Annotated in this window: 52 protein-coding genes and 1 riboswitch (2 of these 53 cut by a window edge); all 52 genes read left to right on the top strand. The window is 37.1% G+C overall.

Features of this window, described 5'->3' with window-relative positions; genetic code table 11:
• A protein-coding gene (gene dprA / locus AC0NJG_RS17695; protein ID WP_087954497.1) for a DNA-processing protein DprA crosses the window boundary here: on the top strand, positions 1-658 show its 3' portion. The gene continues 212 nt to the left of window position 1, outside the view; 658 of the gene's 870 nt are visible here — the last part of the coding sequence; the start codon falls outside the window, past its left edge; the stop codon is at positions 656-658.
• 144 nt (positions 659-802) lie between these two features.
• Positions 803-2,881, top strand: a complete 2,079-nt coding sequence (topA, locus tag AC0NJG_RS17700) for a type I DNA topoisomerase (RefSeq protein WP_046198501.1) — start codon at positions 803-805, stop codon at positions 2,879-2,881.
• Between the two features lie 50 nt (positions 2,882-2,931).
• Positions 2,932-4,236, top strand: a complete 1,305-nt coding sequence (gene trmFO, locus AC0NJG_RS17705; protein WP_474063262.1) for an FADH(2)-oxidizing methylenetetrahydrofolate--tRNA-(uracil(54)-C(5))-methyltransferase TrmFO — start codon at positions 2,932-2,934, stop codon at positions 4,234-4,236.
• Positions 4,237-4,301: 65 nt separating this feature from the next.
• Positions 4,302-5,201: a tyrosine recombinase XerC gene (xerC, locus tag AC0NJG_RS17710; RefSeq protein ID WP_087954498.1), complete on the top strand. Its 900-nt coding sequence runs from the start codon at positions 4,302-4,304 to the stop codon at positions 5,199-5,201.
• A 42-nt stretch (positions 5,202-5,243) separates the two neighbouring features.
• Complete coding sequence (hslV, locus tag AC0NJG_RS17715; RefSeq protein WP_000526272.1) at positions 5,244-5,786, top strand: ATP-dependent protease proteolytic subunit HslV; 543 nt, start codon at positions 5,244-5,246, stop codon at positions 5,784-5,786.
• A gap of 22 nt (positions 5,787-5,808) precedes the next feature.
• Positions 5,809-7,200 carry an ATP-dependent protease ATPase subunit HslU gene (gene hslU, locus AC0NJG_RS17720; RefSeq protein WP_000550082.1) on the top strand — a complete coding sequence of 464 codons (1,392 nt, stop codon included), beginning with the start codon at positions 5,809-5,811 and terminating at the stop codon, positions 7,198-7,200.
• Positions 7,201-7,277: 77 nt separating this feature from the next.
• Positions 7,278-8,057, top strand: a complete 780-nt coding sequence (gene codY / locus AC0NJG_RS17725; protein ID WP_000421288.1) for a GTP-sensing pleiotropic transcriptional regulator CodY — start codon at positions 7,278-7,280, stop codon at positions 8,055-8,057.
• Positions 8,058-8,405: 348 nt separating this feature from the next.
• Positions 8,406-9,107, top strand: a complete 702-nt coding sequence (gene rpsB / locus AC0NJG_RS17730) for a 30S ribosomal protein S2 (protein ID WP_000111483.1) — start codon at positions 8,406-8,408, stop codon at positions 9,105-9,107.
• A 103-nt stretch (positions 9,108-9,210) separates the two neighbouring features.
• Positions 9,211-10,098 carry a translation elongation factor Ts gene (gene tsf, locus AC0NJG_RS17735; RefSeq protein WP_001018581.1) on the top strand — a complete coding sequence of 296 codons (888 nt, stop codon included), beginning with the start codon at positions 9,211-9,213 and terminating at the stop codon, positions 10,096-10,098.
• Positions 10,099-10,164: 66 nt separating this feature from the next.
• A complete protein-coding gene (gene pyrH / locus AC0NJG_RS17740; protein WP_000042663.1) occupies positions 10,165-10,887 on the top strand; it encodes a UMP kinase in 723 nt (240 codons plus the stop codon).
• A gap of 2 nt (positions 10,888-10,889) precedes the next feature.
• Positions 10,890-11,447, top strand: coding sequence for a ribosome recycling factor (frr, locus tag AC0NJG_RS17745; protein WP_000531503.1), 558 nt, complete (start codon positions 10,890-10,892; stop codon positions 11,445-11,447).
• A gap of 85 nt (positions 11,448-11,532) precedes the next feature.
• On the top strand, positions 11,533-12,309 hold the full coding sequence (uppS, locus tag AC0NJG_RS17750; RefSeq protein ID WP_046198502.1) for an isoprenyl transferase: 777 nt from the start codon (positions 11,533-11,535) through the stop codon (positions 12,307-12,309).
• A gap of 17 nt (positions 12,310-12,326) precedes the next feature.
• On the top strand, positions 12,327-13,118 hold the full coding sequence (cdsA, locus tag AC0NJG_RS17755; RefSeq protein WP_000813584.1) for a phosphatidate cytidylyltransferase: 792 nt from the start codon (positions 12,327-12,329) through the stop codon (positions 13,116-13,118).
• Positions 13,119-13,141: 23 nt separating this feature from the next.
• The gene (gene dxr, locus AC0NJG_RS17760) at positions 13,142-14,284 is read left to right on the top strand and encodes a 1-deoxy-D-xylulose-5-phosphate reductoisomerase (protein WP_087954499.1); all 1,143 of its coding nucleotides are present in this window, start codon (positions 13,142-13,144) and stop codon (positions 14,282-14,284) included.
• Between the two features lie 16 nt (positions 14,285-14,300).
• Entirely contained in the window at positions 14,301-15,557 is a 1,257-nt protein-coding gene (gene rseP / locus AC0NJG_RS17765) for an RIP metalloprotease RseP (protein ID WP_139866977.1), read from the top strand.
• A 109-nt stretch (positions 15,558-15,666) separates the two neighbouring features.
• Entirely contained in the window at positions 15,667-17,367 is a 1,701-nt protein-coding gene (locus AC0NJG_RS17770) for a proline--tRNA ligase (RefSeq protein WP_087954501.1), read from the top strand.
• Between the two features lie 124 nt (positions 17,368-17,491).
• Positions 17,492-21,793, top strand: coding sequence for a PolC-type DNA polymerase III (locus AC0NJG_RS17775; protein WP_087954502.1), 4,302 nt, complete (start codon positions 17,492-17,494; stop codon positions 21,791-21,793).
• Between the two features lie 332 nt (positions 21,794-22,125).
• Positions 22,126-22,596 carry a ribosome maturation factor RimP gene (rimP, locus tag AC0NJG_RS17780; protein ID WP_000359097.1) on the top strand — a complete coding sequence of 157 codons (471 nt, stop codon included), beginning with the start codon at positions 22,126-22,128 and terminating at the stop codon, positions 22,594-22,596.
• Between the two features lie 17 nt (positions 22,597-22,613).
• On the top strand, positions 22,614-23,720 hold the full coding sequence (gene nusA, locus AC0NJG_RS17785) for a transcription termination factor NusA (protein ID WP_000102609.1): 1,107 nt from the start codon (positions 22,614-22,616) through the stop codon (positions 23,718-23,720).
• Positions 23,721-23,731: 11 nt separating this feature from the next.
• Positions 23,732-24,004, top strand: coding sequence for an RNase P modulator RnpM (rnpM, locus tag AC0NJG_RS17790; RefSeq protein ID WP_000071128.1), 273 nt, complete (start codon positions 23,732-23,734; stop codon positions 24,002-24,004).
• Positions 24,005-24,316 carry a YlxQ family RNA-binding protein gene (locus tag AC0NJG_RS17795; RefSeq protein ID WP_001286523.1) on the top strand — a complete coding sequence of 104 codons (312 nt, stop codon included), beginning with the start codon at positions 24,005-24,007 and terminating at the stop codon, positions 24,314-24,316.
• Between the two features lie 4 nt (positions 24,317-24,320).
• Positions 24,321-26,381 (top strand): translation initiation factor IF-2, encoded by a 2,061-nt coding sequence (gene infB / locus AC0NJG_RS17800; RefSeq protein WP_000036341.1) that lies wholly within the window; start codon positions 24,321-24,323, stop codon positions 26,379-26,381.
• Complete coding sequence (locus AC0NJG_RS17805) at positions 26,378-26,659, top strand: DUF503 domain-containing protein (protein ID WP_000582364.1); 282 nt, start codon at positions 26,378-26,380, stop codon at positions 26,657-26,659. Before infB ends, AC0NJG_RS17805 begins: the two co-directional genes overlap by 4 nt.
• 15 nt (positions 26,660-26,674) lie before the next feature.
• Positions 26,675-27,031 carry a 30S ribosome-binding factor RbfA gene (gene rbfA, locus AC0NJG_RS17810; protein WP_000776443.1) on the top strand — a complete coding sequence of 119 codons (357 nt, stop codon included), beginning with the start codon at positions 26,675-26,677 and terminating at the stop codon, positions 27,029-27,031.
• Between the two features lie 86 nt (positions 27,032-27,117).
• Positions 27,118-28,041, top strand: a complete 924-nt coding sequence (gene truB / locus AC0NJG_RS17815; RefSeq protein ID WP_061131602.1) for a tRNA pseudouridine(55) synthase TruB — start codon at positions 27,118-27,120, stop codon at positions 28,039-28,041.
• Between the two features lie 43 nt (positions 28,042-28,084).
• Positions 28,085-29,056, top strand: coding sequence for a bifunctional riboflavin kinase/FAD synthetase (gene ribF / locus AC0NJG_RS17820; RefSeq protein WP_087996531.1), 972 nt, complete (start codon positions 28,085-28,087; stop codon positions 29,054-29,056).
• A gap of 100 nt (positions 29,057-29,156) precedes the next feature.
• Positions 29,157-29,426, top strand: coding sequence for a 30S ribosomal protein S15 (gene rpsO / locus AC0NJG_RS17825; RefSeq protein ID WP_001229392.1), 270 nt, complete (start codon positions 29,157-29,159; stop codon positions 29,424-29,426).
• Between the two features lie 160 nt (positions 29,427-29,586).
• On the top strand, positions 29,587-31,725 hold the full coding sequence (gene pnp, locus AC0NJG_RS17830; protein ID WP_086421443.1) for a polyribonucleotide nucleotidyltransferase: 2,139 nt from the start codon (positions 29,587-29,589) through the stop codon (positions 31,723-31,725).
• A gap of 151 nt (positions 31,726-31,876) precedes the next feature.
• Positions 31,877-32,776 carry a polysaccharide deacetylase family protein gene (locus tag AC0NJG_RS17835; RefSeq protein ID WP_087954503.1) on the top strand — a complete coding sequence of 300 codons (900 nt, stop codon included), beginning with the start codon at positions 31,877-31,879 and terminating at the stop codon, positions 32,774-32,776.
• 86 nt (positions 32,777-32,862) lie between these two features.
• Complete coding sequence (locus tag AC0NJG_RS17840; RefSeq protein ID WP_429681159.1) at positions 32,863-34,104, top strand: M16 family metallopeptidase; 1,242 nt, start codon at positions 32,863-32,865, stop codon at positions 34,102-34,104.
• 130 nt (positions 34,105-34,234) lie between these two features.
• Positions 34,235-34,486, top strand: coding sequence for a YlmC/YmxH family sporulation protein (locus AC0NJG_RS17845; RefSeq protein WP_001239749.1), 252 nt, complete (start codon positions 34,235-34,237; stop codon positions 34,484-34,486).
• A 238-nt stretch (positions 34,487-34,724) separates the two neighbouring features.
• Complete coding sequence (gene dpaA / locus AC0NJG_RS17850; RefSeq protein WP_087954504.1) at positions 34,725-35,627, top strand: dipicolinic acid synthetase subunit A; 903 nt, start codon at positions 34,725-34,727, stop codon at positions 35,625-35,627.
• The gene (gene dpaB / locus AC0NJG_RS17855) at positions 35,624-36,223 is read left to right on the top strand and encodes a dipicolinate synthase subunit B (protein ID WP_001049480.1); all 600 of its coding nucleotides are present in this window, start codon (positions 35,624-35,626) and stop codon (positions 36,221-36,223) included. The genes dpaA and dpaB overlap by 4 nt, the downstream gene beginning before the upstream one ends.
• A 150-nt stretch (positions 36,224-36,373) precedes the next feature.
• Positions 36,374-37,420 (top strand): aspartate-semialdehyde dehydrogenase, encoded by a 1,047-nt coding sequence (gene asd, locus AC0NJG_RS17860; RefSeq protein ID WP_000414855.1) that lies wholly within the window; start codon positions 36,374-36,376, stop codon positions 37,418-37,420.
• Between the two features lie 23 nt (positions 37,421-37,443).
• Positions 37,444-38,676 carry an aspartate kinase gene (gene dapG / locus AC0NJG_RS17865; protein WP_087954505.1) on the top strand — a complete coding sequence of 411 codons (1,233 nt, stop codon included), beginning with the start codon at positions 37,444-37,446 and terminating at the stop codon, positions 38,674-38,676.
• Positions 38,677-38,687: 11 nt separating this feature from the next.
• Entirely contained in the window at positions 38,688-39,566 is an 879-nt protein-coding gene (dapA, locus tag AC0NJG_RS17870) for a 4-hydroxy-tetrahydrodipicolinate synthase (protein WP_000564761.1), read from the top strand.
• A gap of 747 nt (positions 39,567-40,313) precedes the next feature.
• Positions 40,314-41,984: a ribonuclease J gene (locus tag AC0NJG_RS17875; RefSeq protein ID WP_000823084.1), complete on the top strand. Its 1,671-nt coding sequence runs from the start codon at positions 40,314-40,316 to the stop codon at positions 41,982-41,984.
• 103 nt (positions 41,985-42,087) lie between these two features.
• Positions 42,088-42,837, top strand: coding sequence for a translocation-enhancing protein TepA (gene tepA, locus AC0NJG_RS17880; RefSeq protein WP_087954507.1), 750 nt, complete (start codon positions 42,088-42,090; stop codon positions 42,835-42,837).
• On the top strand, positions 42,834-43,040 hold the full coding sequence (locus tag AC0NJG_RS17885; protein ID WP_087954508.1) for a YlzJ-like family protein: 207 nt from the start codon (positions 42,834-42,836) through the stop codon (positions 43,038-43,040). The genes tepA and AC0NJG_RS17885 overlap by 4 nt, the downstream gene beginning before the upstream one ends.
• A 210-nt stretch (positions 43,041-43,250) precedes the next feature.
• Positions 43,251-45,632 (top strand): DNA translocase FtsK, encoded by a 2,382-nt coding sequence (locus AC0NJG_RS17890; RefSeq protein ID WP_087954509.1) that lies wholly within the window; start codon positions 43,251-43,253, stop codon positions 45,630-45,632.
• A gap of 203 nt (positions 45,633-45,835) precedes the next feature.
• Positions 45,836-45,937: riboswitch (purine riboswitch) on the top strand.
• Between the two features lie 233 nt (positions 45,938-46,170).
• On the top strand, positions 46,171-46,896 hold the full coding sequence (locus AC0NJG_RS17895) for a GntR family transcriptional regulator (RefSeq protein ID WP_000114176.1): 726 nt from the start codon (positions 46,171-46,173) through the stop codon (positions 46,894-46,896).
• Positions 46,897-46,986: 90 nt separating this feature from the next.
• Positions 46,987-48,054, top strand: a complete 1,068-nt coding sequence (locus tag AC0NJG_RS17900) for a BMP family lipoprotein (protein WP_087954510.1) — start codon at positions 46,987-46,989, stop codon at positions 48,052-48,054.
• Between the two features lie 108 nt (positions 48,055-48,162).
• Entirely contained in the window at positions 48,163-49,695 is a 1,533-nt protein-coding gene (locus AC0NJG_RS17905) for an ABC transporter ATP-binding protein (RefSeq protein WP_087954511.1), read from the top strand.
• The gene (locus AC0NJG_RS17910; protein ID WP_029439576.1) at positions 49,688-50,746 is read left to right on the top strand and encodes an ABC transporter permease; all 1,059 of its coding nucleotides are present in this window, start codon (positions 49,688-49,690) and stop codon (positions 50,744-50,746) included. Before AC0NJG_RS17905 ends, AC0NJG_RS17910 begins: the two co-directional genes overlap by 8 nt.
• Positions 50,747-51,706: an ABC transporter permease gene (locus tag AC0NJG_RS17915; RefSeq protein WP_000008842.1), complete on the top strand. Its 960-nt coding sequence runs from the start codon at positions 50,747-50,749 to the stop codon at positions 51,704-51,706.
• A 198-nt stretch (positions 51,707-51,904) separates the two neighbouring features.
• Complete coding sequence (gene yfmF / locus AC0NJG_RS17920; RefSeq protein ID WP_062923046.1) at positions 51,905-53,179, top strand: EF-P 5-aminopentanol modification-associated protein YfmF; 1,275 nt, start codon at positions 51,905-51,907, stop codon at positions 53,177-53,179.
• Entirely contained in the window at positions 53,180-54,466 is a 1,287-nt protein-coding gene (yfmH, locus tag AC0NJG_RS17925) for an EF-P 5-aminopentanol modification-associated protein YfmH (RefSeq protein WP_087996542.1), read from the top strand.
• 103 nt (positions 54,467-54,569) lie between these two features.
• The gene (gene ymfI / locus AC0NJG_RS17930; protein ID WP_087954513.1) at positions 54,570-55,283 is read left to right on the top strand and encodes an elongation factor P 5-aminopentanone reductase; all 714 of its coding nucleotides are present in this window, start codon (positions 54,570-54,572) and stop codon (positions 55,281-55,283) included.
• Between the two features lie 75 nt (positions 55,284-55,358).
• Entirely contained in the window at positions 55,359-55,607 is a 249-nt protein-coding gene (locus AC0NJG_RS17935; protein WP_000114454.1) for a DUF3243 domain-containing protein, read from the top strand.
• Between the two features lie 139 nt (positions 55,608-55,746).
• The gene (locus AC0NJG_RS17940) at positions 55,747-56,532 is read left to right on the top strand and encodes a DUF3388 domain-containing protein (protein WP_000574107.1); all 786 of its coding nucleotides are present in this window, start codon (positions 55,747-55,749) and stop codon (positions 56,530-56,532) included.
• Positions 56,533-56,553: 21 nt separating this feature from the next.
• Positions 56,554-57,465: a helix-turn-helix domain-containing protein gene (locus tag AC0NJG_RS17945; RefSeq protein WP_087954514.1), complete on the top strand. Its 912-nt coding sequence runs from the start codon at positions 56,554-56,556 to the stop codon at positions 57,463-57,465.
• A gap of 63 nt (positions 57,466-57,528) precedes the next feature.
• Positions 57,529-57,671: the start of a CDP-diacylglycerol--glycerol-3-phosphate 3-phosphatidyltransferase gene (gene pgsA / locus AC0NJG_RS17950; protein ID WP_001052965.1), read on the top strand. 436 nt of this gene lie beyond the right edge of the window; only the first 143 of its 579 coding nucleotides appear in the window; the start codon lies at positions 57,529-57,531; its stop codon lies beyond the right edge, outside the window.

Raw genomic sequence — 57,671 nt, forward strand, 5'->3', positions numbered from 1 at the left:
AGAGAAAAATCGATTCTTTTATATGACAATATGGGATGAAGAGTATCCAAAATTATTACGTGAAATACAAGATCCTCCCTTTGTGTTATATGGAAAAGGAGAGAAGGATTTCCTCAATAAAGCGAACAAATTAGCGGTTGTTGGAACGAGAGAACCGACTTTATATGGATATGAAAGTTTGAAATTTATTTTACATCCATTATTAGAAAAGGAATGGCTTATTGTCAGTGGATTTGCAAGAGGGATAGATACGATGTCTCATGAAATTACAGTAAGACGGCATTGCCCGACAATTGCGATACTAGGACATGGATTATCGTATATATATCCAAAAGAGAATCAATATTTATATGAAGTGTGGAATGAATATATATTGTTATTAACAGAGTATCCTCCGCACTATGCACCGAAAAAATGGTATTTTCCAAAAAGGAATCGGATTATTAGTGGTATAAGTAAAGGGGTTTTAGTTGTAGAAGCGAAATCGAGAAGTGGAACACTTATTACCGCAGACCTTGCTCTAGAGCAAAATAGAGAGGTATTTGCACTTCCTGGACCTATATTTATAGATAGTGCATCAGGAACAAATCATCTCATTCAACAAGGAGCGAAACTAGTAAGAAATGCAGAAGATATACTGGAAGAGATTTTAAATTAACCTTATATTTTTATGTTTTTATTAAACAATTATTGACAAATGGTAGATAGGCACTGTATGGTATATTCATTCTTGATTGACAAAAACAAGAGAAATCAATAAGATTAATGAAGACTTGAATCCACCTCTTAAGGAGGCACTAGCATGTCAGATTACCTCGTAATCGTGGAGTCGCCTTCTAAGGCGAAGACCATTGAGAAATATTTAGGGAAAAAATACAAAGTTGTCGCGTCTATGGGACACGTTCGCGATTTACCTAAAAGCCAAATGGGGATAGAAGTAAAGAACAACTTCACCCCGAAGTATATTACCATTCGTGGTAAAGGTCCCGTCTTAAAAGACTTAAAATCAGCAGCAAAAAAAGCAAAGAAAGTCTATCTCGCGGCCGATCCAGACCGTGAAGGGGAAGCTATTGCTTGGCATTTAGCTAATACGTTAAATGTGGACGTTGAATCAGATTGCCGAGTTGTGTTTAATGAGATTACAAAAGATGCAATAAAGGAATCATTCAAACATCCTCGTGCGATTAACATGGATTTAGTAGATGCACAACAAGCAAGACGTATACTAGATCGTCTTGTTGGTTACAATATTAGTCCTTTATTATGGAAGAAAGTAAAAAAAGGATTAAGTGCAGGACGCGTACAATCTGTAGCAGTTCGTTTAATAATCGAACGTGAAAGAGAAATTCAAAGTTTCGAGCCTGAAGAATTCTGGACAATTAAGACAGAATTTGTGAAAGGGAAAGACACATTTGAAGCAAGCTTTTACGGTGTAGATGGTGAAAAAGTTCAATTAACGAATGAAACACAAGTGAATGAAATAATTGAACGGCTGAAAGATAATGCGTTCTCAGTTGAAAATGTAACGCGAAAAGAGCGAAAACGTAATCCTGCATTACCATTTACAACATCTTCCTTGCAACAAGAGGCAGCGCGTAAGTTAAACATGCGAGCAAAGAAAACGATGATGCTTGCGCAGCAATTGTATGAAGGAATCGATCTTGGAAAACAAGGAACTGTAGGTCTTATTACGTATATGAGAACTGATTCAACACGTATCTCAGAAACAGCTCAAACAGAGGCACGTACGTATATTACTGAGGCGTTTGGTACGGAATACATAGGAACAGAAAAGAAGAAAGAAACGAAGAAGTCGAACGCACAAGATGCGCATGAGGCAATTCGTCCTACTTCGGTAATGAGAAAGCCAGAGGAACTAAAGAGTTTCTTAAGTCGGGATCAACTTCGATTGTATAAATTGATTTGGGAGCGATTTGTTGCAAGTCAAATGGCGTCTGCTATAATGGATACTGTGACAGCGAGACTCATTAATAATAATGTTCAGTTCCGTGCAAGTGGATCGGTTGTAAAGTTTCCAGGATTTATGAAAGTGTATGTAGAGTCGAAAGATGATGGGGCTGAAGAAAAGGATAAGATGTTGCCACCTTTAGAAGTAGGGGAAACCGTATTTTCGAAGGATTTAGAACCGAAGCAACACTTTACACAACCTCCGCCGCGCTATACAGAGGCTCGTTTAGTAAGAACACTTGAAGAGCTTGGAATTGGAAGACCGTCGACTTACGTACCGACACTTGAAACAATTCAAAAACGTGGATATGTAGGTTTGGATAATAAACGCTTCGTTCCAACTGAACTAGGTGAAATAGTAATTGAACTTATTTTAGAGTTTTTCCCAGAAATTATTAACATTGAATTTACTGCTAACATGGAGCAAAGCCTCGATGAAGTAGAAGAAGGAAATGCGAATTGGGTAAAAATTGTTGATGATTTCTACGTAGGATTTGAACCGCGTTTAGAAAAAGCGGAAAAAGAAATGCGCGAAGTGGAAATTAAAGATGAACCAGCTGGGGAAGATTGTGAATTATGTAATCACCCAATGGTCTTTAAAATGGGTAAATACGGGAAATTTATGGCTTGCTCGAATTTCCCAGATTGTCGTAATACAAAACCGATTGTGAAAGAAATCGGTGTTACTTGTCCGAAATGTGATAAAGGTCAAATTATTGAACGTCGTAGTAATAAAAAGAAACGTCTTTTCTATGGGTGCGGTACGTATCCAGAGTGTGACTTTGTATCTTGGGATAAGCCGATTGGCCGTAAATGTCCGAAGTGTGAAGGTATGCTAGTAGAGAAGAAGTTGAAAAAAGGCGTACAAGTACAATGTATTTCGTGTGATTATGAAGAAGAACAACAAATGTGAGCGTAACTGCTCACATTTTTTTCGGGAAGAAAAGGAAAGGTGATAAATATATGACAACACAAGTAGTAAACGTCATTGGCGCAGGTCTTGCAGGAAGTGAAGCAGCTTACCAAATTGCAAAACGTGGTGTCCAAGTAAGATTATACGAAATGAGACCGGTAAGGCAAACGCCAGCTCATCACACAGATAAATTTGCAGAATTAGTATGTAGTAACTCGCTTCGCGCAAACACATTAACAAATGCTGTTGGTGTTATTAAAGAAGAAATGCGTTTAATGGATTCTGTTATTATTCGTGCAGCTGATGAGTGCTCAGTACCAGCAGGAGGGGCTTTAGCGGTAGATCGTCATGAATTTGCGGCAAAAGTAACGGAATATGTGAAAAACCATCCGAACGTAACTGTGGTGAATGAAGAAATTACTGAAATTCCAGAAGGTCCTACAGTGATCGCGACAGGTCCACTTACGTCGCCTGATCTTTCTGCGCAATTAAAAGAGTTAACGGGTGAAGACTACTTTTATTTCTATGATGCTGCAGCACCGATTATTGAGAAAGACAGCATTGATATGAATAAAGTATATTTAAAATCTCGTTACGATAAAGGTGAAGCGGCATATTTAAACTGTCCAATGACGGAAGAGGAATTTGACCGTTTTTACGAGGCTTTAATCGCTGCTGAAACAGTACCTTTAAAAGAATTTGAAAAAGAAATTTTCTTTGAAGGTTGTATGCCAGTAGAAGTTATGGCAAGTAGAGGAAGACAAACACTAGTATTTGGACCGATGAAACCTGTTGGATTAGAAGATCCGAAAACAGGGAAAACGCCATATGCTGTTGTTCAGTTACGCCAAGATGATGCAGCGGGAACGTTATACAATATTGTAGGTTTCCAAACGCATTTAAAATGGGGACCGCAAAAAGAAGTGTTACAGTTGATTCCAGGACTGGAAAACGCAGAGATTGTCCGTTATGGTGTAATGCATCGTAATACGTTTATTAATTCACCTAACTTGCTTCGTCCAACATACCAATATAAACAACGTGATGATTTATTCTTCGCTGGTCAAATGACTGGAGTGGAGGGATATGTTGAATCGGCAGCTTCAGGATTGCTAGCAGGTATCAACGCTGCTCGACTTGTGAAAGGTGAAGAGCCGGTTGTATTACCGCCTGTAACTGCAATGGGAAGTATGGCGAATTATATTACTGCGACAAATGCGAAAAATTTCCAACCGATGAATGCAAACTTCGGTCTGTTTGCACCGTTAGAGAAGAAAATTAAGAAGAAAGCAGAACGTAATGAAGCCTATGCAACACGCGCTTTAGAAACGATTCGAAATTTTGTAAATATTTAGTTAAATTTCTTGCAAAGGCTACTAAGTTGTGATACGATTTAGTAGCCTTTATTGAGGTGAATTGTGTGAATGTGAAGAAATTGTTACAATTATTCGTTGGATATTTACAAATTGAAAGAAATTATTCAAAATATACAATTGCAAGTTATCAAAATGATTTAGAACATTTTGTGCAATTTATGGAGCAAGAAGGCATATCCTCTTTTTTAGATATTACATACGCGGATGTTCGTTTGTACTTAACGACGTTGCACGATGAAAAGTTAGCCCGTAAATCTGTCGCAAGAAAAGTATCAAGCTTAAGAAGTTTATATCGTTTTTTGATGCGTGAAGGTTATCTGAAAGATAATCCGTTTGCACTTGCGTCACTCCCCAAAAAAGAATTGTCAATCCCAAAGTTTTTATATGCTGAAGAATTAGAGGAATTATTTGAAGTTTCCGACACAGAAACGCCGCTAGGTCAAAGGAATCAAGCTTTATTAGAGTTGATGTATGCGACTGGGATCCGTGTGAGTGAATGTGTCAATTTACAACTTACCGATATTGACTTCGCGGTGGGAACAATTTTAGTAACGGGAAAAGGAAAAAAACAAAGGTATATTCCGTTCGGGAGCTATGCACAAGATGCTTTAATTACTTATATAGAGAACGGGAGAAAACAGTTAGCCAAGAAAACTGAAGAACAATCTCATATGGTATTTTTAAATGCGAAAGGCACGCCGCTGACAAGTCGAGGAGTACGCTATGTATTAAATGAACTCATTAAGAAAGCTTCACTGACAATGCGGATAAGTCCTCATATGTTAAGGCATACATTTGCTACACATATGTTAGATGAAGGGGCAGATTTACGTACTGTACAGGAGCTACTCGGTCATGAAAATTTGTCTACGACACAAATTTATACGCATGTCTCTAAAGAAAGATTGCGTTCTGTCTACATGAAGCATCACCCACGGGCATAAATTGCTTTTAAAGCTATAAAAACATATAAAGGAGTTTTTTCTATGGGAAATTTCCATGCTACAACGATATTTGCAGTTCATCATAATGGAGAATGTGCAATGGCTGGAGATGGCCAGGTGACAATGGGAAATGCTGTTGTAATGAAACATACAGCTCGTAAGGTTCGTAAACTTTTTCAAGGGAAAGTTTTAGCTGGTTTTGCGGGTTCGGTTGCTGATGCATTTACTCTTTTTGAAATGTTTGAAGGGAAATTAGAAGAGTATAATGGAAACTTGCAGCGTGCTGCTGTTGAGATGGCGAAGCAATGGCGCGGTGACAAAATGTTACGTCAGCTAGAAGCGATGCTCATTGTCATGGATAAAACAACTATGCTCCTTGTTTCAGGTACGGGAGAAGTGATTGAACCGGATGATGGTATTTTAGCAATTGGATCTGGCGGGAATTATGCGCTCTCAGCAGGTCGTGCTTTAAAACAATATGCAAGTGAACATTTAACAGCGAAGCAAATTGCGAAAGCGAGTTTAGAAATTGCTGGCGATATTTGTGTTTATACAAACCACAACATAATTGTGGAAGAATTGTAGAATCGTAAGGGAGGCATTTTATATGCATTTACATTTTACTCCGCGTCAAATTGTGGAAAAATTAGATCAATACATTATCGGTCAAAAAGATGCGAAGAAAGCGGTTGCTGTAGCTTTAAGAAATCGATACCGCCGAAGTAAATTAGCTGAAAATCTACGTGATGAAATTGCACCTAAAAATATTTTAATGATTGGTCCAACAGGTGTTGGTAAAACAGAGGTAGCACGACGAATGGCGAAACTCGTTGGAGCACCTTTTATTAAGGTTGAAGCTACGAAATTTACAGAAGTTGGATATGTAGGTAGAGATGTAGAATCGATGGTACGTGACCTTGTGGAAACGTCAGTTCGTATTGTGAAAGAAGAAATGGTAGTTAAAGTACAAGACAAAGCAGAAGAACAAGCGAACCAACGTCTTGTTGAAATTTTAGTACCGAGTCCGGAGAAGCAATCTGGATTTAAAAACCCATTAGAAATGCTATTTGGTGGCGCTCAAAATTCGAATCAAACAACAGATTCACAGGAAGATGTTGAAATCGAAAAGAAACGTCAAGATGTAGAAAGAAAGCTTGCTGCAGGACTTCTTGAAGATGAAATTGTATCAATTGAAGTGACTGAACAACAGTCTTCCATGTTTGATATGTTGCAAGGAACTGGCATGGAACAAATGGGAATGAATTTCCAAGATGCATTAGGAAGTTTTATGCCGAAAAAAACAAAAAAACGTAAACTTTCTGTAAAAGAAGCAAGAAAAGTCTTGACAAATGAGGAAGCACAGCGCTTAATTGATATGGATGAAGTTACACAAGAGGCTGTTTATCGTGCTGAACAGCTCGGGATTATTTTTATCGATGAAATTGACAAAATTGCTGGTAAGCAGTCGAATAGTGTAGATGTATCACGTGAAGGTGTGCAACGTGACATTTTACCAATTGTAGAAGGATCAAATGTTGCGACAAAATACGGATCAGTAAAAACGGATTATATTTTATTCGTTGCAGCTGGAGCGTTTCATATGTCTAAACCGTCAGATTTAATTCCGGAATTGCAAGGGAGATTTCCGATTCGAGTAGAATTAACAAAATTATCAACTGATGATTTTGTTAAAATATTAATCGAGCCTGACAATGCGTTAATTAAACAATATATGGCTTTATTAGCGACTGAAGGTATAGAAATTGAATTTTCAGACGAAGCTATTCGTAAGATTGCTGAGATTGCTTATCAAGTTAATCAGGATACAGATAATATTGGAGCAAGAAGACTTCATACGATTATGGAGAAGCTCCTTGAAGATTTATCGTTTGAAGCATCTGAAATTACGTTAGAGAAAATAACGATAACACCTCAATACGTTGAGGAGAAATTAGCAACGATTGCTAAAAATAAAGATGTGAGCCAGTTTATTTTGTAATAGTGTCATCAGGTGACTCGCCCTAGTTTCCAAGTGATGAAAAAATATGTGAGTAACATGTAGGAGGAACTTTTGAAATGGAATTATTAGCAAAAACAAGAAAATTAAATGCGTTATTACAGAGCGCAGCAGGAAAGCCTGTAAACTTTAGAGAAATGTCTGACACAATGTGTGAAGTAATCGAAGCGAATGTATTCGTAGTAAGCCGTCGTGGTAAATTACTAGGTTATGCAATTCACCAACAAATCGAGAATGAGCGTATGAAACAAATGCTTGCAGAGCGTCAATTCCCAGAAGAGTATACACAAAGCTTATTCAACATTACAGAAACATCTTCAAACTTAGATGTAAACAGTGCTTACACAGCATTCCCAGTAGAAAATAAAGAATTATTTGGTCAAGGTTTAACTACAATCGTACCGATCGTTGGTGGCGGTGAGCGTCTAGGTACATTAGTTTTAGCTCGTCTTGGTCAAGAGTTCTTAGATGATGATTTAATTCTTGCTGAGTACAGCTCAACTGTTGTAGGTATGGAAATTTTACGTGAAAAAGCAGAAGAAATTGAAGAAGAAGCACGTAGCAAAGCTGTTGTTCAAATGGCGATCAGCTCATTATCTTACAGTGAGTTAGAAGCAATCGAGCACATCTTCGAAGAATTAAACGGAACAGAAGGTTTACTTGTTGCAAGTAAAATTGCTGACCGCGTAGGAATCACTCGTTCAGTAATCGTAAATGCACTTCGTAAATTAGAAAGTGCTGGTGTAATTGAGTCGCGTTCTTTAGGTATGAAAGGAACATACATTAAAGTATTAAACGACAAATTCTTACATGAACTTGCTAAATTAAAAACAAACTAATTTATAAAACTCTCCTCATTTTTGAGGAGAGTTTTTTGTGTATAAAAGATTGATGCTGTTAGTAAATAGCGGCATAATCGCATTTTTTGAAAAACTATAAATTGCATTTCACTTTTTTGCTTAAAAGAAATGCAGGTTGGTAATACTAGAATTCGAGTATGAACAAAGAAAGTTTTACATTGTTCGCATTTTCGACTTGATTGTAATATTTCAGTATGATATAGTAAGCAGTGGTGTCAGTACAAAGTACACACGTTTACTGATTTAAGTGTTGGTGCTACGTTTGTAGTTTCGCTTAGAGATGAAGTAAACGGAGGATATCAAAAACCATTTAGGAGGAACTATATTATGTCAGTAATTTCTATGAAGCAATTGCTTGAAGCTGGTGTTCATTTCGGACATCAAACTCGTCGTTGGAACCCAAAAATGAAGCGTTACATTTTCACAGAGCGTAACGGTATCTACATCATCGACTTACAAAAAACTGTGAAAAAAGTTGAGGAAGCTTTCAAAGTTATGCGTGACATCGCTGCTGAAGGCGGAGACATCTTATTCGTAGGTACTAAAAAACAAGCACAAGAAGCTATTAAAGAAGAAGCAACTCGTGCTGGTATGTACTTCGTTAACCAACGTTGGTTAGGTGGAACTTTAACTAACTTCCAAACAATCCAAAAGCGTATCAAGCGTCTTAAAGACATCGAAAGAATGCAAGAAGATGGTACTTTCGAAGTACTACCTAAGAAAGAAGTTGTTCAACTTAAAAAAGAGTTAGAGCGTCTTGAGAAATTCTTAGGCGGTATTAAAGATATGAAAGGTCTTCCAAGTGCATTATTCGTAGTAGACCCTCGTAAAGAGCGTATTGCAGTTGCTGAAGCACGCAAATTACACATTCCAATCATCGGTATCGTTGATACAAACTGTGATCCAGACGAAATCGATCACGTTATCCCAGCAAACGATGATGCAATTCGTGCTGTAAAACTTCTTACATCTAAAATGGCAGACGCGATCCTTGAAGCAAAACAAGGTGAAGAAACTGTTACTGCGTAACAAAGTTGGAAAGGTGATAAGGGGTTCGGCCTTTTATCACCTTTTTTAAGGTATAAACACCTTTATAAAAGGTATAAATACATATTTTAGGAGGATGAAAAGTATGGCAATCACTGCACAAATGGTAAAAGAATTACGTGAAAAAACTGGCGCAGGTATGATGGACTGCAAAAAAGCTTTAACAGAAACTAACGGCGACATGGAGAAGGCAATTGACTTCTTACGTGAAAAAGGTATCGCGAAAGCTGCTAAAAAAGCAGACCGCATCGCTGCTGAAGGTTTAACTTTCATCGAAACAAACGGTAACGACGGTTTAATTTTAGAATTAAACTCTGAAACTGATTTCGTTGCGAAAAACGAAGGTTTCCAAACATTAATTAAAGAATTAGCTGCTCACTTATTAGCTAACAAACCAGCTAACGTTGAAGAAGCTATGGCTCAAACAATGGAAAACGGTAAAAAAGTTGAAGAGCACATCAACGAAGCAATCGCTAAAATTGGTGAAAAACTAACACTTCGTCGTTTCGAAATCGTATCAAAAACTGATGCAGATGCATTCGGCGCTTACCTACACATGGGTGGACGCATTGGTGTATTAACAGTTCTTGAAGGTTCTACTGATGAAGCGGCTGCTAAAGATGTTGCAATGCACATCGCTGCAGTTAACCCTAAATACATCGACCGCGATGCTGTAACAGCTGAAGAAGTTGAGCATGAGCGTCAAGTATTAACACAACAAGCATTAAACGAAGGCAAGCCTGAAAAAATCGTTGCAAAAATGGTTGAAGGTCGTCTTGGCAAATTCTTCGAAGAAATTTGCTTACTTGACCAAGCATTCGTTAAAAACCCTGATATGAAAGTTCGTCAGTTCGTTGAGTCTAAAGGCGGAACATTAAAAGGATTCGTTCGCTACGCTGTTGGTGAAGGTATCGAAAAACGCGAAGACAACTTTGCTGAAGAAGTAATGAACCAAGTAAAAGGTAGTAACTAATACAGATTAGGGAACACATTGTGTTCCCTTTTTTAAAATAAAGATGTAAGCAATTGGAGGTTCATTATGAGTAAACCGAAATATAATCGTGTCGTTTTAAAGCTGAGTGGAGAAGCTTTAGCTGGCGAGCAAGGATTTGGAATTAACCCAGCTGTTATTAAATCAGTTGCGGAACAAGTGAAAGAAATTGCAGAACTTGATGTAGAGGTTGCTGTTGTTGTTGGTGGCGGTAACATTTGGCGTGGGAAAATTGGAAGTGAGATGGGCATGGATCGTGCAGGAGCAGATTACATGGGCATGTTAGCGACAGTTATGAATTCATTAGCTCTTCAAGATAGCTTGGAGAATATCGGAATTCAAACTCGCGTACAAACTTCAATTGAAATGCGTCAAGTGGCAGAGCCTTACATTCGTCGTAAAGCAGTTCGTCACTTAGAGAAGAAACGTGTTGTTATTTTTGCAGCAGGTACAGGTAATCCATACTTCTCTACAGATACAACAGCAGCATTACGTGCGGCAGAAATTGAAGCAGACGTAATTTTAATGGCGAAAAACAATGTAGATGGCGTATACAATGCGGACCCATCTATTGACCCAACAGCTACGAAATACGAAACGCTTACTTACTTAGATGTATTAAAAGAAGGTTTAGGTGTAATGGATTCTACAGCTTCTTCTCTATGTATGGATAACGATATTCCGTTAATTGTATTCTCAGTTATGGAAAAAGGTAATATTAAACGTGCCGTTTTAGGCGAAAATATCGGAACAGTTGTAAGGGGGAAATAAATATGGGACAACAAGTATTAAAGTCTTCAAATGAAAAAATGGAAAAAGCAGTTGCTGCTTATTCTCGTGAATTAGCAACAGTTCGCGCTGGCCGTGCAAGCGCGTCTGTATTAGATAAAGTACAAGTTGATTACTATGGTGCACCAACACCGGTTGTGCAATTAGCGAACATTACAGTTCCAGAAGCACGTTTACTTGTAATTCAACCGTATGACAAAACTTCTATTGGCGATATCGAAAAAGCAATTTTAAAAGCAGATTTAGGCTTAAACCCTTCTAATGACGGAACTGTTATTCGCATTGCGTTCCCTGCATTAACAGAAGAGCGTCGTCGTGATCTTGTAAAAGTTGTGAAAAAATATGCTGAAGAAGCGAAAGTTGCTGTTCGTAACGTACGTCGTGACGGTAACGATGATCTTAAGAAGCTTGAAAAAGCTGGCGAGATTACAGAAGATGATTTAAGAGGATATACTGAAGATATCCAAAAAGAAACAGATAAATATATTGCAAAAGTTGACGAAATCGCAAAAAACAAAGAAAAAGAAATCATGGAAGTGTAATAGCGATACTTTCGCAAATATGACCCTCTTCTTAAGGGGGTCTTTTTACACTTTTAGGCATACGTCTGCTTGCTGGAGGGTATGAATGATGTTTAAAAACTTTCCTTTTTTTAAAGGTAAAAAGGACACATCGTTTGATCATCTCGTTGAAGAAGTGAAAAAAGGATACATCCCAGAGCATATTGCCATCATTATGGATGGTAATGGAAGATGGGCAAAGAGGAGAGCGATGCCTCGTATTGCGGGACATCATGAAGGCATGCAAGTTGTAAAGAAAATCACAAAATTTGCAAGCAAACTTAATGTGAAAGTATTAACTCTTTATGCTTTTTCAACTGAGAACTGGAAAAGACCAAAAAAGGAAGTTGATTATTTAATGAAGCTTCCAGAAGAATTTTTAGGTACATTTTTACCAGAATTGATTGAAGAGAACGTACAAGTCCGAGTAATAGGGCAACAAGATCGTCTTCCTACGCATACACGCAGAGCGATGGAGAAGGCCATGGAAGAGACGAAAGAGAATACGGGATTAATTCTGAATTTCGCGTTAAACTATGGAAGTCGAGATGAAATCGTTTCTGCTGTGCAACATATGATGAAAGATCATGAGGAAGGAAAAGTTCGTGTTGAAGATGTAAGCGAAGAAATGCTTTCTTCCTACTTAATGACGAGTTCTTTACCTGACCCAGAGTTGTTAATCCGTACGAGCGGAGAGCTACGTATTAGTAATTTCATGTTATGGCAAATTGCATATTCGGAATTTTGGTTTACAGATGTGTATTGGCCAGATTTTACCGAGGAACATTTGCTAAATGCGATTACAGACTTTCAACATAGAGGGCGCAGATTCGGAGGCGTGTAGAAAGAGAGGGTTTGGTAGTGAAACAGAGAATTATTACTGGAGTGGTTGCTGCCGCGCTATTCATTCCCATCGTAATTTACGGTGGCGTGCCTTTTACGGTTTTAGTGTATGCACTTGCTTCTATAGGTTTATATGAATTAATTCGTATGAATAAGCTTACGCTTATTTCAGTGCCAACAGTTTTAGCTGCAGTATTATTATGGATTATTTTAATTCCAAGTAGTGCATCAGAACTGTTTACTTGGATTGGATTAGGTAAATTAGAAATCACATTTGTGATTGTTTTATTACTTTTATCATATACAGTCCTTTCTAAGAATACATTTACTTTTGACAATGCTTCGTTTTTACTAATGGCAACAACATATGTTGCAATGGGATTCTTATATTTGAATGAAACGAGAATTTTAGGAATTAAATATGTGTTTTGCGCATTATTTGTTATATGGGCTACTGATTCAGGCGCATATTTCGTAGGAAAAGCATTAGGAAAAAGAAAGTTATGGCCAGAAATTAGTCCAAATAAAACGATTGAAGGTTCATTAGGCGGCATCGTTTGTGGAATTATTGTAGCGCTTGTTTACAACATGTTTTTCCCAGTGGAATCGAATGTAGTAATTTTAATTGTGCTGACAATTATCATTTCTATTTTTGGACAAATTGGTGATTTAGTACAATCTGCATTTAAACGTCATTATGGCGTAAAAGATTCAGGTACAATTTTACCTGGACATGGTGGTATATTAGATCGAACAGATAGTTGGTTATTCGTTTTACCAATTCTCTACTTCTTATTACAATACAATTAATAAATGAACGAGGGGTTGGAGTCATGAAAAACATTAGTTTATTAGGTGCAAGCGGATCAATTGGTACACAAACTTTAGATGTATTACGCTCGCACCCAGACCAATTCCGTCTCGTTGCTTTTTCTGTAGGGAAAAATATTGACTACGCAGTAAAGGTCATTCAAGAATTTTCTCCGCAAATTGTCTCTGTGCAAAGAGAGGAAGATGTTTTAAAATTACAAGCTGTCTCTGGTAATACAAAAATTGTATATGGTAGTGAAGGACTTTTAGAAGTAGCATTACATCCAGATGCGGAGATCGTAGTAAATGCTGTTGTAGGTAGCGTAGGGTTGTTACCAACACTTCGTGCAATTGAGGCGAAAAAAACAATTGGAATTGCAAACAAAGAAACGTTAGTAACTGCAGGGCATCTTGTAATGGAAGCAGCGCGAAAACATAATGTTTCGTTACTTCCAGTAGACAGTGAACATTCAGCTATTTTTCAATGCTTGAATGGTGAAAATGAAAAAAGAATTTCTCGACTAATTATAACGGCTTCTGGTGGAAGTTTCCGTGATAAAACGAGAGATGCATTGCATCATGTGACCGTAGAAGATGCGCTTCGACATCCAAACTGGTCAATGGGTTCGAAAATTACAATTGATTCTGCTACAATGATGAATAAGGGGCTAGAAGTAATTGAAGCACATTGGCTTTTTGGTATCCCTTACGAGCAAATCGATGTTGTTTTACATAAAGAAAGTATTATTCATTCTATGGTTGAATTTGAAGATCGTAGTGTGATGGCACAGCTTGGCTCACCTGATATGCGAGTACCAATTCAATACGCACTTACATATCCTGATCGATTACCTCTTTCAGACACAAAGCAGTTAAATTTATGGGAAATGGGTACATTACATTTTGAGAAAATGAACCAAGAACGTTTCCGTTGCTTGCGCTTTGCGTATGAAGCTGGAAAAACAGGTGGAAGTATGCCAGCTGTAATGAATGCAGCGAATGAAGTAGCTGTTGAAGCTTTTTTACAAAAGCGAATTGGTTTCTTAACAGTGGAAGACCTCATTGAAAAAGCAATGAACCATCACAATGTCATTGCACGTCCGAGCTTAGAGGAAATTCTGGAAATTGATGCAACCACAAGACGGTTTGTGATGGAACAAATTTAGCAAAGGTGGTATGGAATTGAATACAGCGATTGCCTTTATATTAATTTTCGGTGCACTCGTATTTTTCCATGAGCTAGGGCATCTATATTTCGCAAAAAGAGCAGGTATTTTATGCCGTGAGTTTGCGATTGGTTTTGGTCCGAAAATATTCTCATTTGAAAAGAATGAAACGGTGTATACGATTCGATTACTGCCCCTTGGTGGCTATGTAAGAATGGCTGGCGAGGATGCAGATACAGTCGAGTTAAAGCCTGGGAAAAAGGTTGGCCTTGTATTAAACGAAAAAGACGAAGTTGTAAAATTAGTTTTTGATGGATATGAAAAGTATCCAAATGTTCGAGTTATTGAAGTCGAACAAGCTGATTTAGAGCATAATTTAACAATTTCGGGTTATGAAGAGTACGAGGAAGAGCTTCAAACATTCCGAGTGAATGAGAAGGCTCGTATTATTACTGCCGGTGAAGAAATTCAAATTGCTCCGTATAATAGACAGTTTGGCTCTAAGAAATTAGGTCAACGTGCTTTAACGATCTTTGCAGGTCCTGCAATGAACTTCATTTTAGCATTTGTTATTTTTGTGATTCTTGGATTTGTACAAGGTGTTCCTGTTGACAAACCAATGGTCGGAAAAGTGATGGAGAATAGTGCAGCAGAGCAAGCTGGATTAAAAGAAAATGATACAATTCAAGCTATTGATGGGAAAAACACAAGTACATGGAAAGATGTTGTTACCATTGTACGTGAAAATCCGAATAAAGAAATTACGTTACAAGTAAAGCGTGATAGTGAACAGTTTAATGTGAAAGTAACGCCAACGCTTGATAAAGAAGGTAAAGAAGAAGTTGGTAGAATCGGTGTTTATTCTCCTGTAGAGAAAACAGTGATAGGTTCTATTAAATCAGGTTTTGAACAAACATACCAATGGACGAAACTAATTTTTGAGTCTCTTGTGAAATTAGTAACGGGCCAATTCTCTATTAATGAGTTGTCAGGTCCAGTAGGAATTTATAATCTAACAGATCAAGTTGTAGATTATGGATTTACGCGTGTATTAAGTTTAGCAGCCGTTTTAAGTATTAACCTTGGTTTATTTAATTTACTACCGGTTCCTGCTTTAGACGGTGGACGTTTGTTCTTCTTCTTAATTGAAGCATTGCGTGGGAAACCAATTGACCGTCAAAAAGAAGGAATGGTTCACTTTATTGGTTTTGCATTATTAATGTTACTTATGTTAGTAGTAACTTGGAATGACATTCGTAAGTTTTTCTTGTAAAATAAAGTGAAACTTATAATGAAATAGAGCTCGTAGAATAAAATCCCTCACCTAACTCGAGGTGAGGGGTTTTCCTGCGTATAAGAGTAAAATGAAGAGGTGCGAATAAATGAAACAAAGTATGGTATTTAGTCCTACATTACGTGAAGTTCCAGCTGATGCTGAAATTAAGAGTCATCAGTTATTACTTCGTGCAGGTTTTATGCGTCAAAATGCTTCTGGTATTTATAGCTTTTTACCATTTGGATTAAAAGTGCTACACAAAGTAGAACGAATCGTTCGAGAAGAAATGGAGCGCGCAGGTGCTGTAGAATTATTAATGCCAGCGATGCAAGCTGCAGAATTATGGCAAGAGTCAGGTCGTTGGTATTCTTACGGATCTGAATTAATGCGTATGAAAGATCGTAACGCTCGTGAATTTGCATTAGGAGCGACACATGAAGAAGTAATTACGGATCTTGTACGTGATGAAGTGAAATCATATAAAAAATTACCGTTAACATTATATCAAATTCAAACAAAATTCCGTGATGAACAAAGACCTCGTTTCGGTTTATTACGTGGAAGAGAGTTTCTAATGAAAGATGCATACTCTTTCCATGCTACACAAGAGAGCTTAGATGAAGTGTACGATCGCTTATACAAAGCATACTCTAACATTTTCGCTCGTTGTGGCTTGAATTTCCGTGCGGTTATTGCTGATTCAGGAGCAATGGGTGGAAAAGATACACATGAATTTATGGTATTATCTGATGTTGGTGAAGATACAATTGCATACTCTGATACATCTGATTATGCAGCGAACATCGAAATGGCTCCTGTTGTAGCTACGTATACGAAGAGTGACGAAGCAGAAAAAGCGCTTGAAAAAGTAGCAACACCAGACCAAAAAGCAATTGAAGAAGTATCTGCCTTCTTAAACATCGAAGCTGAAAAGTGCATTAAGTCTATGGTATTTAAAGTAGATGAGAAATTAGTAGTTGTACTTGTTCGTGGTGATCATGAAGTAAACGATGTAAAAGTGAAAAATGTATACGGTGCTTCAGTTGTTGAGCTTGCCTCTCATGAAGAAGTAAAAGAATTATTAAATTGTGAAGTTGGTTCATTAGGTCCGATTGGTGTAACAGGTGATATCGAAATTATCGCTGATCACGCTGTAGCAGCAATTGTCAACGGATGTTCAGGAGCGAACGAAGAAGGGTTCCATTATGTAAATGTAAATCCAGAACGTGACTTTAAAGTAAGTCAATATACGGATTTACGATTCATTCAAGAAGGAGACCAATCTCCAGACGGAAACGGAACGATTCTTTTCGCACGCGGAATTGAAGTTGGTCATGTATTCAAATTAGGAACTCGTTATAGTGAAGCAATGAATGCAACATTCCTAGATGAAAACGGAAAAACACAACCACTTATTATGGGTTGTTACGGCATTGGTGTGTCTCGTACAGTGGCAGCAATTGCAGAGCAGTTTAATGATGAGAACGGTTTAGTTTGGCCAAAAGCTGTTGCACCGTTCCATGTGCATGTAATTCCAGTAAATATGAAATCTGATGCACAACGTGAAATGGGTGAAAACATCTATAACTCATTACAAGAGCAAGGATATGAAGTATTACTAGATGATCGTGCAGAACGTGCAGGCGTTAAATTTGCTGATGCTGATTTATTCGGCCTTCCAGTTCGCGTGACAGTTGGTAAAAAAGCAGACGAAGGTATTGTAGAAGTGAAAGTACGTGCTACAGGTGAGTCTGAAGAAGTGAAAGTAGAAGAGCTTCAAACATATATTGCTAATATTTTAAAATAAGAAGAGGTACCTCATAATGAGGTACCTTCTCTTTCTTTGTAAACGTATTTTGTAAAAGAAGAAGGGAGAAATCTTTCTTTGTAGTACGTTTCAATTTATAATAGCAAATGGAAGGAGAGTGCTTATGTCTTTAACAAATGAACAACAAGAGCGATTTCAAATTTTGCTCCAGCAGTTGCAAATACCAGAAGACCTTATAAATCAATATTTACAAGGCGGCGGCATTGAAAAGTTAGTTATTGATAAAGCGAATAAAAGTTGGCATTTTGATTTACAAGTGCCACGTATTTTGCCTACAGAATTATATGAATTGCTAGAAACAAAGCTTAAGCAATCATTTTCTCATATTGCAAGAACAACATTTGCATTAGAAACAGAGAACAAACAATTTACTGAAGAAGAAGTGAGGGCGTATTGGCCACTTTGTACGGAACGAATTACATTTTCACCTATGTTTGCTTATTTAAAGAAGCAGCTTCCGCAGGTCAATGGAGTGAAGTTACTTATAAATGTGAATAATGAGCTGGAATCTACGGCTTTAAAGAAAAACGTTGCGAAGCCAGTAGGGGATCAATACGAGGCTTTTGGATTCCCGCGTTTCCAGTTAGACACACATATACAGCAAAATACAGAAGAAATGCAAAAGTTTCGTGAGCAAACGCAGCAAGAAGACCGCGAGCGTGTTATACAAGCTATGGAAGAAATGGCGAAGAAGCAAGCTGAAGAAAGCAGCGTTGTGCATGAAGGGCCGATCACACTCGGGTATCTTATTAAGCCAGATGAAGAGATTACACCGATGCGAGAAATTCAAGATGAAGAAAGAAGAAAAACAGTTCAAGGATATGTCTTCCATGTGGAAACGAAAGAGCTTCGTAGTGGGCGTACGTTATTAACTTTAAAAATAACGGATTATACAGATTCGATTATGATCAAAATGTTCTCACGTGATAAAGAAGATATTCCAATGCTACAATCCTTGAAAAAGGGAATGTGGGTGAAGGCTCGTGGTTCTGTTCAAAATGATACATTTGTTCGAGATTTAGTAATGATTGCAAATGATATTAATGAAATAACAGGACCGTCTCGTAAAGATAAAGCCCCAGAAGGCGAAAAACGTGTAGAGCTGCATCTTCACACGCCAATGAGTCAAATGGATGCTGTTACTCCTGTTTCTAGACTTGTTGCCCAAGCAGGTAAATGGGGACATGAGGCGATTGCGATTACAGACCATGCTGTGGCTCAGTCGTTCCCGGAAGCATATTCTGCGGGGAAAAAGGCTGGAGTTAAAGTTATATACGGTGTAGAAGCGAATTTAGTTAATGACGGTGTACCAATAGCGTATAACGAAGCGCATCGTTTACTTGCAGAGGAAACGTATGTTGTTTTTGACGTTGAGACGACAGGTTTATCAGCTGTATACGATACAGTTATTGAGTTAGCTGCTGTAAAAGTAAAAGGTGGCGAAATAATTGACCGCTTTGAATCTTTTGCAAATCCGCATCAACCATTATCGGCAACGATCATTGAATTAACAGGTATTACAGATGATATGTTAACCGACGCACCAGAAGTAGACGAAGTATTTAAAAAGTTTGAAGAATGGATGGGCGACCATACACTTGTTGCTCATAACGCAAGTTTCGATATGGGCTTCATTAACGTAGGTTTTAAAAAGGCGGGGTTAGAAAAAACGAATAACCCAGTAATTGATACGTTAGAACTTGCACGATTCCTATTCCCGGAAATGAAAAATCATCGATTAAATACGTTGTGTAAAAAGATGGACATTGAATTAACTCAGCATCACCGTGCGATTTATGATACAGAAGCAACGGGATACTTACTAGTAAAAATGTTAAAAGATGTGATTGAAAAAGGGTTTGAATATCATGACCAATTAAATGATAGCATGGGACAAGGAGATGCGTATAAGCGCGGGCGTCCAAGTCATATGACATTACTTGCTACATCAGATGTTGGATTAAAAAATTTATATAAACTTGTTTCATATTCTCACCTGAATTATTTTTACCGTGTACCACGTGTACCGAGATCACTATTAAAAAAATATCGTGAAGGAATTTTAGTAGGAACGGCTTGTGATAAAGGTGAAGTATTTGAGGCGATGATGCAAAAAGCTCCTGAAGAGGTAGAAGAAATTGCACAGTTCTATGATTACATTGAAGTAATGCCACCAGAAGTGCTACGTCATTTGGTAGAGCGTGAACTCGTTCGAGATGAAGGGCAATTAAAAACAATTATTTCGAACTTAGTAAAACTAGGTGAGACGTTAGATAAACCAGTTGTTGCTACCGGAAACGTACATTATTTAAATCCAGAAGATGCAATGTATCGTAAAATTTTAGTTAGTTCACAAGGTGGAGCAAATCCGTTAAACCGACATTCATTACCACCTGTACATTTCCGTACAACAGATGAAATGTTAGAGTGTTTCTCATTCTTAGGTGAAGACGTAGCGAAAGAAATTGTCGTAACGAATACACAAAAGATTGCATCATTAATTGGCGATGTTCATCCAGTAAAAGATGATCTATATACACCGAAAATTGAAGGTGCAGATGATGAAACACGTGATATGAGTTATAAAATGGCGCGTAGCATTTATGGTGAAGAGTTACCTGAAATTGTAGAAGCGCGTTTAGAAAAAGAATTAAAAAGTATTATTGGACATGGATTCGCCGTAATTTATTTAATTTCACATAAGCTGGTGAAAAAATCGTTAGTAGACGGATATCTAGTAGGTTCGCGTGGGTCGGTAGGTTCATCATTCGTTGCAACGATGATGGAAATTACAGAAGTAAACCCTTTACCACCACACTATGTATGTCCGAAGTGTAAGCAATCAGAATTTTTTAATGATGGTTCTGTAGGGTCTGGTTTCGACTTACCGGATAAAGAATGTCCAACTTGTAATATTCCATATGTAAAAGATGGACATGACATTCCGTTCGAAACGTTCCTTGGATTTAAAGGAGATAAGGTACCCGATATCGATTTGAACTTCTCTGGGGAATACCAACCACGTGCCCATAACTATACGAAAGTACTGTTCGGTGAAGATTATGTATATCGTGCGGGAACGATTGGTACAGTTGCGGAAAAAACTGCTTATGGATATGTAAAAGGTTATGCAAATGATCATAACTTAACGATTCGAAATGCAGAAATTGACCGCTTAGTAGCAGGATGTACCGGTGTAAAACGTACAACAGGACAGCATCCAGGTGGTATTATCGTTGTGCCAGATTACATGGACATTTTTGATTTCTCACCAATACAGTATCCAGCAGATTCAATAGGGGCTGAGTGGAGAACAACACACTTTGACTTCCACTCTATTCATGATAATTTATTGAAACTTGATATACTAGGGCACGATGATCCGACAGTTATTCGTATGTTACAAGATTTAAGTGGTATTGATCCGAAAACAATTCCAACGGACGATCCAGAAGTAATGAAAATTTTCTCAGGGCCAGAATCGTTAGGTGTAACGGAAGAACAAATTAACTGTAAAACAGGTACACTTGGTATACCAGAGTTTGGTACGAAATTCGTAAGACAGATGTTAGAAGAGACGAAACCTACGACATTCTCAGAGTTAGTCCAAATTTCTGGATTATCACATGGTACGGACGTATGGCTAGGTAATGCAAACGAGTTAATTTATAACGGTACATGTACGCTGAGTGAAGTTATCGGTTGTCGTGATGACATCATGGTATATTTAATCTATCAAGGTTTAGACCCATCATTAGCTTTCAAAATCATGGAGTCAGTACGTAAAGGTAAAGGTGTACCAGAAGAATGGGAAGAGGACATGAAAAGTAATAATGTACCAGGTTGGTATATTGATTCATGTAAGAAGATTAAGTACATGTTCCCTAAAGCCCATGCGGCTGCATATGTACTTATGGCTGTGCGTATTGCGTACTTTAAAGTACATTTCGCGCTTCTATTCTATGCGGCATACTTTACGGTTCGTGCAGATGACTTTGACGTAGAAGCGATGGCGAAAGGTTCAGCATCTATACGTGCAAGAATTGATGAAATTGCGCAAAAAGGTTTAGATGCAGCGCCGAAAGAGAAGAGTTTATTAACAGTATTAGAAATGACACTTGAAATGTGTGAACGTGGATACTCATTCCAAAAGGTTGATTTGTATCGTTCACATGCAACAGACTTTATTATTGATGGAGACTCATTAATTCCTCCATTTAATGCGGTACCTGGTCTTGGTACGAACGCCGCTTTAAGTATTGTGGAAGCTCGCAAGAATGGAGACTTCTTATCAAAAGAAGACTTGCAGCAGCGTAGTAAGGTTTCGAAAACAATTATTGAGTACTTAGATAGTCAAGGTTGTTTAGGTGATTTGCCGGACCAAAACCAGTTATCACTGTTCTAATAGGTAGGAAAAGTCTTTGCAAATCAACATTTGCTATGGTATACTATTAACCGAGATAACCATGTCATGTATATTGTGTGAAAAAAAGAGTGGGGAAACCCACTCTTTCGTGTTACTATCTACATTTTATTGATGTGGAGAGGTAAGAAATTTCTGTCGTATATACATATTTTGTTACAAGTTTTACTTCTTAAATTTGGTAATACTAAGACAGATATTCCCTGCTTAACGGCAGGGGCTTTTGTTAGCTAACGAGAAAGAATAAGATAGACCGTTCTATGGGCGGGGTCTTTTCTTGTAAATGGTACATGGCGGCAGGAAGGAGGCTGTTTATGGATAAGAAAGTCACAGAAGTTGTAGAAGCATTTGCGCAGCCAATCGTTGAAGAGTTAAATCTTGAACTTGTAGATGTAGAGTATGTGAAAGAAGGACAAGACTGGTTCTTACGCGTATTCATCGATTCTGAAAAGGGAGTCGACATTGAAGAATGCGGTGCGGTGAGTGAACGTTTAAGCGAAGCTTTAGATAAAGAGGATCCAATTCCTCATCTTTACTTTTTGGATGTGTCATCTCCTGGAGCAGAACGCCCATTAAAGAAAGAGAAAGACTTCCAGCAAGCGGTAGGAAAACAAGTGGCAATTAAAACATATGAGCCGATTGATGGTGAAAAGATGTTTGAAGGAAAAATGCTTTCCTACGATGGTACTACAATTACACTATTATTAACAATTAAAACACGTAAAAAAGAAATCCAAATTCCAATGGACAAAGTTGCAAATGCGCGACTTGCTGTTACGTTTTAGTTAGAAGGGGGATCTTCATGAGCACTGAGTTGTTAGATGCCTTGCTCGTATTAGAGTCAGAAAAAGGAATTAGCAAAGATATTATTATTGATGCGATTGAAGCAGCGTTAATCTCTGCTTATAAACGCAATTTTAACCAAGCACAAAACGTTCGTGTGAGCTTTAACCCACAAGTGGGAACAATCCAAGTTTTAGCACGTAAAGACGTTGTTGATAATGTGTTTGATCCACGTCTTGAAATTTCTGTTGAAGAAGCAAGACAAATTAATCCAAACTATCAAGATGGTGACGTACTAGAAATTGAAGTAACACCAAAAGATTTCGGTCGTATTGCAGCACAAACTGCAAAACAAGTTGTAACACAACGAGTGCGTGAAGCAGAGCGTGGTGTTATTTACTCTGAGTTTAGTGATCGTGAAGAAGATATCATGGTTGGTATCGTACAACGTCAAGATGCTCGTTTCATCTATGTAAGCTTAGGGAAAGTAGAAGCTTTATTACCTGTAAGTGAGCAAATGCCGAACGAACAGTACAAACCACATGATCGTATTCGCGTATTCATTACAAAAGTAGAAAAAACAACAAAAGGACCACAAATTTACGTATCACGTACACATCCTGGTCTTTTAAAACGTTTATTCGAAATGGAAGTTCCTGAAATTTATGATGGAACGGTTGAAATTCGTTCTGTAGCACGTGAAGCAGGAGATCGTTCTAAAATCTCTGTACATGCAGAGAACATTGATGTTGATCCAGTAGGTTCTTGTGTAGGACCGAAAGGACAACGTGTACAACGCATTGTAGACGAACTAAAAGGTGAAAAGATTGACATCGTTCGCTGGTCAAATGATCCAGTAGAATATGTTGCCAATGCTTTAAGCCCATCACAAGTTGTTAAAGTACTTGTAGACGAAGAAGAGAAAGCAACAACTGTTGTTGTTCCAGACCACCAACTGTCATTAGCTATCGGTAAACGTGGACAAAATGCACGTCTTGCAGCTAAATTAACAGGTTGGAAAATTGATATTAAGAGTGAGTCTGATGCGAAACAACTTGGTATTGTAACAGAAGAAGATAGCGTAGTCGCATTCGGATTCGATTCAGTTGAAGACGAAATCGAATAGAGGTGATGAGTATGAGCAATCGAAAAGTTCCGTTACGAAAATGTGTTGCAACGCAAGAAATGAAATCAAAACGAGAGCTCGTTCGCATTGTTCGTTCCAAAGAGGGAGAAGTGTCTATTGATTTAACTGGAAAGAAATCAGGACGAGGTGCTTATTTATCAAAAGATAAAGAGAGCATTCTTCAAGCTCAAAAGAAAAATGTTTTGGAACATCATCTAAAAGCGAAAATCGACAGTTCTCTTTATGAAGAGCTTCTTGAGCTTGTTGAGAAGGAGTCGAAATAAGTGTCCGATTGGAAATCGTTTTTAGGACTAGCAAACCGGGCTCGAAAAATTATTTCGGGTGAAGAACTCGTTTTAAAGGAAGTACGAAGTGGCAAAGCAAAACTTGTGTTGCTATCTGAAGATGCGTCAGTAAATACTACAAAGCGTATCACAGATAAAACGACGTACTACAACGTACCAATGAGAAAGGTCGAAAATCGACAACAATTAGGGCATGCGATTGGGAGAGATGAGCGAGTCGTTGTAGCTGTGTTAGATGAGGGCTTTGCGAAAAAGCTGCGTAGCATGCTCGATACAAATTACCGGGGGTGAAGGTATGAGTAAAATTCGAGTGCATGAATATGCGAAAAAACATAATATCTCAAGTAAAGATCTTATGACAAAACTAAAAGAAATGAATATCGAGGTTTCGAATCATATGACAATGTTAGACGATGAAGTAGTAAACAAATTAGATAATGAGTATCAAGCTGAAAAACCTTCTGTTGCAGATGAGTTTGAAGTAGAAGAAAAAGTTGTTCGTAGTAAAAAGAACAGCAATAAGAAAAAGAAAAAAGGCAAAGGAAACGAAGACAAGCGTCAAGAGAACTTTGCTGGAAGACAACAAACACAAACTGTAGAAACACCAGATAAAATTACTTTCTCTGGAAGCCTTACAGTAGGTGATCTTGCTAAGAAATTAAGCAAAGAGCCATCTGAAATTATTAAGAAGCTCTTCATGCTTGGAATTATGGCAACAATTAACCAAGACTTAGACAAAGACACAATTGAGTTAATTGCTAACGACTACGGTATTGAAGTAGAAGAAGAAGTAATTGTCAGCGAGACTGAGTTTGAAACATTTATCGATGAGCAAGATGATGAAGAGAACTTAAAAGAGCGTCCAGCTGTAGTTACAATCATGGGACACGTTGACCATGGTAAAACAACATTACTTGACTCTATCCGTAACTCTAAAGTAACTGCTGGCGAAGCAGGTGGAATTACTCAGCATATTGGTGCATACCAAGTTGAAGTAAATGACAAGAAGATTACATTCTTAGATACACCTGGTCACGCGGCGTTTACAACGATGCGTGCTCGTGGTGCACAAGTAACGGATATTACAATCCTTGTTGTTGCAGCTGATGACGGTGTTATGCCACAAACAGTTGAAGCAATTAACCATGCGAAAGCAGCAGGAGTACCAATTATCGTTGCTGTGAATAAAATGGATAAACCAGCTGCGAATCCTGATCGCGTAATGCAAGAACTAACAGAATATGAATTAGTTCCAGAAGCATGGGGTGGAGATACAATCTTCGTACCAATCTCAGCGATTCAAGGCGAAGGAATTGACAACTTACTAGAAATGATTCTTCTTGTAAGTGAAGTAGAAGAATATAAAGCAAATCCAAACCGCTATGCAACTGGTACTGTAATTGAAGCACAGCTTGATAAAGGTAAAGGAACTATCGCGACATTACTTGTTCAAAACGGTACGCTTCGAGTTGGAGACCCAATCGTTGTTGGTACTTCATTCGGACGTGTTCGTGCAATGGTAAGTGATATTGGTCGTCGTGTAAAAGTTGCTGGTCCATCAACTCCTGTTGAAATTACAGGTTTAAACGAAGTACCACAAGCGGGAGATCGTTTCATGGCATTCGCTGATGAGAAGAAAGCTCGTCAAATCGGTGAATCACGTGCACAAGAAGCGTTACTTGCTCAACGTGGTGAAAAATCTAAATTAAGCCTTGAAGATTTATTCCAACAAATCCAAGAGGGCGATGTAAAAGAAATTAACTTAATTGTGAAAGCAGACGTACAAGGTTCTGTAGAAGCAATGGCAGCATCACTACGTAAAATTGATGTTGAAGGTGTTAAAGTTAAAATTATCCATACAGGTGTAGGTGCGATTACAGAATCTGATATCATTTTAGCTTCTGCATCTAATGCAATTGTAATTGGATTTAACGTACGCCCAGATGTGAATGCGAAGCGTACAGCTGAATTAGAGAACGTTGATATTCGTTTACACCGCATTATTTATAAAGTAATCGAAGAGATCGAAGCAGCGATGCAAGGTATGTTAGATCCAGAATTCGAAGAAAAAGTAATCGGTCAAGCAGAAGTACGTCAAACGTTTAAAGTAACAAAAGTTGGAACAATCGCAGGTTGCTACGTAACAGACGGTAAAATTACACGTGATAGTGGCGTGCGTATTATCCGTGATGGCGTAGTAATTTTCGAAGGACAACTTGATACGTTAAAACGTTTCAAAGACGACGTAAAAGAAGTTGCACAAAACTATGAGTGTGGTATTACAATTGAGCGATATAATGATCTTAAAGAAGGGGACATTATTGAAGCATACATTATGGAAGAAGTGAAGCGATGATAATCGCTTCACTCTCATTCGAGTGTATGATTTACGATGTGCATTCTTTAAAAGAGAAACGAGCAATTTTGCAACGGGTGCTAACTCGAGTGAAGCAGCGTTATAACGTAGCTGTTTCAGAAGTGGGGCATCAAGATGTATGGCAACGTACGGAAATTGCAATTGTTTCTGTATCCTCTAATCGTGTTATTTGTGAAAAAGAAATGAATCGTGTACTTGAGTACATCGATTCATTTCCTGAAATTGAACGTACGATAACACAATTGGAATGGTATTGAATGAGGTGAAGAGTTATGAAATTACGTGCAAACCGTGTAGGCGAGCAAATGAAAAAAGAATTAGGCGACATCATCAGTCGTAAAATTAAAGATCCACGTGTCGGATTTGTTACTGTAACAGATGTACAAGTGAGTGGAGATTTACAAATTGCTACAGTGTATATTTCTGTTTTAGGTGATGAAGAACAGAAAGAAAGTACACTAAAAGGTTTAGCGAAGGCAAAAGGCTTCATTCGTTCAGAAATTGGCCAACGTATTCGTCTTCGTAAAACGCCTGAAATTTCCTTTGAATTTGATGAATCTATCGGATATGGTCATCGAATTGATACACTTTTACATGAAATTAATAAAGAAGGTAAACGTGAAGAATAATGGATAGACATTTGTCTATCCATTTTTTCAATGTAAAATAAGTTTTAGGTAATGATTATGAAAGAATTACGATGAGGTGAACATATATGGAAGGTGTAGTATTATTACATAAGCCAAAAGGCATGACATCACACGATTGTGTATTTAAATTAAGAAAGATATTGCGTGAAAAACGAATTGGTCATACGGGAACATTAGATCCGGATGTAACAGGAGTATTGCCTATTTGTGTGGGACGAGCAACAAAGATTGCACAATTTTTAACAAGTGAAACGAAAACATATGAAGGCGAAGTGACATTAGGATTTTCAACAACAACTGAAGATGCTTCTGGTGAAGTTGTGGAAACGAAACATGTAGATCGTGTTATTACTCGTAAAGAAGTGGAAGAGGTTCTTGCGGCATTAACAGGTACGATTGAGCAAATGCCTCCGATGTTTTCGGCTGTAAAAGTTAACGGGAAAAAATTATATGAATATGCAAGAGCAGGACAAGAGGTTGAACGTCCAGTTCGTACAATTACAATTCATGAATTTGTATTATTAGATGACCGTGAAGTGTTTGAAGGAGAAAATATTTCATTCCGTTTCCGTGTAACTTGTAGTAAAGGAACATATGTAAGAACATTAGCGGTAATGATTGGTGAAAAACTTGGTTTTCCATCACATATGTCTCACCTTGTAAGAACGGCTTCTGGTGAATTTTTATTAGAAGATTGCATATCATTTGAAGAAATTGAAGAAAACGTGCAAAATGGAACAGTAGAGTCTATCTTCATTTCAATTGATGAAGCATTAAGTAAGTTCCCGAAAATGGTTGTAGATGAAAAGCAAGCAGAAAAAATAAAAAATGGTATGTTCTTAAAAAATGAATTGCAAATAACGGCGCCATTTATAACAGTGTTTGATAAAAACGATCGTTGCCTTGCAATTTATGAGCACCATCCAAAACACCCTGGTATGCTAAAGCCGATGAAAGTACTTGTGAATAATCAAGAACTAAAGCTATAATGAATTATTGGAAGGATTATTACAGAAAAAGGTGAATTCAAGCGTGAAACTTATTCATTTAACTCATCCACATGAACAAAATAAATTAGAATTACCACCTACTGTAATGGCATTAGGATTTTTTGATGGCATTCATTTAGGACATCAATGTGTGATTCGAACTGCGAAACAAATAGCGGATGAACGAGGATATAAAAGTGCAGTGATGACATTTTATCCGCATCCATCTGTTGTTTTAGGTAAAAAAGAAGCGCATGCCGAGTATATTACACCAATGTGTGATAAAGAAAAAATAGTCGAGAGTTTAGGTATCGATATATTATATGTTGTTAAATTTGATGAATCATTTGCAGGCTTATTGCCACAACAATTTGTAGATGATTATATTATTGGTTTAAATGTAAAGCATGTAGTAGCAGGATTTGATTATTCATATGGACGTTTAGGAAAAGGAAAGATGGAGACTTTACCATTTCATGCAAGAGGGGAGTTTACACAGACTGTGATTGAAAAAGTTGAATTTCAAGAAGAGAAAGTAAGTTCTACAGCATTACGAAAGTTAATTCGAAATGGCGAAATGGAGCAAATTCCATCTATTTTAGGTAGAGCATATACAGTAGCGGGAACGGTTGTACACGGTGATAAACGTGGACGTCAAATTGGTTTCCCAACAGCTAATGTAGGTTTAAGTGATGAGTATCTATTACCACCTGTAGGTGTTTATGCAGTGAGATTACAAGTTCACGATGAATGGTACGATGGTGTATGTAATATTGGATATAAACCAACTTTTAAAGAAGATGAGCGCCAACTATCCATTGAAGTGCACTTATTTGAATTTAACAAAGACATATATGATCAAAATGTTATAGTAGAGTGGCATATGCGTATAAGAGAAGAGAAGAAATTCAATGGCATCGATGAGTTAGTTGAACAAATCGCAAAAGATAAGAAAACAGCACAAGAATATTTTGCGAACGAAAAGAATATACTTGCTTTTTCAAATGAAAAGTAGTATTCTATGTTATGTACTTTATGACAACCATTGCTTGGCATTGCGACTCACCGACGCTTGCTAGGTAATCGGGGGTTTAATTAATAGGAGGTGAAATAGGATGGCTTTAACACAAGAGCGTAAAAATGAAATCATTGCACAATTTAGAACTCATGAGACTGATACTGGTTCTCCAGAGGTTCAAATTGCTGTCCTAACGGAGCAAATTAACACTCTAAACGAGCACTTACGTACTCACAAGAAAGATCATCATTCACGTCGTGGTCTATTAAAGATGGTTGGTAAACGTCGTAACTTACTAACTTACCTTCGTAATAGCGATATCACACGTTACCGTGAATTAATCACAAAGCTTGGCTTACGTCGATAGTCAAAGAAGCGGGAATATTCCCGCTTTTTTGTTAGGTAAAAATATATCTTCTACTCTTTATAGCTTACTTCATTTTCGGTAATACTAGAGGTAGAATATTGTGATATACTATCCATTTACATAGAAGAATTGAATACTTTAAATTGAGAGGGGTACTTAAATGAGTCAAGAAAAGCAAGTCTTCTCGATAGATTTAGCTGGTCGCCAGCTAACAGTTGAAACAGGTCAGCTTGCAAAGCAAGCGAACGGAGCAGTATTAGTAAGATATGGCGATACAGCGGTTCTATCTACAGCAACTGCATCAAAAGAAGCAAAAAATGTAGATTTCTTCCCACTTACAGTAAACTATGAAGAGCGTTTATATGCAGTCGGAAAAATTCCTGGCGGTTTCATTAAACGTGAAGGTCGTCCAAGTGAAAAAGCAATTTTGGCAAGTCGTTTAATCGACCGTCCAATTCGTCCACTTTTTGCTGATGGTTTCCGTAACGAAGTACAAGTTGTCAGCATCGTAATGAGTGTTGATCAAGATTGTTCTTCTGAAATGGCAGCTATGCTTGGTTCTTCATTAGCGTTATCGATTTCAGACATTCCATTTGAAGGTCCAATCGCTGGTGCAACAGTTGGTCGTATTAACGGCGAATTCGTTATCAACCCAACAGTAGAACAGCAAGAACAAAGTGATATTCACCTTGTTGTAGCTGGTACGAAAGATGCAATTAACATGGTTGAAGCAGGAGCAGATCAAGTGCCTGAAGAAACAATGTTAGAAGCAATTATGTTTGGACATGACGAAATTAAACGTCTAATTGCATTCCAAGAAGAGATTGTACAAGCTGTAGGTAAAGAGAAATCAGAAGTGAAACTTTATGAAGTTGACGCTGATCTTAACCAAGCTGTACGTGAAATGGCTGAAAAGGATATGCATTCTGCAATTCAAGTACATGAGAAACATGCACGTGAAGATGCAATTAACGAAGTGAAAAAGCGTGTAATTGAGCATTACGAAGCGCAGGAAGTTGACGCTGATACATTAGGACAAGTAAATGAGATTTTATATAAAATTGTAAAAGAAGAAGTACGTCGTCTTATTACAGTTGAGAAAATCCGCCCAGATGGCCGTAAAGGTGACGAAATCCGTCCATTAGCATCAGAGGTTGGCATTTTATCTCGTACACACGGTTCTGGTTTATTCACACGTGGACAAACACAAGCATTAAGTATTTGTACATTAGGTGCATTAGGCGATGTGCAAATTTTAGATGGCCTTGGTGTAGAAGAATCAAAACGCTTTATGCACCATTACAATTTCCCATCATTTAGTGTTGGTGAAACAAGACCAATGCGTGGACCAGGTCGTCGTGAAATTGGTCACGGTGCACTAGGAGAGCGTGCTCTTGAGCCTGTAATTCCGTCTGAAAAAGATTTCCCATACACAGTACGTCTTGTATCTGAAGTATTAGAATCAAATGGTTCTACTTCACAAGCAAGTATTTGTGGTAGTACTTTAGCAATGATGGATGCTGGTGTTCCACTAAAGGCTCCAGTTGCAGGTATTGCAATGGGGCTAGTTAAAACTGGTGAGCATTACACAATTTTATCTGATATTCAAGGTATGGAAGATCATTTAGGTGATATGGACTTTAAAGTAGCAGGTACAGCACATGGTGTAACTGCATTACAAATGGACATTAAAATCGATGGTCTATCTCGTGAAATTTTAGAAGAGGCATTACAACAAGCAAAAGTTGGTCGTGTGCACATTCTAAATCATATGTTATCTGTTATTGCAGAGCCACGCACTGAATTATCAGCGTACGCTCCAAAGATTATTACAATGACAATTAACCCAGATAAAATCCGTGACGTTATCGGACCAAGCGGTAAACAAATCAATAAAATTATTGAAGAAACTGGCGTTAAAATTGACATCGAACAAGATGGTACAGTATTCATTTCTTCGATAAATCAAGAAATGAACGACAAAGCTAAGAAAATTATCGAGGATATCGTTCGCGAAGTACAAGTAGGTGAAATCTACGAAGGAAAAGTGAAACGTGTTGAGAAATTCGGTGCTTTCGTTGAATTATTCAGCGGTAAAGATGGATTAGTTCACATTTCTGAACTTGCACTTGAGCGTGTAGGTAAAGTAGAAGACGTTGTGAAAATCGGTGATGTAATTACAGTTAAAGTTATCGAGATTGATAAGCAAGGTCGCGTGAATTTATCTAGAAAAGTATTGCTAAAAGAAGAGCAAGAAAAAGAAGCTGCTAAAGAAGAAAACAAACAAGAGCAGCAATAAGTAAAAGCCAGTTTAACTGGCTTTTTTTGTTATGTAAAAATATGATTTACATATATTTTTATGTCAGTATAGGTATAGTTTTCATTATAACGCTCAAATTAACAAAGATAACAAGAAAAATGGTTTTTATATAGTTAATGGGAGGGTTTATATGAAAGCTCGTATACTGGCATACATATGTATATTCTTTTTATATATCAGTGTAGGCTCTTATTCCGTTTTTGCACAGGATAACTTATATGAAGAAATTCAAAAGCATGCAAAACAATATGAGATTGCACCGCAAAATGCGATGATTGATAAGATATGGAAAGCAACACCAGGATATAATGGAAGACAAGTTGATATGGAAGCATCCTATAACAATATGAAGAAGTTAAAGAAATTTGATCAAAAACATCTTGAATTTAAGGAAGTATCGCCGAGTGTCCACTTAGAAGATTTATCACCAGCACCAATTTACAGAGGGCATCCCAATAAAAAGATGGTAGGATTAACAATAAATGTGGCATGGGGAAATGAATATTTGCCTCGTATATTAGAAATATTGAAAAAACATGATGTAAAGGCGACTTTCTTTTTAGAAGGACGTTGGGTGAAAGAAAATTTACGATTTGCAAAAATGATTGTCGATGCAAAGCAAGAAGTCGGAAATCATTCTTACACACACCCTAATATGAAAACGTTATCGTCTGATGAAATAAGAGATCAGTTACAAAAAACAAATCGAATGATCGAAGCAGCTACGAATCAAAAGGTAAGATGGTTTGCACCGCCGAGTGGAAGTTTTCGGGATGAAGTCGTGAAAATTGCAGATGATTTTCAAATGGGAACGATTATGTGGACTGTCGATACAATTGATTGGAAGCGACCTGAGCCAGATGTACTACTGCAGAGAGTCATGAGAAAAATACATCCAGGTGCTATCGTATTAATGCATCCTACTTCGTCCACAACAGAAGCATTAGATACAATGATTACAAAATTGAAGGAACAAGGATATAAAGTAGGGAATATAACAGAATTACTAGATGAAAAACGTGTAGATTAAATACATTTGCATGACATTCATCCTTAAACTTGTTATCATTAAATAATAGCACTTATTTAGAGAAACTGGCAGTAGGAGGAAAGTTTTTGATTAAAAAATATACTTGTAAAAATGGTGTAAGAATAGTTATGGAGAATATACCAACTGTAAGATCGGTTGCGATTGGTATTTGGATCCATGCAGGATCAAGAAATGAAAATGAAAAAAATAACGGGATTTCTCACTTTTTAGAGCATATGTTCTTTAAAGGGACAGAAACACGTAGTGCACGCGAAATTGCAGAATCATTTGATAGCATTGGTGGGCAAGTGAATGCTTTTACTTCAAAAGAATACACTTGTTACTATGCAAAAGTACTAGATGAGCATGCTAAATATGCTTTAGATGTATTAGCAGATATGTTCTTTAATTCAACATTTGATGAAGAAGAACTGAAAAAAGAGAAGAATGTCGTATGTGAAGAAATTAAAATGTACGAAGATGCTCCAGATGATATTGTGCATGATATGTTAACGAAAGCAACATATGAAACGCATCCGCTTGGATATCCTATTTTAGGAACAGAAGAAACGCTTAATACGTTTACAGGTGATACGCTACGCCAATATATTAAGGATCATTACACACCTGAAAATGTAGTTGTATCAATTGCAGGAAATATTGATGAAGCCTTTTTACAAACGGTAGAGCAATATTTCGGTAGTTATGAAGGAACGACAAACCGTGAACAAGTACATAGCCCAATTTTCCATTTTAATAAGGTAGCACGTAAAAAGGAAACAGAACAAGCTCATTTATGTCTAGGATATAAAGGATTACAAATGGGACACGAAGATATTTATAACTTAATTGTATTAAATAACGTTTTAGGCGGTAGTATGAGTAGCCGTTTATTCCAAGAAGTACGTGAGCAACGCGGGTTAGCTTACTCAGTATTTTCTTACCATTCTTCTTATGAAGATACAGGTATGTTAACACTGTACGGTGGAACAGGTAGCCAACAATTAGATACACTGTATGAAACAATGCAAGAAACATTAGAAACATTGAAAAATACAGGTATTACAGAAAAAGAGCTTATGAATAGTAAAGAACAATTAAAAGGAAACTTAATGTTAAGTTTAGAAAGTACGAATAGCCGTATGAGCCGTAATGGTAAAAATGAATTGCTACTTCGTAAGCATCGTTCACTTGATGAGATTATTGAAAGTGTAAACACTGTAACGAAAGAAAATGTTGATCAGTTAATTCGTAACATGTTTACAGATGAATTCTCTGCTGCATTAATTAGTCCAGATGGAAAACTTCCAAAAGGAATAAAACTATAATTGCTTTATATGAAGTATGTAAAAATAACCGTATCTCGTTTAAACGAGATACGGTTATTTTTTTTAGATATACAGAATAGGTACTAATTATAGATAACTTACATTCATAATTTCGTTAGGGGGAGAGTGTATGCGATTAAGTGAATTAAGTGGGAAAGAGATTGTAAATTTAGAAAGAGCAGAAAAAATGGGGGTTTTAGGGTATGTCGATTTAGAGATTGATGAAAAGGATGGACAAATACAGGCTCTTATTATACCTGCTGGGAAATGGGGAGGTTTCAAAAAGGAACCACAAGAAATAAGAGTAGCATGGAGGCAAATTAAAAAAGTGGGGCATGATATGATTCTTTGTGATATTACAGATCGTTCAAATTCGAAGTGAAAGATGGCCATTTTGGTCATCTTTTTTTGTTCGTTTTACTTAAAGCAAAATCCAACATAATGTCTTCTCCTATACTGAATTTGAGGAGGGAGCCTTCCTGCATACAAATAGCGGGATACATGATAGGTGCTTTTTGTTTTTCAATCACCTAAAACTCGTACATTACATATGATGTGGAGGAAAAAGAAAAAGTAGGCACTTTTCTTATAAATGACAGAAAAAGAAGGTGAATTAGGGAATGTTGACTGAGATGCATATTGCTGTCATAGGAGGAGATGCAAGACAGCTAGAAGTAATTCGCAAGCTCGTTGAATTGGATGCGAAACTTTCATTGATAGGGTTTGATCAGTTAGACCATGGCTTCACAGGGGCAGCAAAAGAAAGTATACAAAATTTAGATTTCACTTCTGTAGATGCAATTATTTTGCCAGTTGCAGGTACAAATCCCAAGGGAGAAGTAGATACTATTTTTTCAAACGAAAAAGTTTCTATAACGAAAGAACAAATTGAAAATACACCAGAACATTTTACTATATATTCAGGTATTGGTACGCCTTACTTGGAAAATCTCGTATCTACTACAAACCGTAAACTAATTAAATTATTTGATCGTGATGATGTGGCAATCTACAATTCTATTCCAACTGTAGAAGGTACATTAATGATGGTAATTCAACATACCGACTATACAATTCATGGTTCTAATGTAATGGTTTTAGGATTTGGTAGAACAGGGATGAGCGTTGCCAGAGCATTTCAATCATTAGGAGCCCATGTCAAAGTTGGAGCAAGACGATCGGAACATATTGCACGTATTACAGAAATGATGTTTTCTCCTTTTCATATGCAGAACATTGAGAAAGAAGTAGGGAATATCGATATTGTCATTAATACAATTCCGCATCTCGTTGTGACAGCAAATGTCATTTCAAAAATGCCGGCTCATACGTTAGTAATTGATTTAGCTTCTAAACCAGGCGGTACCGACTTTAGATATGCGGAAAAAAGAGGAGTCAAAGCGCTGTTAGCACCTGGATTACCAGGTATTGTTGCTCCAAAAACAGCAGGACAAATTTTAGCGAACGTTCTTTCTCAGCTATTAGCAGAAGATGTAATCGCAAGAAAGGAGAATGGGGAATGAATTTAAAAGGGAAAAGAATAGGGTTTGGTTTTACGGGTTCACATTGTACGTACGAAGAAGTAATGCCTCATTTAGAAAAGTTAATTGCTGAGGGAGCTGAAGTGCGTCCAGTTGTTTCTTACACTGTTCAATCAACAAATACGAGATTTGGCGAAGGGGCAGAATGGATTAAAAAGATTGAAGAAGTAACAGGTTTTAAAGCGATTAATTCAATCGTTGGCGCAGAACCACTAGGACCTAAAATTCCGCTAGATTGTATGGTAATTGCACCGCTAACTGGCAATTCTATGAGTAAATTTGCAAATGCAATGACAGACTCTCCGGTATTAATGGCAGCGAAAGCGACGCTAAGAAATGGCAAGCCTGTTGTGTTGGCTGTTTCGACGAATGATGCTTTAGGGCTTAATGGCGTCAACCTCATGCGCCTAATGGCAACAAAAAACATCTACTTCGTCCCATTCGGTCAAGATGCACCAGAGAAAAAACCAAATTCAATGGTAGCTCGCATGGAGTTACTGGAAGATACAGTATTAGAAGCGCTGCAAGGGAAGCAATTGCAACCGGTTGTCGTAGAAAAATTCAGATATATGAATTAAAAAACGAAAAAAAACGGACAATTTTCGATGAAACCATCATTCTTACTGTAGAATATGATAAAATTAACGTTATTAAGATTAGAAGGGGTATTGTATACTCCTTCTCATTCTAAGTTATAGAAGGATTGGTATCTAGAAAGGGGCATAGTGATGGAAAAGCAAAAAACTTTTCATGTCGCTGTAGTTGGAGCAACCGGCGCAGTTGGTGAACAAATGTTAAATACTTTAGAGAAACGAGAATTTCCAATCGGGAAGTTAACGTTACTTTCATCTAAACGATCTGCAGGTAAGAAACTTGTATTTAAAGGCGAAGAATTTACAGTTCAAGAGGCAACTCCTGAAAGTTTTGAAGGAGTAGATATCGCACTATTTAGTGCTGGTGGATCTGTATCAAAACAATTAGCGCCAGAAGCAGCAAAGCGCGGTGCGATTGTTGTTGATAATACAAGTGCATTCCGTATGACAGAAAACGTGCCACTTGTTGTACCTGAAGTAAATGAAAACGACTTAAAAGAACATAATGGTATTATTGCAAATCCAAACTGTTCTACAATTCAAATGGTAGTAGCTCTTGAGCCAGTTCGTCAGCAATATGGTTTAAAACGAGTAATCGTTTCCACATATCAAGCTGTATCAGGTGCTGGTGCGGCAGCGATTGAAGAACTTCATGAACAATCACAAGCAATCTTAAATGGTGAAGAAGTAAAGGCGAATGTTTTACCTGTATCAGGTGATAAGAAACATTTCCAAATTGCTTTCAACGCAATTCCACAGATTGATAAGTTCCAAGATAATGGATTTACGTTTGAAGAAATGAAAATGATTAATGAAACGAAAAAAATTATGCATATGCCAGAGCTAGAAGTAGCGGCAACATGTGTACGTTTACCAGTTGTATCAGGTCACTCTGAGTCTGTTTACATTGAAGTAGAAAAAGAAGGCGTAACAGTAGAAGAATTAAAGAACTTACTTGCAAATGCGGAAGGTATCGTTCTGCAAGATAACCCAGAAGAGCAATTATATCCAATGCCAGCTACTGCAGTAGGTAAAAACGAAGTATTCGTTGGAAGAATCCGTAAAGATTTAAATAACGATAAAGGATTCCATCTTTGGGTCGTATCTGATAACTTATTAAAAGGCGCCGCATGGAATTCTGTTCAAATTGCAGAGCGCTTAGTAAAATTACAATTAGTGTAAACGGCTAAGAGAAGGTGCAAAATATGAAAATTATTGTTCAAAAATTTGGTGGCACATCTGTACGTGATGAAAATGGACGTAAGCATGCGCTTCATCATATAAAAAAATCGCTAGATGCGGGTTATAAAGTAGTAACTGTCGTATCTGCTATGGGTCGTAAAGGTGAACCATATGCAACTGATACGCTGTTAAGTCTTGTAAATCAAGAGGAATCTCACATTTCTAATCGTGAGCAAGATTTATTATTATCATGCGGAGAATTAATCTCAGCAATCGTCTTCTCTAATATGTTAAATGAGAATGGTATAAAAGCAGCTGCATTAAATGGTGCACAAGCTGGGTTTGTAACAAATGATGATTTTACAAATGCTAAGATTATTGAAATGAATTGCGATCGTATACATGAAGAGCTAGAAAATGTAGATGTAATCGTCGTTACAGGATTCCAAGGGCAAACGAAAAAAGGTGATACGACAACACTTGGACGCGGAGGTAGCGATACGTCAGCTTCTGCATTAGGTGTTGCGCTTCATGCTGAATACATCGATATCTTCACAGATGTAGAAGGTGTGATGACTGCGGATCCTCGCATTGTAAAAGATGCACGTCATCTTCAAACTGTAACGTACAATGAAATTTGTAACATGGCTTACCAAGGTGCAAAAGTCGTTCATCCACGTGCAGTTGAGATTGCGATGCATGCGAAAGTGCCACTTCGTGTACGTTCTACGTATTCTGATAGTGAAGGTACGCTTATTTCAGCATCGGACGGTGCTACAAAAGGCCGAGATGTAGAAGAACGTCCTGTTACAGGTATCGCTCATGTGCCAAATGTGACGCAAATTAAAGTGCTTGCAAAAGAAACAGCATATGATTTGCAGCAGCATGTGTTTAAAGAAATGGCCAATGAAGGAATCAGTGTCGATTTAATTAACATTTCACCTACTGGGGTAGCTTATACGGTGAGTGATAATGTATCAAATCGTGCAGTTGAATTATTACAGAACCTTGGATATGAGCCAATTGTGACAGAGCATTGTGCGAAAGTATCTATTGTAGGAGCTGGAATGGCAGGATACCCAGGGGTTACTGCGAAAATCGTTACAGCTTTAGCTGAAAAAGGTATTCAAATTCTGCAATCAGCAGATAGCCATACGACAATTTGGGTTCTTGTAAAAGAAACTGATTTAGTGGAGGCTGTAAATGCATTACATAGTGCGTTTGAGCTTTCAAAAGAAAAGCAACTGGAACAATAAGGAGTGAGACCATGATAGATTTTGGGACAATTGCAACCGCGATGGTAACACCGTTTGATATAAACGGCAATATCGATTTTGCAAAGACAACGAAATTGGTAAATTATTTAATTGATAACGGTACAACAGCAATCGTGGTAGGAGGAACGACAGGAGAATCTCCTACATTAACTTCAGAAGAAAAAGTAGCGTTATATCGCCATGTCGTATCTGTTGTCGATAAAAGGGTGCCCGTAATCGCTGGAACAGGTAGCAATAATACGCATGCTTCTATTGATTTAACGAAAAAAGCAACAGAGGTTGGTGTTGATGCAGTAATGCTAGTAGCACCGTATTATAACAAACCGAGTCAAGAAGGAATGTATCAGCACTTTAAAGCAATTGCTGAAAGCACGCCGCTTCCGGTTATGCTATATAACGTTCCGGGACGATCTATTGTACAAATCTCCGTTGATACAGTTGTTCGTTTATCAGAAATAGAAAACATTGTTGCGATTAAAGATGCAGGCGGCGATGTGTTAACAATGACAGAAATCATTGAAAAAACAGCGGACGACTTCGCAGTATACAGCGGTGATGACGGTTTAACGTTACCAGCTATGGCAGTTGGAGCGAAAGGTATCGTTTCTGTAGCATCTCATGTTATCGGAAATGAAATGCAAGAAATGATTGCAGCATTCCAAGCAGGTGAATTTAAGAAGGCGCAAAAATTACATCAATTACTTGTAAGAGTAACGGATTCATTATTTATGGCGCCAAGCCCAACACCAGTAAAAACAGCATTACAAATGGTTGGATTAGACGTAGGTTCTGTACGTTTACCACTTCTTCCGTTAACAGAAGAAGAAAGAGTAACGTTACAATCTGTTATGCAATCTATCCCTCGTTAATAAAAAATGACCTAGTGTAGAACTAGGTCATTTTTTATAGGATGAAAGTCTTTTCTTCTCTTTTCTCACCTATATGTGTTCTTATTAGATCATTAACCGTTTCTTCATTATGAATTACAACATGTATAAGAAAATAATCGTCTCTCTTAAAATGAATCAAAAACGAAAGTGATTATAGAGTCAACATTTGTACAAACGTAATAAACCACCGCTTCTGTTTTTCGGAGAAATCCCCTTAAATGTGACGTAATTCATAAAAAAACTCCATTTTATAAGTATTTTTGTTCAATTTTAGAAAATTAGGTCTTGAAACGCCATATTATGAAATGAATTTAACGTATGTATGGCTATTTCTTCAAAATAATAGGTAGTATAAAATCGAAGAACTTCATTTGATACTTTTGTTATAATTCCGTTCTTTTACTTTTTCTTTCGCACGATTTAACTTGTGTTCTATTTCTTGTATCAGGTATAATATGGCTAAGTAGCTTAGTACGGGTATGCTTAGCAAAATTGGTAAAAATTATAATTTGATTACATTTTCATATCATATCGAATAAGATATTTGATTTATATAATGAAAGAGAGGTGAAACCTGGTTTAAAAAATAAACAAGGACATGATATCGCATAACGGTAAGGACATTCGTCTTGGACGGTGAATATATGGTGGTTGTAGAGTTTCCCCTGGTGTCTCTGCAATTTTAGTGAAATCAGTGTTTGAAAGATTTTTAAACCAGGCAACAACATGAAGAGAAAAGAGAATGAGTCTGTTAAAGTATTTGCTCTTGGTGGAGTAGGTGAAATCGGGAAAAACATGTACTGTGTTGAAATTGATTCTGAAATCTTTATTGTAGATGCAGGGTTAATGTTCCCGGGAGATGAAATGTTTGGAATTGATATCGTTATTCCTGATATTACATATTTAGTAGAAAACCAAGAGCGAGTAAAAGGTTTATTTATTACTCACGGTCATGAAGATCATATTGGTGGTATTGTTTACGTACTTCGTAAATTATCAATTCCAGTGTATGCAACGAAATTAACGGTAGGACTTATACAAGAAAAACTTGGCGAAGCGGGTATGTTAGGTCGTGTAGACTTAAAAACAATCGATTCAAATTCAACAGTAGAGTTTAATACTACAACGGTGTCATTCTTTGGAACGACACATAGTATTCCGGATTCTGTTGGTGTTTGTTTCCATACATCAAAAGGTGCGATCGTATATACGGGAGACTTTAAATTCGATCAAACTCCAATTGGAAATAGTGGAGCAGACCTTGGGAAAATGGCTCAAATCGGAAATGAAGGCGTTCTATGCTTATTATCTGATAGTACAAATGCTGAGCGTCCAGGCTATACAGGTTCTGAAAAAGAAGTTGGTGTAGAAATTTCTAAAGTGTTCTACGGCGCAGAAGGACGTATTATCGTTGCTTCATTTGCATCGAATGTACATCGTATTCAACAAGTATTTGATGCAGCTGCTGAAACAGGACGAAAAGTAGCGGTTGTAGGACGTAGTATGGTGAAAGTGGTAGATATCGCAAGACGTCTTGGTTATTTAGATGTTCCGGAAGGTATGGTTATTTCACTACAAGAAGTAGACAATTTCCCAGAGAAAAAGGTAGCTATTTTAACGACAGGTAGCCAAGGGGAACCGATGGCAGCCCTTTCTAGAATGGCGAAGCAAGCTCATAAACAAATTTCAATTCGTAAAGGTGATACGGTTATTATTGCGGCTTCTCCAATTCCGGGTAATGAAATATCTGTATCAAAAATTATTGACTTGTTATTTAGAGCGGGAGCTGAAGTTGTTTATTACGGTGAAAGAAAAGTTCACGTTTCAGGTCACGGTAGTCAAGAAGAATTAAAATTAATGTTAAATTTAATGAAACCGAAATATTTTGTACCCGTACATGGTGAGTTCCGTATGCAAAAAGCACATGCATACTTAGCTGAAGATGTAGGTATTGCAAGAGAAAATATCTTTATCGTAGAAAAAGGCGATGTAATTGCTTTTGGTGATGATGAAGCGAACTTAGTTGGCAAAGTGCAAGCTGGCAATGTGTTAATTGACGGATTAGGTGTAGGTGACGTTGGTAATATCGTTCTTCGAGATAGAAAAATGTTATCTCAAGATGGAATATTAGTAGTTGTTGTAACACTGGGTAAAGATGAAAAGAAAATTATATCTGGTCCAGAAATCATTTCACGTGGTTTTGTGTATGTACGTGAATCAGAAGCGTTAATTGATCGCTCTACAGAGATTGTACGTATGATTGTTGAGCAATCAATTAAAGAATATTCAATTGAATGGTCTATGTTAAAACAAAATATTCGTGAATTATTAGGGCAGTTCTTGTACGAAGAGACGAAGAGAAAACCTATGATTTTACCGATTATTATGGAAGTATAAAAAAGATCACCTTTACGGGTGATCTTTTTTCTTTTTTAACTCTATCGAATGAAATTTATAACTTAAGAAATACTAGTTATATACGAGTGAAAGGGGATGCGATATGACAGAACGTGATCGTTATACAAATGAAGAGAAAGAGGCTGAACCGAAAGAAACCGGAAAAGAAGCTTCAATAGTGGAAAAAATTCAACAGCTTGGACAAACGAATGTACCACAAATGAATGAATCACGTATTCATTGTTTAACAATTATTGGACAGGTGGAAGGTCATGTTCAGTTGCCACCGCAAAATAAAACAACAAAATATGAGCATATTATTCCGCAAATTGTTGCGATAGAACAAAATCCGAAAATTGAAGGTTTACTTTTAATATTAAACACGGTCGGAGGTGACGTTGAAGCTGGACTAGCAATTTCTGAGATGGTAGCTTCGCTTTCAAAACCAACGGTATCACTTGTTCTGGGCGGAGGGCATTCTATCGGTGTACCAATTGCTGTCTCTACGGATTATTCATTTATTGCAGAAACTGCGACGATGACAATTCATCCGATTCGTCTAACAGGTCTTGTTATAGGTGTGCCGCAAACATTTGAGTATTTAGATAAAATGCAAGAAAGAGTCATTCGCTTTGTGACGAAGCATTCGAAAGTAACGGAAGATCGTTTTAAAGAGCTTATGTTTGCGAAAGGAAATTTAACGCGAGATATTGGTACGAATGTAATTGGTGGAGATGCAGTGAAGTATGGTCTTATAGATGATGTCGGTGGTATCGGAAATGCGATTCGAAAATTAAACGAATTGATAGATGGTCGCGCGGATGATCATGCAGAAGGGGCAATGTTACAATGATTTTATATACAATTATGCCAGAGCAACTCGTGTATCCAGCCGATTATTCGCAATGTGAAAGTCAAAAAGTCGTAAACATAAATGGTGTTGAATTAATGGTTGCAGAAGAAGAAGAACATGGGTGTTATTCTATTGTACGCGTGTTAAGTACGGATCCGTTTCACTACTTAGAGTTTGAGCCGGGACAGAAAATAACCTTTTAGCAAAAAGAAGGATTTTGTTTAGAAGCTATGGTATAATATAAAAAACAAGACGGTTGAGCAGCCATGAGAGGGCTGCTTTCTTCTGTTTATTTAACATTTTACAAGAAGTGTAAAAATAGAAGATATAAAGACCTGAAAAAATAGAGAAAACAAACATATAAGCAGAGTTTTTAGGGAGTTTTACTTATATGTAGAACACGAGGTGAAGAAATGGCAAAACAAAAGCAAAGAGGGACGAAGGCAAAGGCAAGACGTACGATAAAGCCAACTTTGTATTATGAAATCGTCGGTTTAACTCTTTTTGCACTTTCAATCATTACGATTTTACAGCTAGGCGTTGTAGGAAAATCGTTTGTGTTATTTTTTCGCTTCTTCTTTGGTGAGTGGTACATAATTGGTGTGTTAGGTGTAATAGCTTTATCAGTTTCATTCGTTATAAAACGTGGATGGCCGAACCTTTTAAATAAACGGTTAATCGGTTTTTATTTAATAGTATTGGCGATATTAATGTTTAGTCATATTACATTATTTAACCTTCTTACGAAAGATGGAGCAGTGCAAAATACTTCTGTTATTGTAAGTACGAAAGATAATTTCTTTCTTGAAATGAAAAAAGGGCCAGATAGCGTTCATTTAGGTGGTGGCATGTTTGGTGCACTTATGTTCGCGACTTGTTACTTCTTATTTGATGAAGTAGGAGCTTATATTATTGGTATTATTTTAGTTATTCTCGGTATACTTTGTATAACAAATAAGCATATTGGAGAAGTGTTAGCTCCAGTTGGTAGAATTCTTAGAAGTCAATTTCAAGTGATGCAAGGGGACTATAAAGATTGGAGAGCTAAAAGAACGGCTGAACAAACAGAAAAGAAAAAAACAACAAGAAGCACAAGGAGCAAACGTGCTGCAGAACAAGAAGAAATTATTGAGCCGATGGAAGACATCTCAATTGATCCTCCGATTATTTCAAATTTCACTGAGAATTATCCTGTAAATGAAGAAGAGGATAAACGAATTGAAGTAGAGCAAGAAGAGTTAATCACTTCACCGTTTATTGAAGAGGCTCCACCAGTTGAAGAGCCGAAGAAAAAGCGTGGAGAAAAAATCGTTGAATCGCTAGAGGGGGAAACACAAGCACCTCCTATGCAATTTTCAAATGTAGAAAATAAAGATTACAAGCTTCCTGCGCTTGATATATTGAAATTTCCAAAGAATAAGCAAGTTACAAATGAAAATGCGGAAATTTATGAGAATGCTCGTAAATTAGAACGTACTTTCCAAAGTTTTGGAGTGAAAGCGAAAGTAACAAAAGTACATAGAGGTCCTGCAGTTACAAAATATGAAGTGTATCCTGATATGGGAGTAAAGGTAAGCAAAATCGTCGGTTTAAGTGATGATTTAGCACTTGCGTTAGCGGCGAAAGACATTCGTATTGAAGCACCTATTCCCGGGAAATCAGCTGTAGGAATTGAAGTTCCGAACTCAGAAGTCTCTATGGTAACGCTTAGAGAAGTTCTTGATTCTAAAGCTAACAATCATCCGGAAGAGAAGTTGTTAATAGGTCTTGGACGAGATATTACAGGTGAAGCTGTATTAGCCCGTTTAAATAAAATGCCCCATTTACTAGTGGCAGGTGCGACAGGTAGCGGGAAAAGTGTATGTATTAACGGTATTATTGTTAGTATTTTAATGCGTGCAAAACCACATGAAGTAAAATTAATGATGATTGATCCGAAAATGGTAGAGTTAAATGTATATAACGGTGTGCCTCATTTGTTAACACCAGTTGTAACGGATCCGAAAAAGGCATCGCAAGCATTGAAAAAAGTTGTGAGTGAAATGGAGCGCCGTTATGAATTATTTGCTCATAGTGGCACGCGAAATATTGAAGGATATAATGACTATATAAAAGAGCATAATAATCAATCAGAAGCGAAACAACCCGAATTACCTTATATTGTCGTAATTGTGGACGAGTTAGCAGATTTAATGATGGTTGCTTCATCGGATGTAGAGGATGCGATTATGCGTCTAGCGCAAATGGCTCGTGCTGCCGGTATTCATTTAATTATTGCAACGCAGCGTCCGTCAGTTGATGTCATTACGGGAGTTATTAAAGCAAATATTCCATCACGTATTGCATTCGCTGTATCTTCTCAAACAGATTCTCGTACAATTCTTGACGGCGGTGGTGCAGAGAAACTGCTAGGTCGTGGAGATATGCTATTTATACCAATTGGTGCATCGAAGCCTGTACGTGTACAAGGTGCGTTTTTATCAGATGATGAAGTTGAGAGAGTTGTAGAATATGTTATTGGTCAACAAAAAGCGCAATATCAAGAAGATATGATTCCGCAAGATGTTCCTGATACGAAGCAGGAAGTAGAAGATGAATTATATGATGAAGCAGTTCAGCTCGTAGTGGAAATGCAAACAGCATCGGTTTCTATGTTGCAACGTAGGTTTAGAGTTGGTTATACACGTGCTGCCCGTTTAATTGATGCAATGGAAATGAATGGTGTAGTAGGTCCGTATGAAGGTAGTAAACCACGTGAAGTGCTCATTAATGATGTACAAGAAAAAAGTTCATAAAAAAAGCCTAATTGTTTTTACAATTAGGCTTTTTTATATGCTGGTTTTGTTATATACTATATTCAGCAATAAAGAAAGGGCTTACATTTAAGGCGATTCTTTAGAATACGAATACTTTGGTGTGGTTTTTTGTGAACGTTCGATATTTAATGTAGAAAATTGTTAAATTTTGTTGACACGTATGGGAGCAAGTGGTAAGATTACTTCGAAAAGAATCACTGCCTCATATAATCTTGGAGATAAGGTCCATAAGTTTCTACCTGGCAACCATGAATTGCTAGACTATGAGGGGAAAAGTGTGTAACAAAGGATGTAAGAGATCTTTGTGCCGAACTTTTTCTCGAAATGAGGAAGGTTTATGGTGCAAAGTTTTTTTTATGCAGTAAAGAGTGAAAATTTCATCTTAAAAAATTATTAATATTTATTCGACAATTATGCCTGTTTTTAGTATTTAGCAATTTTTATTATGTTGTAAGTTGAAAAAAGAGAAAAGAAGTCTTACATCAGAGGTCGAATAATTGAAATGCGGGGGAGTCTTATGTCAGTAAAATCCGATAGCCGTCACCTATATTTACGGGTGATTGATCACATCAAAGAAAAAATTAAAGATGGGGCTTACAAAGAAAGACAAAAGTTACCATCAGAGTTTGATTTAGCGAAAGAACTTGGCGTAAGTAGAGCGACTTTAAGGGAAGCGCTGCGTATTTTAGAAGAAGAAAATGTTGTCATTCGCAGACATGGTGTAGGAACATTTGTAAATGCAAAGCCGTTATTTTCTTCTGGGATTGAACAACTTTCTAGTATTACAGATATGATTTCTAGTGTGGGGAAAACACCAGGAACTATCTTTTTATCATCATCTACAACAAGTTTAACAGAAGAAGAAAAAGAGAAGTTTAATAGTGAAGATGGTTTTAATGCAGTGATGATTGAGCGTGTGCGTACAGCAGATGGGGAACCTGTTGTATATTGTATCGATAAACTTGCAAAAGAGATATTGCCAGATTTATCAGGATACAACGAAGAATCATTGCTTACAGTGATACATAACAATACGCACAAACGTATCACATACGCAGTTGCTCATATTGAGCCGATTGGCTATCATCCAAAAATTTCACCGATTTTGGAATGTGAACCGGAAACGGCACTGCTAGTGTTAAAACAAATGCACTATGATCAAAATGATGAGCCAATCTTATATTCTATCAATTACTTTAGAGCTGATAAGTTTAGCTTCCACGTATTAAGAAAACGTATGTAGGTGAGTTCCTTTTTAGGGAGGTGACAGCAAGAAGTTAGGGACAGCAGCGTATAAAAAAATAGACAAATCATTTCAGGAGGGGTTTCTAGTATGAAGAAAAAAACAGGTCTTTTATTATCATTAACATTAGCAGCAAGTGCGGTTTTAGGTGCATGTGGTAACTCAGATAAAGCGAGTAGCGACAAAAAAGAGTTTAAGGTTGGTATGGTTACAGATGTTGGGGGCGTTGATGACAAATCATTTAACCAATCAGCTTGGGAAGGTTTAACGAAGTTCGGTAAAGACAACGACTTAAAGAAAAATGAAGGATATCGTTATCTTCAATCTAGTAAAGATGCGGATTATATCCCGAATTTAACGAAATTTGCGAAAGATCATTATAACACAACATTTGGTATTGGTTACTTAATGGAAAAATCAATTACAAAGGTAGCTGAACAATATCCAAAAGAGCAATTTGCGATTGTAGATACAGTTGTAGAGAAGCCAAACGTAACAAGTATTACATTTAAAGACCATGAAGGTTCATTCCTAGTTGGTGCTGTAGCAGCGATGACGACAAAATCAAATAAAGTTGGGTTTGTTGGTGGTGTAAAAAGCCCATTAATTACAAAATTTGAATCAGGTTTTAAAGCTGGTGCAAAAGCAGTAAATCCAAATATTGAAATCGTATCACAATATGCTGATGCATTTGATAAACCAGAAAAAGGCTCTGTATTAGCTTCAGCAATGTACGGTGGTGGAGTTGACGTAATTTATCATGCTTCAGGTGCAACTGGTAACGGTGTATTCACAGAAGCGAAAAACCGTAAGAAAAAAGGTGAAAACGTTTGGGTAATCGGTGTTGACCGTGACCAAAATCAAGAAGGTATGCCTGAAAACGTAACTTTAACATCAATGGTAAAACGTGTTGATATTGCAGTAGCAAAAGTAGCACAAGAAGCGAAAGATGGTAAATTAAAAGGCGGTAAAGTAGAAGAATTCGGATTAAAAGATGACGGTGTTGGTATTGCGAAAACTACTGACAATGTGAAAAAAGTAAATCCAGAAATCTTAACAAAAGTAGAAGAGTTTGAGAAGAAAATCACTGACGGTGAAATTAAAGTCCCTGCAACTGACGAAGAATATAAAACATATGAAGCTTCTCTAAAGAAATAATAATAGAGAAATAGCAAAGGTTAGTTCGTAGAACTAACCTTTGCATATATAAAAATACTTTTAATAGAGTGTAATTAGGGAGTGTTCCCTGCTAAAAGGAGGAACAAAATGGAATACGTAATTGAGATGAACAATATTACAAAAGTATTCCCAGGCATTGTAGCGAATGACGATATTACGCTGCAAGTAAAACAGGGAGAAATACATGCTTTACTTGGAGAAAATGGTGCAGGGAAATCCACATTGATGAATGTACTATTTGGTTTGTACCAACCAGAACAAGGTGAAATTAAAATTAAAGGAAAACCTGTAAAAATTACAAATCCGAATATAGCAAATGACCTTGGTATTGGGATGGTCCATCAGCATTTTATGCTTGTTCATAATTTTACAGTTACAGAGAATATTATTCTTGGAAATGAGCCGAAGAAAAACGGGAAAATTGCTGTTGAAGAAGCTGCAAAAGAAATTAAGCAATTATCTGAACAGTATGGTTTAGCCGTTGATCCACATGCGAAAATTGAAGATATTTCTGTTGGGATGCAGCAAAGGGTTGAAATATTAAAGACTCTTTATCGTGGTGCTGAGATTTTAATATTTGATGAGCCAACCGCGGTGTTAACTCCTCAAGAAATACATGAGTTGATTCAAATTATGAAAAAGCTTGTGCAAGAGGGGAAATCTATCATCCTTATTACACATAAGTTGAAAGAAATTATGGAAGTTTGCGATCGTTGTACAATTATTCGTAAAGGTAAGGGGATTGGTACTGTTGATGTAGCGGAAACGGATGAGCATAAACTTGCAGAGTTAATGGTCGGACGTCAAGTGAATTTTAAAACAGAAAAAATAGAAGCTAAACCAATGGAAGAAGTACTATCTATTGCAAACCTAATTGTTCATGATACGCGCAAGTTACCTGCTGTAAAAGGCCTTGACTTAACTGTTCGTGCAGGAGAAATCGTTGGGATTGCAGGGATTGATGGAAATGGTCAAAGCGAATTAATAGAGGCGATTACTGGTTTACGAAAAGTTGAGTCAGGTTCTATTGCAATTAAAGGAAAAGAAATAACGAATTGGCCTGTTCGAAGAATAACAGAAGAGGGGATTGGTCATATTCCTGAAGACCGTCATAAACACGGACTTGTTCTCGATTTTTCTGTTCGGGACAATATTGTTTTACAAACATACTATAAAAATCCATTTTCAAAGAAAGGGATTTTGAATTTTAGTAAAATTACAGAAAAAGCAAAAGCACTTATTGAACAGTTTGATGTACGTACACCTAGTGAACACACGTTAGCTCGCGCTCTATCTGGTGGAAACCAACAAAAGGCAATTATTGCACGTGAGGTAGATCGTAATCCAGATTTATTAATTGCAGCACAGCCGACACGTGGTTTAGATGTAGGTGCGATTGAATTTATTCATAAAAAATTAATTGAGCAGAGAGATAATGGTAAGGCAGTGTTGCTTTTATCTTTAGAGCTGGATGAAATTTTAAATGTAAGCGATCGAGTGGCTGTTATATATGAAGGGAAAATTGTAGCGATTGTCGATGCGAAAGAAACAAATGAACAACAGCTTGGATTATTAATGGCCGGCGGGACAGGGAAAGAGAAGGTGAACACAAATGGCTAAAAAATTTTTAACAGAACGAACAATTAATATTTTAGTACCTGTGTTATCCGTAGTTTTCGGTTTACTTGTTGGTGCCATTGTAATGTTAGTTAGTGGATATGATCCAATTGTTGGATATGCCGCGCTTTGGGAAGGGATGGTTGGTAATCCACAAGCTATCGGTGAGACGTTGCGTACAATGATTCCGCTTGTATTAGCTGGTCTTTCAGTAGCATTTGCGTTTCGTACAGGTCTTTTCAATATTGGTGTGGAAGGACAGTTATTAGTTGGGTGGCTTGCTGCTGTTTGGTTTGGATATGCAGTGTCGTTACCAGCAATTTTGCATATTCCGTTATCTATTTTAGTGGCAGCGATCGCCGGCGGTTTATGGGGTTTTATACCTGGATATTTAAAAGGAAAACTTAAAGTAAATGAAGTAATTGTGACAATTATGATGAACTACATTGCACTTTATGTTACGTATGATCTTATTAAACGTTTTATCCATGAAGGTAATGAAAAGTCTTATGATGTACAAGCAAGTGCTTCGTTAGCTTCTGATTGGTTATCTTCATTGACAGATGGATCTCGTTTACACTGGGGAATTGTTGTAGCTATTATCATTGCCATTGTAATGTGGTTCTTATTAGATAGAACAACGTTAGGGTATGAATTAAAATCGGTTGGTTTTAACCAAAATGCCTCTCAATACGCAGGAATGAAAGTATCGCGTAATGTTGTATTATCAATGACAATTGCTGGTGCTTTTGCAGGAATTGGTGGAGCTATGGAAGGATTAGGGACATTCCAAAGTATGACAGCAATGTCTTCTTTTACTGGTATTGGATTTGATGGGATTGCGGTAGCACTTTTAGGCGGAAATAATCCTTTTGGTATATTATTAGCAGCTTTACTGTTTGGTGGTTTGAAAAGTGCAGCACCACAAATGAATTTTGAAGCAGATGTACCTTCGGAGTTAATCAACGTTATTATTGCATGTATTATTTTCTTTGTAGCGTGCAGTTATGTTTTACGCTGGGCACTTACACGCATGAGCAAGGAGGGGAAATAAATGAGCTTTTTAGATATTTTAGCCATTCTTGTGACGGGTACGTTATATACGGCAGCACCACTTATTTTTACGGCGTTAGGTGGAGTGTTCAGTGAACGTTCTGGAGTTGTAAATATAGCGTTAGAAGGTTTAATGTTATTTGGTGCATTTATTGGTATTGTTACAACGTTATTAATGGGTGATACGTGGGGATCGATGACTCCTTGGATTGCGCTATTATTTGCAGCGATTGGTAGTGGCTTATTTGCACTTCTTCACGCAGTAGCATCTATTACATTCCGTGCGGATCAAGTAGTGAGTGGAGTAGCGATTAACTTCTTAGCACTTGGTTTAACAGTATTTGCGATTAAGAAAATCTTTGGCAAAGGACAAACAGATTTCATTCAATACCGCATTGAAAAAATTGATGTTCCGGGTCTTTCGGATATTCCGGTAATCGGAAAAATCTTTTTCTCTAATGTACCGTTAACATCATATATTGCTATTATTTTAGCGTTTGTCGTTTGGTATATCATTTATAAAACGCCGTTCGGTCTTCGTCTTCGTGCGGTTGGTGAACATCCAATGGCAGCGGATACGATGGGGATTAACGTATATAAAATGCGTTATATTGCAGTTGCTATATCTGGAATGTTTGCAGGAGTTGGTGGAGCGGTCTTTGCTATGTCGATTTCTGGTAACTTCTCAGGTGCTACAATTACTGGACAAGGTTTCTTGGCGTTAGCAGCAATGATTTTCGGTAAATGGAATCCACTCGGTGCTCTTGGAGCGGCTCTGTTCTTCGGATTTGCTCAATCATTAGGAATAACAGGTGGTACAATTCCAGTACTAAAAGAAATTCCAAGTGTATTCTTAACGATATTACCGTATGTATTCACAATATTAGCACTTGTTGGTTTTGTAGGTCGTTCTGAAGCTCCGAAAGCATTAGGAACTCCTTATGAAAAAGGAAAACGATAAGTATAAAAAAGCTCGCACATTAGTGCGGGCTTTTTTACATAGACTATATTTAATACGGAATTTCACTATGTTCCTTACATATTACAGTTTTTAGAAAGGGCCTAATGTAAGTATAGTGAGGAAGAAAAGTTGATTTTTCATTTCTAAAAACTGTATATTGAAGAGGAATATTCCTATATACGTAAAGGAGGGCTATAAATGAAACTAATGGAACAACAGTTACATGAGTTAGGTGGTTTACGAGTACATATTATTCCAACTGATAAATATAAAACAAATACATTTGTATTTCGTTTGAAAGCACCTTTAAATGAGGAGACGGTGACAGAGCGTGCCTTATTGCCATATGTATTGCAAAGTGCGACAGAAAAGCTTCCTTCTGTAATTCGTCTTCGTCAATATTTAGAAGAATTATACGGATCTTCTTTGGCAGTAGATGTAAGTAAAAAAGGAGAAGACCATATCATCTCTATTTATGTAGACATTGCAAATGAAGTATATTTACATGATGCACCACCGTTATTTGAAAAAGCGCTTTCTATGTTATCGGATATCGTTTTACATCCAGCGACAGAGGGGAATGGTTTTCTACCTTCTATCGTAGAAAGTGAAAAGAGAGCGCTCTTGCAACGAATTGAAGCGACTTATGATGATAAAATGCGTTATGCAAACGAGCGTTTAATTGAAGAAATGTGCAAAGTAGAACCGTATCGTTTAAGTGCAAATGGGAAAAAAGAGAGTGTTTCTTCTATTACCAATGAAAGTTTGTATCAATATTATCAAAAAGTGTTAGCGGAAGATGAAATGGATCTATACATTATTGGTGATATTTCAGAAAACGCAGTTGATCTTGTAAGTAAGTATTTCTCTATTTCAGCACGCCCTGTGAGGGAAAGAAATGTACTTCTTCATAAGAGAAATAATGAAGAAAAAGAAGTTGTGGAAAAACAAGAATTAAAACAAAGTAAATTACACATCGGTTATCGTACGTTTATTACGTATAAAGATGAAGATTATTTTGCACTGCAATTGTTCAATGGATTGTTTGGAGGATTTTCTCATTCGAAGTTATTCGTTAATGTTCGTGAAAAAAATAGTTTAGCGTACTATGCAGCATCCCGCTTTGAAAGTCATAAAGGCTTATTATTTGTCATGTCAGGGATCGAAGCGAAAAATTATGAAAAAGCTGTTGAGATTATTAAAGAGCAAATGCTTGCAATGCAAAATGGTGATTTTTCTGAAGAAGAGATGCATCAAACGAAAAGTGTCATTCAAAATCAAATATTAGAAGCAATTGATACACCGCGCGGATTTGTGGAAATGCTGTATCATGGTATTATTTCAGACCGTACGCGTCCGGTTGAAGAATGGCTTACAGGCATTGAAAGTGTGACGAAAGAAGAGATTGTGAAAGTTGCTAAAAATATTGAACTAGATACAATTTACTTTTTACACGGAACGGAGGGAGAATAAATGGAGAAAATTGTTTATGAGCAATTAAAAGAGACACTCTATTATGAAAAACTTCCTAATGGATTAGATGTATATATTTTACCGAAGCAAGGATTTAATAAAACATTTGCAACGTTTACGACAAAATATGGTTCTGTGGATAATACATTCGTACCACTAGGTAAAGAAGAAATGATTCGTGTGCCGGATGGGATTGCTCATTTTCTTGAGCATAAATTATTTGAAAAAGAAGATCACGATGCGTTCCAATTGTTTAGTAAACAAGGGGCATCAGCAAATGCTTTCACATCATTCACAAGAACAGCTTACCTTTTTTCATGTACATCAAATGTAGAAAAAAATTTAAATACATTGTTAAATTTCGTACAAGAGCCTTACTTCTCTGAAAAAACTGTTGAAAAAGAGAAGGGTATTATTGGGCAGGAAATTCAAATGTATCAAGATAATCCAGATTGGCGCTTATATTTTGGATTAATTGATAGTTTGTTTGTAAAGCACCCGATTAAAATTGATATTGCAGGTACAATTGAGTCTATTAGTAAAATTACGAAAGACTTACTATATGAATGTTATGAAACGTTTTATCATCCAAGCAATATGTTAATGTTTGTTGTAGGGGCCATTGATCCAGAGAAAACGATGGATTTAATACGTGAAAATCAAGCGAAAAAAGATTATAAAAACCAACCAGAAATAATACGTTCATTCGAAGAAGAACCAGATGAGGTAAATGAAAAGAAGAAAATTATTTCAATGCCTGTACAAACACCGAAATGTTTAGTTGGTATTAAAGCGACAAACTTAAAAGAAAAAGGGGAAGCCCTTTTAAAACAAGAAATTGCGCTTACGTTACTTTTAGATTATTTATTTGGGAAAAGTTCTGTTCATTACGAATCTTTATATAATGAAGGACTCATTGATGATTCGTTCTCGTATGATTATACGGAAGAGAATAACTTCGGTTTTGCAATGGTTGGCGGCGATACGAAGCAACCTGATGAGCTGGAAGAGCGTTTAAAAGGTATTTTATTAAACACAAATTATGATCAATTAGATGAGGCGGCATTAGAACGAGTAAAGAAAAAGAAAATAGGTGGCTTTTTACGCTCCTTGAATTCACCAGAATATATTGCAAATCAATTTACACGATATGCGTTTAACGAATCGAGTCTGTTTGATGCATTGACTGTATTAGAAAGTTTAACGGTTCAAGATTTACAAGAAGTAGCAAAATTATTATTATCAGAAGAAAAAATGAGCGTTTGTCAAGTTTTACCGAAAAAATAAAAGGTTTCACAATAATACCCTCATCTTATCATTGATAAATTGTAAGATGAGGGTATTATTTATTTGTAGGGAAAAGATTTTTTTGGGATAAGAGAGGAATTGTATGAAAAAGTATGCATTAGTAACTGGAGGAAGTGGAGGGATTGGCTCTGCTACTTCAAAACAATTAATTCAAGATGGATATACAGTATATGTTCATTATAATAACAGTGAAGAGAAAGTGAATGAGTTACAGAAAGAATGGGATGAAGTAATTCCTGTTCAAGCGAATTTAGCTTCTACTGATGGGGCAGAGCAATTGTGGAACCAAATTGAACATCCTCTTGATGTTATCGTATATGCAGCTGGGAAGAGTATATTTGGACTCGTAACAGATGTAACGAACGATGAATTGAATGATATGGTAGAACTTCAAGTGAAGAGTATCTATAAATTATTATCAATGGCACTCCCATCTATGATTCAACGGAGAAGCGGTAATATTGTACTTGTTTCGTCTATATGGGGACAAATTGGTGCATCATGTGAAGTGCTTTACTCGATGGTAAAAGGTGCGCAAAATTCCTATGTGAAAGCTTTAGCAAAAGAAGTTTCATTAAGTGGAATAAGAGTGAACGCGGTGGCGCCAGGTGCAATTGAAACGGAAATGTTAAACGTGTTTTCAGAAGAGGATAAGAATGAAATCGCGGAAGAGATTCCGTTAGGACGAATAGGATTACCGGAAGAAGTAGCAAAAACTGTGTCATTTCTCGTATCACCAGGTGCATCTTATATAACGGGACAAATTATCGGAGTGAACGGCGGTTGGCATTGCTAAAAATTTCTTACATAAAAAATGAAAAACTGTACAAATTAAGCATGATTCTATTACTAAGTAGTGAGGTGCTTACACATGTCAGTTTTAGATAATTTTGATCAATGGAAGAGCTTTTTAGGAGAACGTTTAGAGCAAGCGCAAGGAAAAGGTCTTGATGGTGGTGCTGTATCAGATATGGCGTTTCGTGTTGGTGACTATTTAGCGAATGAAGTAGAAGCACGCAACGATCAAGAGAAACTATTAGCTGAGCTTTGGAAAGTTGCTGACGAACAAGAGCAACATACAATCGCAAACTTAATGGTAAAGTTTGTACAACATAAGTAAAAAATAGAGAGGAGAATCTCCTCTCTATTTTTTTTGTATAATAATTGAAAGGGATAGATTATACATTTAGCTTCCCTATTAAGGTGAAATCATATAATATAGTACGTAGGTGTAAAGTAAGCAAGGGGAGTGATCTTGGATGATTGAATGGTATTTTGAATATGAAATACATAAAAACCGACCTGGCTTGCTTGGTGACGTTTCTTCGTTAATCGGTATGCTCGGCATTAATATTGTCACAATTAATGGTGTAGATAACGCAAGGCGTGGATTACTCCTTATGTGTGATAATCAAGAGCAAATCTCTAGACTGGAATCAATTTTAAATACGATGGATAACATAACGGTAACGAAATATCGTCCGCCAAAGCTAAGAGATAAGCTAGCGGTTAGACATGGTAGGTACATACAACGAGATGCAGATGATAAGAAGACATTTCGGTTTGTGCGTGATGAATTAGGGTTACTTGTAGATTTTATGGCTGAAATAATGAAAAAAGAAGGTCATAAACTAATTGGTATACGAGGAATGCCTCGTGTCGGGAAAACAGAATCCATTGTTGCCGCAAGTGTTTGTGCAAATAAAAGATGGTTATTTGTATCGTCTACTCTTATTAAGCAAACTGTTCGTAGTCAATTGATTGAAGATGAGTATAGCGACGACAATATTTTCATCTTAGATGGAATCGTGTCAACAAAGCGTGCTAACGAAAGGCATTGGCAGCTTGTTCGTGAAATTATGAGATTGCCTGCAACGAAAGTTGTGGAACATCCTGACGTATTTGTGAGCCAGTCAGAATACACATTGGATGATTTTGATTATATTATCGAGTTGCGTAACGATTATGATGAAGAAATTCAATATAATTTAGTAGATGAAATTGAGCAAGGTACGCAAAATAATTTCTCTATGTTTGACTTTTAAAGAAATATTGAGGTGTTAGTAGTGACAGAATTAGGACAAAAGCTGAAAGAAGCAAGAGGAACGAAAAGCTTGTCTATTGATCAGCTGCATGAGATTACAAAAATTCAAAAACGCCATTTAGTAGCGATTGAGGAAGGCAATTATGATGTATTGCCAGGAGCTTTTTATGCGCGTGCATTCATTAAACAATACGCAGATGCGGTTGGATTAAATGGAGAGGAACTGCTTGTAGAATATCAGAGTACGATACCACAATCTGAAAAACGTGACGTTCCACAAGTATCAACAGGACAAAAAACGCAAGAAACAATGCAAAAATCTTCATCATGGCCAATTGCAGATCATATGCCAAAAATCTTAGTTGCGCTGTTAGTAATCGCAGTTGGAGTGGTAATTTGGTTTGTTTTCCAAGCGTTAACTGGAAAAAGTGATGAGAAAGTTCCGAATGCTCAAAGTGAGAAAATTGAAGTTAAAAAAGCGGAAAACTCTCCGTTAGATACGAAGAAAGATGAAGTGAAAGCGGAAGAGCCGAAAAAAGAGGAACCAAAGAAAGAAGAACCGAAGAAAGAGGAACAACCAGCACAGCCAACTGGACAACAAGAAGTAAAAGTGGTTGGGACGACTGGTAAAGTATCTACTTTGGAAATTCATAATAATAAAACATTAGAACTGGAAATATCGGGTAAAGGTGCGAGTTATGTAGATGTTAAAGATGATGCGGGTAATGAAATTTTAAACACTACAGTACAAAATGGTCAAACAGAAAAACGAGATTTATCAACAGCAAAAGAAGTGCGACTTAATATTGGAAATGCAACGAATGTTGAAGTTAAACTGAATGGCCAAGTGGTCGCTTACCCATTGGATCCAGAAAAAGAACTTCACCAAAGATTGGTGATAAAAAACCAAGGGGTAGAGCAACCTGCACAATAACAGTCATCGCTTCGATGACTTTTTTCAATGAACAAATGTTTTTGATATGATGGAGGAATAGCTGTGAATTTACCAAATAAAATTACAATATCTAGAATCTGCTTAATTCCAATTTTTATGGTAATTATGTTAGCACCCTTTGATTGGGGTTCATACACAATTGGTGATGTTGATTTACCAATTCAACATTTAGTAGGAGCGCTTAT

Source organism: Bacillus sp. SSR7, assembly GCF_055902415.1.

Coding starts and splice junctions, on each gene's coding strand:
- topA (WP_046198501.1), top strand. CDS start 803: ATGTCAGATTACCTCGTAATCGTGGAGTCGCCTTCTAAGGCGAAGACC.
- trmFO (WP_474063262.1), top strand. CDS start 2,932: ATGACAACACAAGTAGTAAACGTCATTGGCGCAGGTCTTGCAGGAAGT.
- hslV (WP_000526272.1), top strand. CDS start 5,244: ATGGGAAATTTCCATGCTACAACGATATTTGCAGTTCATCATAATGGA.
- hslU (WP_000550082.1), top strand. CDS start 5,809: ATGCATTTACATTTTACTCCGCGTCAAATTGTGGAAAAATTAGATCAA.
- codY (WP_000421288.1), top strand. CDS start 7,278: ATGGAATTATTAGCAAAAACAAGAAAATTAAATGCGTTATTACAGAGC.
- rpsB (WP_000111483.1), top strand. CDS start 8,406: ATGTCAGTAATTTCTATGAAGCAATTGCTTGAAGCTGGTGTTCATTTC.
- tsf (WP_001018581.1), top strand. CDS start 9,211: ATGGCAATCACTGCACAAATGGTAAAAGAATTACGTGAAAAAACTGGC.
- pyrH (WP_000042663.1), top strand. CDS start 10,165: ATGAGTAAACCGAAATATAATCGTGTCGTTTTAAAGCTGAGTGGAGAA.
- frr (WP_000531503.1), top strand. CDS start 10,890: ATGGGACAACAAGTATTAAAGTCTTCAAATGAAAAAATGGAAAAAGCA.
- uppS (WP_046198502.1), top strand. CDS start 11,533: ATGATGTTTAAAAACTTTCCTTTTTTTAAAGGTAAAAAGGACACATCG.
- dxr (WP_087954499.1), top strand. CDS start 13,142: ATGAAAAACATTAGTTTATTAGGTGCAAGCGGATCAATTGGTACACAA.
- AC0NJG_RS17770 (WP_087954501.1), top strand. CDS start 15,667: ATGAAACAAAGTATGGTATTTAGTCCTACATTACGTGAAGTTCCAGCT.
- AC0NJG_RS17775 (WP_087954502.1), top strand. CDS start 17,492: ATGTCTTTAACAAATGAACAACAAGAGCGATTTCAAATTTTGCTCCAG.
- rimP (WP_000359097.1), top strand. CDS start 22,126: ATGGATAAGAAAGTCACAGAAGTTGTAGAAGCATTTGCGCAGCCAATC.
- nusA (WP_000102609.1), top strand. CDS start 22,614: ATGAGCACTGAGTTGTTAGATGCCTTGCTCGTATTAGAGTCAGAAAAA.
- rnpM (WP_000071128.1), top strand. CDS start 23,732: ATGAGCAATCGAAAAGTTCCGTTACGAAAATGTGTTGCAACGCAAGAA.
- infB (WP_000036341.1), top strand. CDS start 24,321: ATGAGTAAAATTCGAGTGCATGAATATGCGAAAAAACATAATATCTCA.
- AC0NJG_RS17805 (WP_000582364.1), top strand. CDS start 26,378: ATGATAATCGCTTCACTCTCATTCGAGTGTATGATTTACGATGTGCAT.
- rbfA (WP_000776443.1), top strand. CDS start 26,675: ATGAAATTACGTGCAAACCGTGTAGGCGAGCAAATGAAAAAAGAATTA.
- truB (WP_061131602.1), top strand. CDS start 27,118: ATGGAAGGTGTAGTATTATTACATAAGCCAAAAGGCATGACATCACAC.
- rpsO (WP_001229392.1), top strand. CDS start 29,157: ATGGCTTTAACACAAGAGCGTAAAAATGAAATCATTGCACAATTTAGA.
- pnp (WP_086421443.1), top strand. CDS start 29,587: ATGAGTCAAGAAAAGCAAGTCTTCTCGATAGATTTAGCTGGTCGCCAG.
- AC0NJG_RS17835 (WP_087954503.1), top strand. CDS start 31,877: ATGAAAGCTCGTATACTGGCATACATATGTATATTCTTTTTATATATC.
- AC0NJG_RS17845 (WP_001239749.1), top strand. CDS start 34,235: ATGCGATTAAGTGAATTAAGTGGGAAAGAGATTGTAAATTTAGAAAGA.
- dpaA (WP_087954504.1), top strand. CDS start 34,725: ATGTTGACTGAGATGCATATTGCTGTCATAGGAGGAGATGCAAGACAG.
- dpaB (WP_001049480.1), top strand. CDS start 35,624: ATGAATTTAAAAGGGAAAAGAATAGGGTTTGGTTTTACGGGTTCACAT.
- asd (WP_000414855.1), top strand. CDS start 36,374: ATGGAAAAGCAAAAAACTTTTCATGTCGCTGTAGTTGGAGCAACCGGC.
- dapG (WP_087954505.1), top strand. CDS start 37,444: ATGAAAATTATTGTTCAAAAATTTGGTGGCACATCTGTACGTGATGAA.
- dapA (WP_000564761.1), top strand. CDS start 38,688: ATGATAGATTTTGGGACAATTGCAACCGCGATGGTAACACCGTTTGAT.
- AC0NJG_RS17875 (WP_000823084.1), top strand. CDS start 40,314: ATGAAGAGAAAAGAGAATGAGTCTGTTAAAGTATTTGCTCTTGGTGGA.
- tepA (WP_087954507.1), top strand. CDS start 42,088: ATGACAGAACGTGATCGTTATACAAATGAAGAGAAAGAGGCTGAACCG.
- AC0NJG_RS17885 (WP_087954508.1), top strand. CDS start 42,834: ATGATTTTATATACAATTATGCCAGAGCAACTCGTGTATCCAGCCGAT.
- AC0NJG_RS17890 (WP_087954509.1), top strand. CDS start 43,251: ATGGCAAAACAAAAGCAAAGAGGGACGAAGGCAAAGGCAAGACGTACG.
- AC0NJG_RS17895 (WP_000114176.1), top strand. CDS start 46,171: ATGTCAGTAAAATCCGATAGCCGTCACCTATATTTACGGGTGATTGAT.
- AC0NJG_RS17900 (WP_087954510.1), top strand. CDS start 46,987: ATGAAGAAAAAAACAGGTCTTTTATTATCATTAACATTAGCAGCAAGT.
- AC0NJG_RS17905 (WP_087954511.1), top strand. CDS start 48,163: ATGGAATACGTAATTGAGATGAACAATATTACAAAAGTATTCCCAGGC.
- AC0NJG_RS17910 (WP_029439576.1), top strand. CDS start 49,688: ATGGCTAAAAAATTTTTAACAGAACGAACAATTAATATTTTAGTACCT.
- AC0NJG_RS17915 (WP_000008842.1), top strand. CDS start 50,747: ATGAGCTTTTTAGATATTTTAGCCATTCTTGTGACGGGTACGTTATAT.
- yfmF (WP_062923046.1), top strand. CDS start 51,905: ATGAAACTAATGGAACAACAGTTACATGAGTTAGGTGGTTTACGAGTA.
- yfmH (WP_087996542.1), top strand. CDS start 53,180: ATGGAGAAAATTGTTTATGAGCAATTAAAAGAGACACTCTATTATGAA.
- ymfI (WP_087954513.1), top strand. CDS start 54,570: ATGAAAAAGTATGCATTAGTAACTGGAGGAAGTGGAGGGATTGGCTCT.
- AC0NJG_RS17935 (WP_000114454.1), top strand. CDS start 55,359: ATGTCAGTTTTAGATAATTTTGATCAATGGAAGAGCTTTTTAGGAGAA.
- AC0NJG_RS17940 (WP_000574107.1), top strand. CDS start 55,747: ATGATTGAATGGTATTTTGAATATGAAATACATAAAAACCGACCTGGC.